The 51,127-nt window shown below is 64.6% G+C and carries 48 protein-coding genes and 1 tRNA gene (1 of these 49 cut by a window edge); 39 read left to right on the forward strand and 10 right to left on the reverse strand.

The window, feature by feature from the left end:
- The 13 genes from AC1EJR_RS10950 to AC1EJR_RS11010 all read left to right on the forward strand — a co-directional run.
- A protein-coding gene (locus AC1EJR_RS10950; RefSeq protein WP_092289626.1) for a 2-oxoglutarate dehydrogenase E1 component crosses the window boundary here: on the forward strand, positions 1-295 show its end. 2,558 nt of this gene lie to the left of the window's left edge; only the last 295 of its 2,853 coding nucleotides appear in the window; its start codon lies off the left edge, out of view; the stop codon is at positions 293-295.
- A gap of 87 nt (positions 296-382) precedes the next feature.
- Positions 383-1,639: a 2-oxoglutarate dehydrogenase complex dihydrolipoyllysine-residue succinyltransferase gene (gene odhB, locus AC1EJR_RS10955; protein ID WP_477147052.1), complete on the forward strand. Its 1,257-nt coding sequence runs from the start codon at positions 383-385 to the stop codon at positions 1,637-1,639.
- A gap of 93 nt (positions 1,640-1,732) precedes the next feature.
- Positions 1,733-3,157, forward strand: a complete 1,425-nt coding sequence (lpdA, locus tag AC1EJR_RS10960) for a dihydrolipoyl dehydrogenase (protein ID WP_092289621.1) — start codon at positions 1,733-1,735, stop codon at positions 3,155-3,157.
- A 110-nt stretch (positions 3,158-3,267) separates the two neighbouring features.
- On the forward strand, positions 3,268-4,365 hold the full coding sequence (zapE, locus tag AC1EJR_RS10965; protein ID WP_441593555.1) for a cell division protein ZapE: 1,098 nt from the start codon (positions 3,268-3,270) through the stop codon (positions 4,363-4,365).
- Positions 4,366-4,610: 245 nt separating this feature from the next.
- On the forward strand, positions 4,611-7,124 hold the full coding sequence (locus AC1EJR_RS10970) for a heavy metal translocating P-type ATPase (protein ID WP_477147053.1): 2,514 nt from the start codon (positions 4,611-4,613) through the stop codon (positions 7,122-7,124).
- Positions 7,125-7,126: 2 nt separating this feature from the next.
- Complete coding sequence (gene ccoS / locus AC1EJR_RS10975; RefSeq protein ID WP_092289615.1) at positions 7,127-7,273, forward strand: cbb3-type cytochrome oxidase assembly protein CcoS; 147 nt, start codon at positions 7,127-7,129, stop codon at positions 7,271-7,273.
- Between the two features lie 158 nt (positions 7,274-7,431).
- Positions 7,432-8,892 (forward strand): cytochrome-c oxidase, cbb3-type subunit I, encoded by a 1,461-nt coding sequence (ccoN, locus tag AC1EJR_RS10980; RefSeq protein ID WP_477147054.1) that lies wholly within the window; start codon positions 7,432-7,434, stop codon positions 8,890-8,892.
- Between the two features lie 18 nt (positions 8,893-8,910).
- Entirely contained in the window at positions 8,911-9,576 is a 666-nt protein-coding gene (ccoO, locus tag AC1EJR_RS10985) for a cytochrome-c oxidase, cbb3-type subunit II (protein ID WP_477147055.1), read from the forward strand.
- A 5-nt stretch (positions 9,577-9,581) separates the two neighbouring features.
- Complete coding sequence (locus AC1EJR_RS10990; RefSeq protein WP_092289610.1) at positions 9,582-9,752, forward strand: cbb3-type cytochrome oxidase subunit 3; 171 nt, start codon at positions 9,582-9,584, stop codon at positions 9,750-9,752.
- Positions 9,749-10,663, forward strand: a complete 915-nt coding sequence (gene ccoP, locus AC1EJR_RS10995) for a cytochrome-c oxidase, cbb3-type subunit III (protein WP_092289608.1) — start codon at positions 9,749-9,751, stop codon at positions 10,661-10,663. Before AC1EJR_RS10990 ends, ccoP begins: the two co-directional genes overlap by 4 nt.
- Before the next feature lie 55 nt (positions 10,664-10,718).
- A complete protein-coding gene (gene ccoG / locus AC1EJR_RS11000) occupies positions 10,719-12,260 on the forward strand; it encodes a cytochrome c oxidase accessory protein CcoG (RefSeq protein WP_477113334.1) in 1,542 nt (513 codons plus the stop codon).
- A gap of 40 nt (positions 12,261-12,300) precedes the next feature.
- Positions 12,301-12,528, forward strand: coding sequence for a hypothetical protein (locus tag AC1EJR_RS11005; protein WP_092289604.1), 228 nt, complete (start codon positions 12,301-12,303; stop codon positions 12,526-12,528).
- Complete coding sequence (locus AC1EJR_RS11010; RefSeq protein WP_092289602.1) at positions 12,525-12,770, forward strand: hypothetical protein; 246 nt, start codon at positions 12,525-12,527, stop codon at positions 12,768-12,770. Before AC1EJR_RS11005 ends, AC1EJR_RS11010 begins: the two co-directional genes overlap by 4 nt.
- A 28-nt stretch (positions 12,771-12,798) precedes the next feature.
- Here AC1EJR_RS11010 and fnr read toward each other — a convergent pair whose 3' ends face one another.
- Positions 12,799-13,524 carry a fumarate/nitrate reduction transcriptional regulator Fnr gene (gene fnr / locus AC1EJR_RS11015; protein WP_092290819.1) on the reverse strand — a complete coding sequence of 242 codons (726 nt, stop codon included), beginning with the start codon at positions 13,522-13,524 and terminating at the stop codon, positions 12,799-12,801.
- Positions 13,525-13,608: 84 nt separating this feature from the next.
- On the opposite strand from fnr, the gene AC1EJR_RS11020 reads away from it, so the two are divergent.
- From AC1EJR_RS11020 to AC1EJR_RS11065, 10 genes are all read left to right on the forward strand, one after another.
- Complete coding sequence (locus AC1EJR_RS11020; RefSeq protein ID WP_477147056.1) at positions 13,609-14,367, forward strand: sulfite exporter TauE/SafE family protein; 759 nt, start codon at positions 13,609-13,611, stop codon at positions 14,365-14,367.
- 636 nt (positions 14,368-15,003) lie between these two features.
- Positions 15,004-15,927 (forward strand): SMC-Scp complex subunit ScpB, encoded by a 924-nt coding sequence (gene scpB, locus AC1EJR_RS11025; RefSeq protein ID WP_477147057.1) that lies wholly within the window; start codon positions 15,004-15,006, stop codon positions 15,925-15,927.
- 28 nt (positions 15,928-15,955) lie between these two features.
- Positions 15,956-17,905, forward strand: a complete 1,950-nt coding sequence (gene rluB / locus AC1EJR_RS11030; protein ID WP_092289597.1) for a 23S rRNA pseudouridine(2605) synthase RluB — start codon at positions 15,956-15,958, stop codon at positions 17,903-17,905.
- 337 nt (positions 17,906-18,242) lie between these two features.
- Positions 18,243-18,731, forward strand: a complete 489-nt coding sequence (gene rimP, locus AC1EJR_RS11035) for a ribosome maturation factor RimP (protein ID WP_092289595.1) — start codon at positions 18,243-18,245, stop codon at positions 18,729-18,731.
- Entirely contained in the window at positions 18,728-20,203 is a 1,476-nt protein-coding gene (nusA, locus tag AC1EJR_RS11040; protein WP_477147058.1) for a transcription termination factor NusA, read from the forward strand. The genes rimP and nusA overlap by 4 nt, the downstream gene beginning before the upstream one ends.
- 83 nt (positions 20,204-20,286) lie before the next feature.
- On the forward strand, positions 20,287-23,178 hold the full coding sequence (infB, locus tag AC1EJR_RS11045; protein ID WP_477147059.1) for a translation initiation factor IF-2: 2,892 nt from the start codon (positions 20,287-20,289) through the stop codon (positions 23,176-23,178).
- Between the two features lie 63 nt (positions 23,179-23,241).
- The gene (gene rbfA, locus AC1EJR_RS11050) at positions 23,242-23,613 is read left to right on the forward strand and encodes a 30S ribosome-binding factor RbfA (RefSeq protein ID WP_092289589.1); all 372 of its coding nucleotides are present in this window, start codon (positions 23,242-23,244) and stop codon (positions 23,611-23,613) included.
- Positions 23,614-23,685: 72 nt separating this feature from the next.
- Complete coding sequence (gene truB, locus AC1EJR_RS11055) at positions 23,686-24,636, forward strand: tRNA pseudouridine(55) synthase TruB (RefSeq protein ID WP_092289587.1); 951 nt, start codon at positions 23,686-23,688, stop codon at positions 24,634-24,636.
- A gap of 125 nt (positions 24,637-24,761) precedes the next feature.
- Positions 24,762-25,727 (forward strand): Ig domain-containing protein, encoded by a 966-nt coding sequence (locus AC1EJR_RS11060; protein ID WP_477147060.1) that lies wholly within the window; start codon positions 24,762-24,764, stop codon positions 25,725-25,727.
- A 97-nt stretch (positions 25,728-25,824) separates the two neighbouring features.
- Positions 25,825-27,009 carry an MFS transporter gene (locus AC1EJR_RS11065; RefSeq protein ID WP_477147061.1) on the forward strand — a complete coding sequence of 395 codons (1,185 nt, stop codon included), beginning with the start codon at positions 25,825-25,827 and terminating at the stop codon, positions 27,007-27,009.
- A gap of 24 nt (positions 27,010-27,033) precedes the next feature.
- On the opposite strand, the gene AC1EJR_RS11070 is transcribed toward AC1EJR_RS11065, so the two are convergent.
- The 4 genes from AC1EJR_RS11070 to AC1EJR_RS11085 all read right to left on the reverse strand — a co-directional run bounded on the left by AC1EJR_RS11070 (position 27,034) and on the right by AC1EJR_RS11085 (position 32,104).
- Complete coding sequence (locus tag AC1EJR_RS11070; protein ID WP_477147062.1) at positions 27,034-28,635, reverse strand: DHA2 family efflux MFS transporter permease subunit; 1,602 nt, start codon at positions 28,633-28,635, stop codon at positions 27,034-27,036.
- Between the two features lie 36 nt (positions 28,636-28,671).
- A complete protein-coding gene (locus AC1EJR_RS11075; RefSeq protein ID WP_092289579.1) occupies positions 28,672-29,937 on the reverse strand; it encodes an HlyD/EmrA/EmrK family protein in 1,266 nt (421 codons plus the stop codon).
- A gap of 60 nt (positions 29,938-29,997) precedes the next feature.
- Positions 29,998-31,479: an AdeC/AdeK/OprM family multidrug efflux complex outer membrane factor gene (locus AC1EJR_RS11080; protein WP_441593568.1), complete on the reverse strand. Its 1,482-nt coding sequence runs from the start codon at positions 31,477-31,479 to the stop codon at positions 29,998-30,000.
- Between the two features lie 85 nt (positions 31,480-31,564).
- Complete coding sequence (locus AC1EJR_RS11085; RefSeq protein WP_092289577.1) at positions 31,565-32,104, reverse strand: MarR family winged helix-turn-helix transcriptional regulator; 540 nt, start codon at positions 32,102-32,104, stop codon at positions 31,565-31,567.
- A gap of 194 nt (positions 32,105-32,298) precedes the next feature.
- Between AC1EJR_RS11085 and typA the strand changes: the two genes are divergently transcribed.
- Entirely contained in the window at positions 32,299-34,119 is a 1,821-nt protein-coding gene (gene typA, locus AC1EJR_RS11090) for a translational GTPase TypA (RefSeq protein ID WP_092289575.1), read from the forward strand.
- Between the two features lie 46 nt (positions 34,120-34,165).
- Here typA and AC1EJR_RS11095 read toward each other — a convergent pair whose 3' ends face one another.
- Entirely contained in the window at positions 34,166-35,023 is an 858-nt protein-coding gene (locus AC1EJR_RS11095) for a sterol desaturase family protein (RefSeq protein ID WP_477113336.1), read from the reverse strand.
- Positions 35,024-35,241: 218 nt separating this feature from the next.
- On the opposite strand from AC1EJR_RS11095, the gene AC1EJR_RS11100 reads away from it, so the two are divergent.
- From AC1EJR_RS11100 to AC1EJR_RS11125, 6 genes are all read left to right on the forward strand, one after another.
- Entirely contained in the window at positions 35,242-36,810 is a 1,569-nt protein-coding gene (locus tag AC1EJR_RS11100) for a methyl-accepting chemotaxis protein (RefSeq protein ID WP_477104948.1), read from the forward strand.
- Positions 36,811-36,908: 98 nt separating this feature from the next.
- Positions 36,909-38,015 carry an enoyl-CoA hydratase/isomerase family protein gene (locus AC1EJR_RS11105; RefSeq protein WP_477113337.1) on the forward strand — a complete coding sequence of 369 codons (1,107 nt, stop codon included), beginning with the start codon at positions 36,909-36,911 and terminating at the stop codon, positions 38,013-38,015.
- Positions 38,016-38,122: 107 nt separating this feature from the next.
- A complete protein-coding gene (locus AC1EJR_RS11110) occupies positions 38,123-38,683 on the forward strand; it encodes an NADPH-dependent FMN reductase (protein WP_092289568.1) in 561 nt (186 codons plus the stop codon).
- A 384-nt stretch (positions 38,684-39,067) separates the two neighbouring features.
- A complete protein-coding gene (gene dusA, locus AC1EJR_RS11115; RefSeq protein WP_477113338.1) occupies positions 39,068-40,072 on the forward strand; it encodes a tRNA dihydrouridine(20/20a) synthase DusA in 1,005 nt (334 codons plus the stop codon).
- 785 nt (positions 40,073-40,857) lie between these two features.
- Complete coding sequence (locus AC1EJR_RS11120) at positions 40,858-41,118, forward strand: hypothetical protein (protein WP_477113341.1); 261 nt, start codon at positions 40,858-40,860, stop codon at positions 41,116-41,118.
- 135 nt (positions 41,119-41,253) lie between these two features.
- Positions 41,254-41,329 (forward strand) — tRNA-His (locus AC1EJR_RS11125).
- Positions 41,330-41,396: 67 nt separating this feature from the next.
- On the opposite strand, the gene AC1EJR_RS11130 is transcribed toward AC1EJR_RS11125, so the two are convergent.
- The gene (locus AC1EJR_RS11130; RefSeq protein WP_092289461.1) at positions 41,397-42,521 is read right to left on the reverse strand and encodes a hypothetical protein; all 1,125 of its coding nucleotides are present in this window, start codon (positions 42,519-42,521) and stop codon (positions 41,397-41,399) included.
- Between the two features lie 243 nt (positions 42,522-42,764).
- On the opposite strand from AC1EJR_RS11130, the gene AC1EJR_RS11135 reads away from it, so the two are divergent.
- Positions 42,765-43,502 carry a hypothetical protein gene (locus AC1EJR_RS11135; RefSeq protein WP_092289459.1) on the forward strand — a complete coding sequence of 246 codons (738 nt, stop codon included), beginning with the start codon at positions 42,765-42,767 and terminating at the stop codon, positions 43,500-43,502.
- A gap of 213 nt (positions 43,503-43,715) precedes the next feature.
- On the opposite strand, the gene AC1EJR_RS11140 is transcribed toward AC1EJR_RS11135, so the two are convergent.
- Both AC1EJR_RS11140 and lexA read right to left on the reverse strand, forming a co-directional pair.
- Entirely contained in the window at positions 43,716-43,889 is a 174-nt protein-coding gene (locus AC1EJR_RS11140; RefSeq protein ID WP_177219820.1) for a hypothetical protein, read from the reverse strand.
- Between the two features lie 120 nt (positions 43,890-44,009).
- Complete coding sequence (lexA, locus tag AC1EJR_RS11145; protein WP_477147063.1) at positions 44,010-44,666, reverse strand: transcriptional repressor LexA; 657 nt, start codon at positions 44,664-44,666, stop codon at positions 44,010-44,012.
- Positions 44,667-44,858: 192 nt separating this feature from the next.
- On the opposite strand from lexA, the gene AC1EJR_RS11150 reads away from it, so the two are divergent.
- The 8 genes from AC1EJR_RS11150 (at position 44,859) to AC1EJR_RS11185 (ending at position 50,877) form a co-directional block, all read left to right on the forward strand.
- Positions 44,859-45,902: an asparaginase gene (locus AC1EJR_RS11150; protein ID WP_477147068.1), complete on the forward strand. Its 1,044-nt coding sequence runs from the start codon at positions 44,859-44,861 to the stop codon at positions 45,900-45,902.
- A 127-nt stretch (positions 45,903-46,029) separates the two neighbouring features.
- On the forward strand, positions 46,030-46,404 hold the full coding sequence (gene rpsF, locus AC1EJR_RS11155) for a 30S ribosomal protein S6 (RefSeq protein ID WP_019448365.1): 375 nt from the start codon (positions 46,030-46,032) through the stop codon (positions 46,402-46,404).
- Positions 46,405-46,481: 77 nt separating this feature from the next.
- Positions 46,482-46,781: a primosomal replication protein N gene (priB, locus tag AC1EJR_RS11160; RefSeq protein WP_092289453.1), complete on the forward strand. Its 300-nt coding sequence runs from the start codon at positions 46,482-46,484 to the stop codon at positions 46,779-46,781.
- Positions 46,782-46,784: 3 nt separating this feature from the next.
- The gene (gene rpsR, locus AC1EJR_RS11165; protein WP_477147064.1) at positions 46,785-47,063 is read left to right on the forward strand and encodes a 30S ribosomal protein S18; all 279 of its coding nucleotides are present in this window, start codon (positions 46,785-46,787) and stop codon (positions 47,061-47,063) included.
- 30 nt (positions 47,064-47,093) lie between these two features.
- Positions 47,094-47,546: a 50S ribosomal protein L9 gene (gene rplI, locus AC1EJR_RS11170; RefSeq protein WP_092289451.1), complete on the forward strand. Its 453-nt coding sequence runs from the start codon at positions 47,094-47,096 to the stop codon at positions 47,544-47,546.
- A 129-nt stretch (positions 47,547-47,675) separates the two neighbouring features.
- A complete protein-coding gene (locus AC1EJR_RS11175) occupies positions 47,676-49,067 on the forward strand; it encodes a replicative DNA helicase (RefSeq protein WP_092289449.1) in 1,392 nt (463 codons plus the stop codon).
- 159 nt (positions 49,068-49,226) lie between these two features.
- Entirely contained in the window at positions 49,227-49,853 is a 627-nt protein-coding gene (locus AC1EJR_RS11180) for a DUF47 domain-containing protein (RefSeq protein WP_092289447.1), read from the forward strand.
- Positions 49,854-49,866: 13 nt separating this feature from the next.
- Complete coding sequence (locus AC1EJR_RS11185; RefSeq protein ID WP_477147065.1) at positions 49,867-50,877, forward strand: inorganic phosphate transporter; 1,011 nt, start codon at positions 49,867-49,869, stop codon at positions 50,875-50,877.
- 67 nt (positions 50,878-50,944) lie between these two features.
- On the opposite strand, the gene AC1EJR_RS11190 is transcribed toward AC1EJR_RS11185, so the two are convergent.
- The coding region (locus AC1EJR_RS11190; protein ID WP_477110267.1) for an IS3 family transposase at positions 50,945-51,127 on the reverse strand (183 nt) is incomplete at its 5' end.

The raw sequence follows: 51,127 nt of genomic DNA on the forward strand, positions 1-51,127 counted from the left end.
CCGCCTGGAACAGCTGTACCCGTTCCCGCACAAGGCTGTGGCCGCCGAGCTCAAGAAGTACCCGGGCGTGACCGAAATCCTGTGGTGCCAGGACGAGCCGCAGAACCAGGGTGCCTGGTTCTTCGTGCAGCACTACATCATGGAAAACATGACGGAAGGCCAGAAGCTCGGTTATGCCGGTCGTCCTGCCTCGGCTTCGCCGGCGGTGGGCTACTACGCAAAGCACAACGAGCAACAGAAGGCGCTGCTGGACGCTGCGTTCTCCAAGCTCAAGGGCTTTGTGCTGACCAAGTAATAAGACGGCCGGCCCGGCGCGCAGTGGTGCGCGCCGGGCTTCGGCCTGTTTGAACATACACGCATACATCGAGGAAAATTTCTCACCATGGCTATTGTTGACGTCAAGGTTCCGCAACTGTCTGAATCGGTCGCCGAAGCGACCATGCTGAACTGGAAGAAGAAGCCGGGCGAAGCTGTTGCCCAGGACGAGATCCTGATCGAGATCGAGACCGACAAGGTCGTGCTGGAAGTGCCGGCGCCCGCCGCCGGCGTGCTGTCGCAGATCATCAAGAACGACGGCGATACCGTCGTGGCCGATGAACTGATCGCCAAGATTGATACCGAAGCCACCGCTGGCGCCGCCGCTCCGGCTGCCGCCGCCCCGGCTCCGGCCGCTGCACCTGCCGCCGCCGCCCCGGCTCCCGCTGCCGCCACCGGCGCCAGCGGCATCGCCATGCCGTCGGCTGCCAAGCTGATGGCCGAAGGCGGCCTGTCCGCCGGTCAGGTTGCCGGCACTGGCAAGGATGGCCGCATCACCAAGGGTGACGTGCTGGCCGCCGGCTCGGCGCCCGCACCGGCCGCCAAGGCCGCCCCGGCACCGGCTCCGGCCAAGCCGGCCCTGCAGCAAGTGTCCGCCCAGGTGGACTTCGCCGCGCTGGGCGACCGCCCGGAAGAGCGCGTGCCGATGAGCCGCCTGCGCGCCCGTATCGCCGAGCGCCTGGTGCAGTCGCAGTCCACCAACGCCATCCTCACTACGTTCAACGAAGTGAACATGAAGCCGGTGATGGACCTGCGCAACAAGTACAAGGACCGCTTMGAGAAGGAGCACGGCGTGAAGCTGGGCTTCATGTCGTTCTTCGTCAAGGCTGCCGTGCACGCCCTGAAGAAGTACCCGATCATCAACGCCTCGGTGGATGGCAACGATATCGTCTACCACGGCTACTTCGACATCGGTATCGCGGTGGGTTCGCCGCGTGGCCTGGTGGTGCCGATCCTGCGCAACGCCGACCAGATGAGCCTGGCCGACATCGAGAAGAAGATCGCCGAGTTCGGCGCCAAGGCCCGTGACGGCAAGCTGTCGCTGGAAGAACTGACGGGCGGCACGTTCTCGATCTCGAACGGCGGTACGTTCGGTTCGATGCTGTCGACGCCGATTATCAACCCGCCGCAATCGGCCATCCTGGGCGTGCACGCCACCAAGGATCGTGCCGTGGTGGAAGACGGCCAGATCGTGATTCGCCCGATGAACTACCTGGCCATGTCCTACGACCACCGGATCATCGATGGTCGCGAGGCTGTGCTGGGCCTGGTGGCGATGAAGGAAGCGCTGGAAGATCCGGCCCGCCTGCTGCTGGACCTGTAAGCGTCCGTCTCCTCCCTCTGAATTGAAGGACACCCGCTCCCCGCCGCCCGTTGAATCGGGCGCGTGGGAGCAGGCCGTCCAGAAGGAAACTCCATGAGCAAACAATTCGACGTGCTGGTGATCGGCGCCGGCCCCGGCGGCTATATCGCCGCCATCCGCGCAGCCCAGCTGGGCCTGAACGTGGCCTGCTGCGAAGGCAACGCCTATGACGACCCCAAGGGCGAGCCGCGCCTGGGCGGCACCTGCCTGAACGTGGGCTGCATCCCCTCCAAGGCATTGCTGGCTTCCTCGGAAGAGTTCGAGAACGCCTCGCACCACCTAGCCGACCACGGCATCACCGTGGGTGACGTCAAGGTGGACGTGCCCAAGATGCTCAAGCGCAAGGACGACATCGTCGGCAAGATGACCAAGGGCATCGAGTTCCTGTTCCGCAAGAACAAGGTGACGCTGCTCAAGGGCTACGGCAAGTTCGCCGGCAAGGCTGCCGAAGGCTTCCAGGTGGAAGTGGCCGGTGAGGTCGTGACCGCGAAGCAGGTCATTATCGCTACCGGTTCGAAGGCCCGTCACCTGCCGGGCATCACCGTGGACAACAACCTCGTCAGCGATAACGAGGGCGCGCTGAAGTTCCCGACCGTGCCGAAGAAACTGGGCGTGATTGGCGCCGGCGTGATCGGCCTGGAACTGGGCTCGGTGTGGCGCCGCCTGGGTGCCGAAGTGACCGTGCTGGAAGCGCTGCCTGCGTTCCTGGGCGCTGCCGATGAAGGCGTGGCCAAGGAAGCGCAGAAGCTGCTGACCAAGCAGGGCCTGCAGTTCAGCCTCGGCGTGAAGGTCAACGAGGTCAAGACCGGCAAGGACAGCGTCACCGTCAGCTATGACGACAAGGACGGCAAGGCCCAGACGCTGGAAGTGGATCGCCTGATCGTGTCCGTCGGCCGCGTGCCGAACACCGACAACCTGAACCTGGAAGCGGTGGGCCTGGGCGCGGACGCGCGCGGCTTCATCGAGGTGGACGACCACTGCCAGACCAAGGTGCCKGGCCTGTGGGCCATCGGCGACGTGGTGCGTGGTCCGATGCTCGCCCATAAGGCGGAAGACGAAGGCGTGGCCGTGGCCGAGCGCATCGTCGGCCAGAAGCCGCACATCGACTTCAACACGGTTCCTTGGGTGATCTACACCTTCCCGGAAATCGCGTGGGTCGGCAAGACCGAGCAGCAGCTGAAGGCCGAAGGCCGCCAGTACAAATCGGGCCAGTTCCCGTTCATGGCCAACGGCCGTGCGCTGGGCATGGGCGCCTCGGACGGCTTCGTCAAGATGCTGGCCGATGCCAAGACCGACGAGATCCTGGGCGTGCACATCGTGGCCGCCAACGCGTCGGACCTGATCGCCGAAGCCGTCGTGGCGATGGAGTTCAAGGCCGCCAGCGAGGATATCGGTCGCGTCTGCCATCCGCACCCGTCGATGTCCGAAGTCATGCGCGAAGCCGCGCTGGCCGTGGACAAGCGCCAGCTCAACATGTAAGGCTGATGCCTGCCATTGCGTGAGCACCGGCGCGCCGCAACCAGCGGCGCGCCGTTTTCACTTGCAGCGCCCGCGCATCTTGCGCCGGACGCCCCCAGCGTGAACCCAGCATGAACGTCACCGAGTTTTACGAGAAAGAACTGCAACAGCGCGGCTACCAGTCGGACGAGGCGCAACTGCGCGCCGTGGCACGGCTGCAGCAGTGCTACGACGAATGGGTGGCCTACAAGAACCGGCGCAACAACGCGCTGAAGAAGCTTCTGGTGCACCCCGATGTGCCCAAGGGCGTCTACCTGTGGGGTGGAGTGGGGCGCGGCAAGTCGTTCCTGATGGACAGCTTCTACTCTTGCGTGCCCGTGGTGCGGAAGACGCGGCTCCATTTCCACGAGTTCATGCGCGAAGTGCATCGCCAGTTGGAGGAATTGCGAGGTCGGCCCGACCCCCTCGACGAACTGGCCAAGCGCATCGCGCGCAAATACCGGCTGATCTGCTTCGACGAATTCCACGTCAGCGACGTGGCGGACGCCATGATGCTGCACCGCCTGCTGGACCAGATGTTCGCGAATGGCGTGCAATTCGTGATGACGTCGAACTATCGCCCGGACCTGCTGTACCCGGACGGCTTGCACCGCGAACGCGTGCTGCCCGCGATCGACCTCCTCCAGGAGAAGCTCGACGTGCTCAACGTGGACGCGGGTATCGACTACCGCAAGCGCGCCCTGGAGCAGGTCGAGGCGTACCACACGCCGCTGAACCGCGAGGCCAGCGCGGCGCTGCGCGATGCCTTCGTGGGTATCGCCGGCACGGCCGACGAATCGCCGATCCTCCATATCGAGCACCGTGAACTCAAGGCGCTGCGTAAGGCGAACGGTGTGGTCTGGTTCGACTTCGCCACGCTCTGCGGCGGCCCGCGCTCGCAAAACGACTATCTGGAGCTGGCGTCGCAGTTCCATACGGTGATCCTGTCGGATGTGCCGAAGATGACGCCGCGGATGTCGTCGGAGGCGCGCCGCTTCACCTGGCTGATCGACGTGTTCTACGACCACAAGGTCAAGCTGCTGATGTCCGCCGAGGTGCCTGCCGACGAGTTGTATACCGAAGGGCAGATGGCTGGCGAGTTCCATCGCACGGTGTCGCGGATCATCGAAATGCAGTCACGGGAGTACCTGGAGTCCGAGCGACGGACCATGGATACCTCGCTGACCTGAGCGGGCTGGAAGCTGTTGTCGGACTGGTACGAATCCGACCTATTTGATCTGCATCAAGGCGTATGGTGTGCGTGCTACCTACTATCCGTGGGTATTAAAAGCGCGCCATGCCGTCCCCGTCCCTACCTACCCCATCGCTCGCACCAGCCGGCGGCCCCCTTGGGGTGCTGCCAGCGACAACGACGACCTTGCCGCCCCCATCCGCCGCCCGGCGCGCGATTCCCGCGACGCCTGCGGCCCCCACGATGGCGGGCGCTTCGCCATCCCCATCGACTTCCACGCACGTAGACGGCCATTGCTTTCACTGCGGCCAGCCGCTGACGTCACCGGAGCCGGTATTCATTGCCGATGTCGAAGGCAGCGCGCGCAGTTTCTGCTGCGGCGGCTGCCAGACGCTGGCGCAGATGCTCCACGCGGCCGGTTTCGGCCATCTGTATGGCGATACCTCTCGCTTCGCGCGTCCTATCGACGACGCCGCGCGCCGGGAAGCCGAGCCGGTCTGGGCTGCCTACGACACGCCCGAGCTGCGCCAGCAGTTCGTCCGCCCGCTAGGCGATGACAAGGCTGAGGTCACTCTGGCGCCGGAAGGTATCCGCTGCGCTGCCTGCGCGTGGCTGATCGAGCAGCGCCTGGGCCAGCTGCCGGGTGTGGAACTGGCGGTGGCCAACGTGGCAACGCGCCGCGTGGTGGTGCGCTGGCGGGAATCGCAACAAACCGTGTCAGCCTTGCTCGGCGCCCTAGCGGACATCGGCTATATGGCGTGGCCATTCGAGGCGTCCCGCAGCGACCGCCAGGACCGCCGCGAACGGCGCGGGCTGCTGATGCGGATGGCCGTGGCGATGCTCGGCATGATGCAGGTCATGATGTACGCGTGGCCGATCTACACCCATGAAGCCACGATCGATGCTGGCCAGTTGCAACTGATGCGCTGGGCCAGCTTCGCGCTGACGCTTCCGGTCGTCTTTTATTCTGCCTCCCCGATTTTCACCGGCGCCTGGCGCAGCCTGCGCCAGCGCGCGATGGGCATGGACGTGCCCGTGGCCATCGGCGTGGCCGCCGGCTTTCTGGCCAGCGCAGCCGCCACGGTGCGCGGCGTGGGTGAGGTCTACTTCGATTCCGTGACGATGTTCGTGGCCTTCCTGCTGCTGGCCCGCTATCTGGAACTGCGCGTGCGTCAGGCGTCCCGAAGCGGCGCCGAGATGCTCGCGCGTCAGCTTCCGGCCACCTGCGAGCGCCTGACGGAGGGCGGCACCGCCGAGCGCGTGCCGGTGGCCCGCCTCGGCGCGGGCGACCGTATCCGGGTCAAGGCCGGTGAAATCATGCCCGTGGACGGCGTGGTGCTGGCTGGCATCAGCGAACTCGACGAATCGATGCTGACCGGCGAGGCACGACCGGTGCGGCGGGGTATCGGCGATGCGGTACTCGCCGGGTGTTTCAACACGGCCAGCCCGCTCGAGGTGCGCGTCGGGCGCATCGGCGCCAATACGCGGCTGGCCGAGATCGTGGCGGTGCTGGACCGTGCCCTTGCGGAAAAGCCACGACTGGCGATGCTGGCCGACCGCGTCGCAGGCTGGTTTGTCGGCGCGCTGCTTGGGATGGCGGCGGTCACCGGTATCGTCTGGGCCGTCTGGATCGATCCGTCGCGCGCGTTGTTGGTGACGGTGGCGGTGCTCGTGGTGAGCTGTCCCTGCGCGCTGTCGCTGGCTACGCCTGCGGCGCTGGCGGCCGCCGGTGCGGCACTGTCGCGGCGCGGGGTGCTGCTGACGCGGTCTCACGCCATCGAAACCCTCGCGCGCGTCACCGACATCGTGCTCGACAAGACCGGCACGCTGACCGAGGGGCGCTTCGCGGTGGTACTGACCGAAGCCACAGGCCGCCTCGAAGCGGACATCTGCCTGGCGATTGCCGCGGCGATGGAGCAGGGCGGCGAGCATCCGATAGCCCGGGCGTTCCTCGATGCCCGCGCACCATCGACCGGGCGGGAGCAGCCCTCGGTGGACGATCTGTGCAATGTGCCGGGGCAGGGAGTCGAAGCCTGTGTCGACGGGCGGCGCGTGCGGCTTGGCCGGCGCGACTTCGCGGCGGCGTTGGCGCTGGAGGCGGGCGTCTGGGTCGGCGATGACGCKGCCATCGGCGCCTCTGGCAACGCCCATCGCKGCGCTACCGAGGTCTGGTTGGGCGCTGCCGAGGGCCTGCTGGCACGGTTTTTCCTGTCCGATATTGCACGCCCGCAGACGCCGGCGCTGATCGACGCGCTCGACCTGCTTGGCATTCGTACTCATCTGATTTCTGGCGACAACGTCGAAGCGGTGCGCTGGTGGGCCGACCATTTCGGCATGGAAACCGCCCATGGCGCCGTGACGCCCGAAGGCAAACGCGCCTATGTGGCCGCGCTGCAAGAGCAGGGCGCTGTGGTGCTGGCCGTGGGCGACGGCATCAATGACGCGCCGGTGCTGGCCCAGGCACAGGTCTCCATCGCAATCGGGAGCGGCGCACCGCTGGCCCAGGCAGGCGCCGACGCGGTCCTCACGCATGGCGGCGTGGCCGAGATTGCCAACACCATCGCCGCCGCGCGCCGTACGCGCCGCGTGGTGCGGCAGAACCTCGGCTGGGCCTTCTTCTACAACATTGTGGCCATTCCGCTGGCCGCCACAGGGCTGGTCACGGCCTGGATGGCAGGCATCGGCATGTCCGTGTCGTCGCTGCTTGTGGTGGCCAATGCCTGGCGCCTGCTGCGTGCACCGAACAAGGAGCGCTGACCATGGAAACCCTTTACCTGCTCGTGCCAATGAGCCTGGTGCTCGTGGCGCTGATAGCTGGCGCGCTCTGGTGGGCGCTCAACGCGGGCCAGTACGACGACCTCGACCGACCCGGCGAAGCCATCCTGCTCGATAACGACAAGCCATGAATTGCAAGCTTTTTACGAGGCCGAGTGGCGCGCGGCAGCAACAGTTCCCTTCGTTGAATAGCGACTTGACCGGGATCAACGCGCGGGCGGCGGCGACTTTCTAAAGTCACACCAACACTAGGGTTAAACGATCTTTACTTCTGTATTTGGGGGTCTGAATGGATGTCTCTACCGCGTCTCCACGCGTCGACACCTTTAACTACGGCGTCGTACGGCAGTTTGCCGTGATGACCGTGGTTTGGGGGATCGTCGGCATGGCCGTCGGCGTTCTGCTGGCGGCGCAACTGATCTGGCCAGATCTCAATTTCAATACCCCGTGGCTGTCCTTCGGGCGCCTGCGTCCGCTGCACACCAACGCGGTGATCTTCGCCTTCGGCGGCAGCGCGCTGTTCGCCACGTCGTACTACGTGGTGCAGCGCACCTGCCAGGCGCGCCTGTTCTGCGGGCCGCTGGCAGCGTTCACGTTCTGGGGCTGGCAGATCGTCATCGTGGCGGCTGCCATCACGCTACCGCTCGGCATCACGACTTCCAAGGAATATGCGGAACTCGAATGGCCAATCGACATCCTGATTACGCTGGTCTGGGTCGCCTACGCGGTGGTGTTCTTCGGCACCATCATCAAGCGCAAGACGCGCCATATCTACGTGGCCAACTGGTTCTTCGGCGCGTACATCCTGACCATCGCCATCCTGCATATCGTGAACAACATCGAGATGCCGGCGTCGATGTGGAAGTCGTATTCCGCCTATGCGGGCGTGCAGGACGCGATGATCCAGTGGTGGTACGGCCATAACGCCGTGGGCTTCTTCCTGACCACCAGCTTCCTCGGGATGATGTACTACTTCATCCCGAAGCAGGCCGGACGGCCGATCTACTCGTACCGGCTCTCCATCGTCCACTTCTGGGCGCTGAACTTCACCTATATGTGGGCCGGCCCCCACCATCTGCAATACACCGCGCTGCCGGACTGGGCGCAGTCGCTCGGCATGGCGTTTTCGCTGATCCTGCTCGCGCCGTCCTGGGGCGGGATGATCAACGGGATCATGACCATGTCCGGCGCCTGGCACAAGCTTCGCACGGACCCGATCCTCAAGTTCATGGTGGTTGCGCTGTCGTTCTACGGCATGGCCACGTTTGAAGGATCGATGATGTCCATCAAGACCGTGAATGCGCTGTCGCACTACACGGACTGGACGATCGGCCATGTCCACTCGGGCGCGCTCGGCTGGGTCGCGATGATCTCGATCGGCTCGCTGTACTACCTGATTCCACGGCTGTTCGGGCAAAAGGAGATGTTCAGCGTCAAGCTGATCGAGTGGCACTTCTGGATCGCGACGATCGGCGTGGTGCTCTACATCGCCTCGATGTGGATCGCCGGCGTGATGGAAGGGCTGATGTGGCGCGCCACGCAGCCGGACGGCACGCTGACCTACGCGTTCGTCGAAGCGGTCAAGGCGAAGTATCCGTTCTACCTGATCCGCCTGCTCGGTGGCCTGTGTTTCCTGACCGGCATGCTGGTCATGGCCTACAACGTGGTGCGCACGATCGCCGGCAAGACGGCCACGKACGCGCCGATCCCGGCCAGCCTGCCGGCTTCCGCCCAGGCTCCCGCACACTGACCGCCGAGGATTGCTGAGATGTCACAAAAACAAGGATTCTTCACCCACGAAACACTGGAAAAGAACGTTGGCTGGCTGATCATCGCCACGATCATCGTGGTGAGCATTGCGGGTCTGGTGCAGATCGTGCCGCTGTTCTTCCAGCATTCCACGACCAAGCCCGACGCGGGCATCGTGCCCTACACGCCGCTGCGCCTGATGGGCCGCGATATCTATATCCGCGAAGGCTGCGTCGGCTGCCATTCGCAGCAGGTGCGCACGCTGCAGGCCGAGACGGAGCGCTATGGCCATTTCTCGACGGCCGGCGAGTCGGTGTATGACCATCCGTTCCTGTGGGGTTCCAAGCGTACCGGTCCAGACCTCGCCCGCGTGGGCGGCCGGTATTCGGATGACTGGCAGCGCATCCACCTGCGCAATCCGCGCGATGTGGTGCCGGAATCGGTGATGCCGTCGTATCCGTGGCTCGAGAAGACCGCGCTGCCGACGGGCGATATCCAGGGCCGGATGCGCGCCCTGAAGCGGTTGGGTGTGCCGTACACCGAGGAGCAAATCGCCCATGCCCCTGAGGAACTCGCCGGCAAKACCGAAGAGGACGCGATGGTGGCCTACCTGCAAGGCCTCGGCCTGAACCGCCGCAACGTGCGCCTGGACGCCGCCACGGCGGCCGCGGCACCGAAGGAGTAACCGCCATGGCCATCCTGACCTCCGCTGCCACCGTGCTGTCGATGCTGGCCTTCCTCGCCATCTGCTGGTGGGCCTGGTCGTCGCGGCGCCAGGCCGCCAACGAGGAGTCAGCCATGCTGCCCTTCGCGTTGCCCGACGAGACCACGATAACGACAAGCCGGAACCCACAGTCATGAGCGATTTCTTTTCCGATTACTGGAGTTACTACATTACGGCCATCTCGCTGGTCGGCATCGCGTGGTGCGTGTGGCTGCTGTTCTCGCAGCGCCGGGCGCCAAAAAGCCAGGGTGCGACCGAGGATACCGGCCATGTCTGGGATGGTGACCTGCGCGAGTTGAACAACCCGCTGCCGCGCTGGTGGATGTGGATGTTCCTGCTGGCCTGCATCTTCAGCGTGTGCTACCTGGTGCTGTATCCGGGCCTGGGTTCCTACGCCGGCGTGCTGGGGTTCTCCTCGCAGGGCGAACTGGCGGCGCATCGACAGGCTGCCGAGAAGATGCAGAACGAGATCTACGGGAAGTACATGTCGATGGACGTGACGAAGGTCGCCGCCGATCCCGACGCCCGTGAAATTGGCCAGCGCCTGTTCCTGAACTACTGCGCGCAGTGCCATGGCTCCGACGCGCGCGGCAGCCGCGGCTTTCCGAACCTGGCCGACAACGACTGGCTCTATGGCGGCGACCCCGAAACGATCCGTCAGACGATCACCAAGGGTCGCAACGGCATGATGCCGCCGTTTGCGGGCGTCATCGACGCCAAGCTCGCCGGGGACACGGCCCAGTATGTGCGCTCGCTGTCGGGCCTGGCGTCTGACCCGATCCGCGCGTCGCGGGGCGAGGGCACCTTCAAGACCACGTGTGCGGCCTGCCATGGGGCCAGCGGCAAGGGCAACCAGGCGCTCGGCGCGCCGAACCTGTCGGACAGCGTCTGGCTCTACGGCAGTTCGGAAAATGCCATCGTCGAGGCGATCCAGAAGGGTCATAACGGGCACATGCCCGCGCATGAGGAAATCCTGACGCCCGAGCGCATCCGCATGCTGACCGCCTACGTGTGGGGTCTCTCCAATACAGGAGCGGCCGGACAATGATCAACAGCCCCCGGGCAGGGCGGCCAGCCGCCTGCCGGGGCGCGAGGAACACAAGATGAACGCGCCCCCCAATGCTGCACAGCCCGTAGCGGACGACCCCGCTACGTCGGAGCCCTCACGGCCCGACGACAGCCCGCCATGGCGCCCGGCTGCCACGCCGCGATCCGGGCAATCTGCCCAATCGGCTGAATCTTCGGAAGAAACACTCTACGAGGTCCGGCGCAAGATCTATCCGCGCTCGGTCACGGGCGCCTTCTCGAGCTGGCGCGTCTGGCTCGTCATCCTCACCCAGCTGGTCTACTACGGCGCCCCGTGGCTGCAATGGAACGACCGCCAGGCGGTGCTGTTTGACCTCGGCGCGCGCAAGTTCTATATCTTCGGCCTCGTGCTGTGGCCGCAGGACGTGATCTACCTCGCGGTCCTGCTTGTCATCTCGGCGCTCGCCCTGTTCCTGTTCACCGCCATCGCGGGCCGGCTGTTCTGTGGCTACGCGTGTCCACAGACCGTCTACACAGAAATCTTCATGTGGATCGAGCGACGCGTGGAAGGCGATCGCATCGCCCGCATCCGGCTGGACGGCGACCCGTGGAGCCTGCGCAAGCTGCGGCTCAAGGCGACCAAGCACACGCTCTGGGTGGTGATCGCCCTGTGGACCGGCTTCACGTTCGTCGGCTATTTCTCGCCGATCCGCGAGCTGGGCGGGCAGGTGATCGACCTCTCGCTGGGGCCGTGGCAGTCGTTCTGGATGCTGTTCTATGCCTTCGCCACCTGGGGCAACGCCGGCTTCATGCGCGAGCAGGTGTGCAAGTACATGTGCCCATATGCGCGTTTCCAGAGCGTGATGGTCGACCGCGATACCTTCGTGGTGACCTATGACGTAGGCCGTGGCGAGCCGCGCGGCAGCCGCTCGCGCAAGACGGACCGGCACACCGCCGGCATTGGCGATTGCGTCAATTGCAGCATCTGCGTGCAGGTCTGCCCGACCGGGATCGACATCCGTGACGGATTGCAATACGAGTGTATTGGCTGCGGTGCCTGCATCGACGCCTGTAACCAGGTCATGGACAAGATGGCCTATCCGCGTGGCCTGATCCGCTACACCTCTGAGAACGCGATGCGCAAGGGCCTGTCGGCAGTCGCCGCGCGCAAGCGCTTGTTCCGCACGCGGACGATTGTCTACGCGGTGATCTGGTCGGCGCTGGTGGGGGGCTTCATCGGGTCGCTGGCGATGCGCACGCCGCTCAAGGTCGATGTCATCCGCGACCGTGGCGCGTTGGGCCGCGAGGTCGAAGGTCGCTGGATCGAGAACGTGTACCGGCTGCAACTGATCAATACGACCGAGACGCCGATGCGCGTCCGGGTACAGGCGACGAGCGCGGAGCTGCAAGGGTTGACCATCGAGTATGACAAGTCGGCAGAAACGCTGGCGCCTACGTCGAACCGGCTGTTGCCGGTGCGGATCCGTATCCCGATCGACCACGCGCCGCAGGGCACGCACAAGATCCGTATCACGGTCACGGGGGAGGGTATGGACGACGCACGCGGACGCGCGCAGATCCAGGAAGCGACCAGTTTCATCGTGCCGCGCGGCCTGTAGGACAGGTCATTCAGGAAATATTCGACGCAAGGAGTAGGCAATGACAGCGCAACAAGTCAAGCCGTGGTGGAAGGAACCGTGGCCGTGGCTGCTGATGAGCGGACCGCTGCTGGCGATGATCGGCTGTGGTGTGACGATCTGGCTCGCCAATACCCACGCCGACGTGCCGGTGCGCGATGCCGCGCGGCATGGGCTGGTGGTGGAGAAGCTGGATGGGTCCGCCGTGCGTGCCGACGCCCATGTCAATGACACGGCGAGGCGGCCATGAGACTACGCTGGCTGATGTGGGTGATGTGGCCAGCGTTCCTGATGGGCGGCGTGGCCACGGCAACGGTGTTCTCGATTGTCGATCCCAGTGACCTGAGCTTCTTCGGTCATCCGGTCGACGCGTCGCGTGAGGCGATCTATACCGTGGGATTCCTGCTGGCGTGGCTGTTCTGCGCCTTGTCGAGCGGCCTGACGCTCTACACCATGCCAACGCCGCTCAGCGATACCGATGAACTCGAGTAGCGAGTGCACCGGCGCCGGCGAGCCGGCCTTAGCAGGAGCGGTTGTAGATCTGCTTGATGCCGGCCATGTCGATGAGCTTGACGTGGCGCTGGCGGATCTGGATCAGGCCCGCCTCGGCAAAACGAGAGAACAGGCGGCTGACGGTTTCGAGTTTCAGGCCAAGATAACTGCCGATCTCCTCGCGACTCATGCGCAATACGAACTCGCTCGACGAGTAGCCACGCGCCGACAGGCGATCGGAAAGATTGACGAGGAACGCGGCAAGCCGCTCCTCGGCCCGCATCGAACCCAACGTCATCAGCATCACCTGGTCCTGCGAAATCTCCTTGCTCATCAAGCGCAGGAACTGGGTTTGCAGCGAGGGCAGGTCAGACGAGAGCGCCTGCAAGTCGTTGAAGCGTACGACGCAGACTTCGGCATCCTCGAGGGCCGTGGCATCGGAAGCATGCTGCATTTCGCCGAGGCCATCCATACCGACCATCTCGCCGGGCAGATGGAAGCCGGTGATCTGCGAGCGGCCGTCTTCGAGCGTCACGTGCGTCTTGAGCGTGCCGAAACGCACGGCATAGACGGCGGTGAGCGGATCGCCCATGCGGTAAAGCGTTTCGCCCTTGTGCACGCGCACGCGTTCCTGCACGAGCGTGTCCATCTTCAGGAGGTCCTGGTGCGACATGCCTACCGGCAGACAAAGCTGGCCCATCCCGCACGTAGAGCAGCGGGGCGAGATCTCGGTGACGGGTATGGAGGTAAGCAATTGAGGGCTCTTGGTGATGCGCATTGCAGCGAGGGCGCGACAGATCAATTTTACCGCGTGAAGTGACGCGGAAGCGAGGGACCGTTGCCATTTGGTGTGCTTTTCAGCGTTTTTATCGTTGCGTTGTTTGGTGGCGTCCACTGTGCTGCGATGTGTGGCGGCATTGCGATGGCGGCCGAGCAGCGCGCGGCGGTGCGCGTGCCGGTGACGATCCATCGCTCGCCGCGCGGCTGGCTCGTGGAATTGCTGGCGATGCACGCCGGCCGCCTGACCACCTACGMGTTGCTGGGGGCGGTGGTGGGTGCCGTCGGCGCCACCGTATGGAAGCAGGACTATCTGCCTGTGCAGCGATGGCTCTATGGCGCAGGCGGAGCGATGCTGGTGATGTCGGGCTTCTGGCTGTTGCGTGGGCGCACCATGCGTGCGACGCGCCTGGAGGCGTTCGCGGTGCGCATGGCCCAAGGGGTGGTGGGTCGCATGGGCGCGCTCGGTATCAGGCTGCCTGCCGGCCTGGCCCGGCATGCGCCGCTGCTGCGGCGCTTCGGTCTGGGACTCGCCTGGGGGATCGTGCCGTGCGGGATGGTCTATGGGGCACTCGCAATGGCGTTGCTGGCCGGCAATGCGGCGTCGGGCGCGCTGGTCCTGTTCGCCTTTGGGTTGGGAACGCTGCCAAACCTACTGGTGATTTCGGGGTTGTCGGGCTATGTGCGCCATGTGTCGCGCCGGCCGGCGGTCCGGACCGTGGCGGGCGTGCTGATCATCGGCTTCGGCATCGTGGGCGTGGCGCGGGCGGTCTGGCTCCCGGAGACGCTGGCTGCGCATGGGTTCTGCGTGGTGTTCTAGGACGATTCCGGGCGGCGGACAGGCCGCCCCGGTTCGTGCCATTCGCCACGCCGGGCGGCGGGCGGGTTGCGGAGGGGGGCGGGAATGCCATACAATCGCGAGAACCACGGTATCGCGCCACGTAATTCCCTGGCGTCGCCGGGCCGGCATCCCTGATCTGGGATGCGTGTCCATGGGTCCGAGGCAGCATTGGCTTGCCGGATCCGTCCCCACAGTGCATCCGGTTCAAAAGATCTGGTTTAAAAGGCCGGTCGGCCTTGTGGAGTGGTGGTGCAGGCGCAGGACGAAGCTTGTCCGGGCCGATATCCGTTTTTTCTTGCCGCCTTGGCAATCTGATTGTCCTGGCGAATGTCCGCTCCAAGGGGAAGGGTTCCGCCTGCGAGGGTAAAGGCGAGAGCGCGACGCAAGAGGTTCGACTCCCGGCGAAGCCAGCCGGATGCGGACGATCTCCTGCCGGAACGACCCGGCAAATCGATGCAAAAGAACGAAGTGCACCGCTTGGCTGCMTGGGCTGCGACAGGCTGCGAGTTGGCTGCGCAATGAGATGGCGGTGGCATCGGTACCGCTGTATCCGAAATCTCCAGTGCTCCGGGATTCGTCCGGGAGCAGGTGCAAAGACAGGCTGCACACAATCACATGAATACCCAAGAGGCGAAGATCGTCCTCGAGACCGCGCTGATTTGTGCGCAGGAGCCCCTGCGCGTCAACGATCTCCGCCGTCTTTTCGCCGACGATGTCGGCGCCGACACCATCCGCGCCCTGTTGGACGAATTGCGACAGGACTGGCAGCAACGCGGTGTGGAACTCGTGGCCCTGGCCAGCGGTTGGCGTTTCCAGAGCCGGCCCGAGATGCGCGAGTTCCTCGACCGGCTCAACCCGGAAAAGCCGCCCAAGTATTCGCGCGCGGTGATGGAGACGCTGGCCATCATCGCCTATCGCCAGCCCGTGACGCGCGGCGATATCGAGGAAATTCGCGGCGTGACGGTCAGCACCGACGTGGTCAAGAAGCTCKAGGACCGCAGCTGGATCGAGGTGATCGGGCATCGCGACGTACCGGGCCGTCCCGCGCTCTATGCCACGACCAAGGCGTTTCTGGACGATCTGGGGCTGCGCACGCTGGATGAGCTGCCGCCGCTCGAGGATGCCCAGGCCCAGGTCCAGGCAGCCCTGCTGGACCAGCAGGCGATAGATTTTGAAGAAGTTGCCACGGCCAACCCGCCGGCTGGCGATGAAGAGACCTTTGCCGAGCCCCAGGCCGCCGAGACCGCTACCGATGCGGTGGAAGCGGAAGTCGTGGCCGCGGCGGAGAGCGACCATGCGGAGCCGGTGGAGACGGAAGCCCACGGCGCCGATACCGAACAGAACGACACGCCGCACCCGCAAGACAACAGCGTTGCGCAGTGGTCCGCCGATGGCGGGCATGACGACGACGCGCCGCTGGCCCACGCCAACGGTTTCCACGTGGACACAGCTGCTTCCTCCCCGGAAGCGGCCGACGATTCGGTCCGGGACGGCAACGCGCCGCATCCTGCTGAGGACGACGAACGCGTGTCCAACTGAATAACACGCAACATCGATAGTGAATACTTTGTCTGATTCCGCTGAGCAAGACGTCCGGCAACCGGACGCGCCGGGCGATACCGGCGCTGCGCCCGACGCGGGCAATGGCACCGACGGCGCGCCGCGCCGCAAGGGCCTGCGCCGTGGCCTGCGCAATCTGGTGGCGTCGCGCCGCCAGTCCGCACAGGACCGCGAGGGTGGCCGTGCCGAGGGCGATGCCGCCGCACCGGCGCAAGCCGACGCGCCGCAGCCCGACGCCGCCGCACCGGCCGGTCGCGAGCCGCGCGCCCGTGGCCGCCGCAAGCCGGCAGCCGATCGTGATGCCCGTGACGTCCGCGAACCGCGCGCCGAGGCGAGTGACGCCGACGGCCAGCCTGCGCAGCCACAGGGTGCCGGCGTGCGCAAGCGCCGCCAGCAGCCCCAGCGCAAGGCTGCGCTGGTCGATGGCGACAACAAGCCGGCAGCCCAGCAGCCGGGCCGGCGCGACAAGCGCGGCCAAGGCGGTCAGGGTGGCCAAGGCGGCCAGGGTCAGCGCAAGGGGCAGGCGGGCGCCGCAGGCGGCAAGCCTTCGGAAAAATTCGAGCAGCGCGCCGGTGACAAGCCGGCTCGCGGCGCGAAGGCCGGCAAGCCTGCTGGCGGTGCCGAGGACGTCTTCAAATTCGTGATCTCGGAACAATTCGATCAGGAAGAGATGGCGCTGCCGCGCACCAAGGCCAAGCCGGTGCGCGAACTGTCCGCCGACGATGACGCGCCCAAGCTGCACAAGGTGCTGGCCGAAGGCGGCCTCGGCTCACGCCGCGAAATGGAACAGCTGATCCTCGAGGGTCGTGTCTCGGTTAACGGTCTGCCGGCCCACATCGGCCAGCGGATCTTGCCGACCGACCAGGTGCGCGTGAACGGCAAGCTGATCCATCGCAAGGTGTCGAGCAAGCCACCGCGCGTGCTGCTGTATCACAAGCCGTCCGGCGAAATCGTGAGCCAGAGCGATCCGGAAGGCCGTCCGACCGTGTTCGACAGCCTGCCGCGCATCAAGGCCGGCAAGTGGGTGGCGGTGGGTCGTCTCGACTTCAATACCGAAGGCTTGCTGATCTTCACGACCTCGGGCGATATCGCCAACCGCTTCATGCACCCGCGCTACGGCGTGGAGCGCGAATACGCGGTGCGCACGCTGGGCGAGCTGGCCGAGGCCGACCGCCAGGCGCTGCTGCACGGTATCCAATTGGACGATGGCGAAGCGAACTTCCTGCGCATCGCTGATGGCGGTGGCGAAGGCGTGAACCAGTGGTATCACGTGGCGCTGACCGAAGGCCGTAATCGCGAGGTGCGCCGCATGTTCGAGGCCGTTGGCCTGACCGTGTCGCGCCTGATCCGTACGCGCTACGGCCAGTTCCTGCTGCCGCGCGGCCTCAAGCGTGGCCGCTGGCAAGAGCTGGACCCGACCGACGTGCGCGCGCTGATGGCCAATATCGGCCTGAAAGCGCCGGCGAAGGGCGAGCAGGGCGGCAAGGGTGCCACCAAGGTGGGCGGCCGCAAGGCGCGTACCGAGGCGGCCATTGCGGGCATGCCGATGCACACCGGCATGGACGGCCTGCCGCGCTACGAAAAGGGAGGCGCGCGCGGTAACGGCGGCGGTGCCGGCCGTGGTGGCCAGCCCGATCCGATGCAGACCTCGATGGGTTACATCCCGACCGGCCCGGCGCCGCTGACGTCGCATACCACCAAGTTCAGTGGTGGCGCGGCCGGCGGCCTGCGTGGCGGCGGTGCCGGTGGGCGCGGTGGCAATCGCGGCGGCCTTGGCGGCGGTGGTGGCCTGGGMGGCGGAGGCATGGGTGGCCAGCGCGGCCAGCAGCGTCGCGGCGGTGGTGGCGAGGCCAACGGCAATGTGATGCCGAAGGCAGCCAAGGGCGGCGGCAATGCCAGCGGCCCGCGTCGTCCGCGCGGTCGTGGCGGCAACCAGGGGGGTGGCGGTCACCGCTAACCCAGGCAGGCGGCATGCCGGCCGGGGCTCGCCCTGGCCGCACGCTGCCCGCGGATCCTGTCCGGCTTTTGCCTTTTGGACATAATCCGCGTATAATCCAAGTCTATTCAAAAGTGTCATCCTTAGCGAGGGTGGGCGAATGATGGGCATTGCGCCCATTTTTTTTTGGTTCGCCCGTTTTGTGCTTGTGGCCGCGACTGCGCCACGCCGGCGCCGGGGATGACGGGGCAGGCAAGGCAGCGGTTCGTTCCAGAACCTCGTTTCAGGACCTAGTTTCAGAACGGAAGTCGTTGTCCGGTGTCTGCCATGGTGTTGAAGGCCACTATTCGGGAATACAGTGCATCTGGCAGATTTGATCGAAACCACCCTTAACGGCATGGGCTACGAGTTGGTTGAGCTTGAGCGTGCCCCCGTCGGACTGCTGCGTGTCTATATCGATCAGCCTGAAACCGGCATCGTCATTGAGGATTGCGAGAAAGTAAGCCGCCAGCTTACCCATGTGCTTACGGTCGAAAATGTCGACTACGAGCGCCTCGAGGTGTCCTCGCCCGGTCTGGACCGGCCGCTGAAGAAGCTGGCCGATTACGTCCGTTTTGCCGGCGTCGAGGCCAGAATCACGCTGCGCCTCCCGGTGAATGGCCAGAAGAATTTCGTCGGCATCATCCAGGCACCCACTGGCGATGACGGAGCCGAGAAAATCGGCCTGGAATTCGAAGGACGCGACGGCCCGGCACTGCTGGAATTCGCCATATCCGACGTCGACAAGGCACGGCTCGTGCCAGTGATCGACTTCAAGGGAAATCAAAGAAAAGGGAACAAGCAATGAGCCGCGAAGTTCTGTTGCTCGTCGATGCGCTTGCGCGTGAAAAGAACGTCGACAAGGATGTGGTATTCGGTGCGCTCGAAGCAGCACTCGCTTCGGCCACCAAGAAACGCTTCGAGGAAGACGTGGATATCCGCGTCGCCATCGACCGCGAATCCGGTGAGCACGAAACGTTCCGCCGCTGGCTTGTCGTCCCCGACGAGCAGGGCCTGCAGGAGCCGGACAAGCAGATCCTGCTGTTCGAAGCCCGCGATCAGGATCCGGAGATCGAGCTCGAGGAGTTTGTCGAAGAGCAGATCGAGTCCGTGGAATTCGGCCGGATTGGCGCCCAGGCGGCCAAGCAGGTGATTTTGCAGCGGATCCGCGACGCCGAGCGCGAGCAGATCCTGAACGATTACCTGGATCGTGGCGAAAAGGTCATGACCGGCACGGTCAAGCGTGCCGACAAGAAGGGTCTGATCGTGGAGTCCGGCCGCGTGGAAGCGCTGCTGGCCCGCGACCAGATCATTCCGAAGGAAAATCTCCGTACCGGTGACCGCGTACGGGCGTATATCCTCAATGTGGATCGCGCCGCGCGCGGCCCGCAGATCGAACTGTCGCGTACGGCACCCGAGTTCCTGATCAAGCTGTTCGAGAACGAAGTGCCGGAGATGGAACAGGGCCTGCTCGAGATCAAGGCGGCCGCCCGCGACCCCGGCGTGCGCGCCAAGATCGCCGTGGTGGCCCATGACAAGCGCATCGACCCGATCGGCACTTGCGTGGGCGTGCGCGGTACCCGCGTGACGGCTGTGCGCAACGAGATCGGCGGCGAGGCCGTGGATATCGTGCTGTGGTCGGAAGACCCGGCGCAGTTCGTGATCGGCGCACTGGCGCCGGCGCAGGTGCAGTCCATCGTCGTGGACGAGGAAAAGCATTGCATGGATGTGGTGGTGGACGAGGAAAACCTCGCCGTCGCCATCGGCCGCAGCGGCCAGAACGTACGCCTGGCGTCCGAACTGACCGGCTGGCAGATCAACATCATGACGCAGGAAGAATCGGCGCAGAAGCAGGCCGAGGAAAGCGAAGTGGTACGCAAGCTGTTCATGGCCAAGCTGGACGTGGACGAGGAAGTGGCGGACATCCTGATCGAGGAAGGGTTCTCCACGCTGGAAGAAGTTGCCTACGTGCCCATCAGTGAAATGATGGAAATTGAGGCCTTCGATGAGGACACCGTCACTGAGCTGCGCAACCGCGCACGCGATGCGCTGCTGACGATGGAACTGGCCCGGGAAGAAAAGGTGGAAGAGGTGTCGCAGGATCTGCGCTCGCTCGACGGCCTGACCCCCGAGCTGATCGGCAAGCTGGCCGAAGGCAATATCCACACGCGTGACGACCTGGCCGAACTGGCTGTGGACGAACTGGTCGAGCTGGCCKGCGTGGCGGATGAGGAAGCCAAGGCGCTGATCATGAAAGCACGGGAACATTGGTTTAACTGAGGGACACGTACGGGGCCAGGGGCCCCGGCGCTTTCCGCATACGATTTGTCCCGACGTAGAAACCGAGCATTGAAAGGGTTTGAATGGCAAGCACAACAGTTGCCCAACTGGCCGCAGAACTGAGCCGCAGCGCAGCTGCCCTGCTGGAACAATTGCAGGCAGCTGGGGTGGGCAAAGCGACGCCGGAAGACATCATCACCGAATCGGACAAGACCCGACTCCTTGATTATCTCAAGCGGTCGCACGGTCAGGCCGACGACAGCGCACGCAAAAAGATCACGCTGACCAAGCGCGAAACGTCCGAAATCCGTCAGGCCGATTCCACCGGCAAGACCCGTACCGTTCAGGTCGAGGTGCGCAAGAAGCGCGTCCTGATCAAGCGTGACGAGGTCGCCGGGGATGCACACGCCGATGGCGTGGACGCCGCGGAAGCGGCCGAGGCCGCCGCCGAACAGGCACGCCGCGAGGAAGAGGAAAGCCGTCAGCAGGCCGAGGCGCTCGCGCGCCAGGAAGCCGAACTGAAGGCACGCCAGGAAGCCGCCGAGCGCGAGGAAGCCGAGCGCCGTGCGCGCCAGGAAGCCCTCGAGGCCGAGCAGCGCCGCCAGACCGAACTTCTCGCCCGCAAGGCCGAGGAAGAGGCCGTGGCTGCCCAGGCGGTGAACAACGCCGTCGAGGACGCTGCCGTGCGCAAGAAGGCCGAGGACGACCAGGCCCGCGTGGCCGCCGAGCGCGTGCAGGTGCAGAAGGATGCGGATGACGCGAAGGCAGCGGCCGACAAGGCCCGTGCCGAGCAGGACGCCGCCCGCCGCCGCCGCGAGGCTGCCGAGGCCGAGGCCCGTGCGATCCAGCAGATGCTGAACGCCCCGGCCCGCGTGCTGAAGGCGCCGTCGGAACGCAAGGCCGAGGAAAAGAAGGCCGAGCAGACCGGTACGCTGCACAAGCCGGTGAAGCCGCCTGGCACGACGACCGAAGCCAAGAAGGACGACAAGAAACCGGCCACGACCACCACGGCCACGACCACCGTCGACAAGAAGACCGGCAAGCCGGTCAAGACCGGTACGTGGCAGGACGATAGCTCGCGCAAGAAGGGCAGCGGCCTGAAGACGCGCGGCGATACGTCGGGCGGTGTGGGTGGCTGGCGCGGTGGCCCGCGTGGCCGCGGCGGCAAGCAGCATGCCGACGATCGCAGCAACTTCCAGGCGCCGACCGAGCCGGTGGTGCGTGAAGTGCACGTGCCGGAAACCATCTCGGTGGCCGATCTGGCGCACAAGATGGCCGTGAAGGCGTCCGAGGTCATCAAGCAGATGATGAAGCTCGGCCAGATGGTCACGATCAACCAGGTGCTGGACCAGGAAACCGCCATGATCGTGGTGGAAGAAATGGGCCACAAGGCGTTCGCCGCCAAGCTGGACGATCCGGAAGCACTGCTGGTGGTGGATGGCGAAGACCATACCGACGCCGAACTGCTGCCGCGTCCGCCGGTGGTGACCGTGATGGGTCACGTCGACCACGGCAAGACCTCGCTGCTCGATTACATCCGCCGCACCAAGGTTGCCGCGGGCGAAGCCGGGGGCATTACGCAGCACATTGGCGCGTACCACGTCGAAACCGAACGTGGCGTGATCACCTTCCTGGACACCCCGGGTCACGAGGCCTTCACGGCCATGCGTGCCCGTGGCGCCAAGGCCACCGACATCGTGATCCTGGTGGTTGCGGCGGACGACGGCGTGATGCCGCAGACCAAGGAAGCGATTGCGCACGCCAAGGCTGCCGGCGTGCCCATCGTGGTGGCGATCAACAAGATCGACAAGCCCGAAGCCAACCCGGACCGCGTGAAGCAGGAACTGGTGGCCGAGCAGGTGTTGCCGGAAGAGTACGGCGGCGATTCGCCGTTCGTGCCGGTGTCCGCCAAGACCGGCCTGGGCATCGACGACCTGCTCGAGCAGGTGCTGCTGCAAGCCGAAGTGCTGGAGTTGACGGCACCGGTGGACGCCCCGGCCAAGGGTCTGGTGGTGGAAGCCCAGCTCGACAAGGGCAAGKGCCCGATCGCGACGATCCTGGTCAGCAGCGGCACGCTCAAGCGTGGCGACGTGGTGCTCGCAGGCAGTGCCTACGGCCGCGTGCGCGCCATGCTGGACGAAAACGGCAAGCCGACGAAGGAAGCTGGTCCGTCGATCCCGGTGGAAATCCAGGGTCTGTCGGAAGTGCCGGCCGCCGGCGAGGAAGTGCTGGTGCTCCCGGACGAGCGCAAGGCGCGTGAAATCGCCCTGTTCCGTCAGGGCAAGTTCCGCGACGTGAAGCTCGCCAAGCAGCAGGCCGCCAAGCTGGAAACGATGCTGGAGCAGATGAGCGAAGGCGAAGTGCAATCGCTGCCGCTGATCGTGAAGGCCGACGTGCAGGGTTCGCAGGAAGCACTGGTGCAGTCGCTGCAGAAGCTGTCGACCGAGGAAGTGCGCGTGCAGATCGTGCACGGCGGCGTGGGCGGCATCTCGGAGTCGGACGTCAACCTGGCTGTGGCCTCGAAGGCAGTCATCATCGGCTTCAACGTGCGGGCTGATTCCGGCGCGCGCAAGCTGGCCGAGCACAACGGCATCGACATCCGCTACTACAACATCATTTACGATGCGGTAGACGAGATCAAGGCGGCGATGTCCGGCATGCTGGCGCCGGAGAAGCGCGAGACCACGATCGGCCAGGTGGAAGTCCGCCAGGTCTTCCGTGTGCCGAAGATTGGCGCCGTGGCCGGCTGTATGGTCACCGACGGCATGGTCAAGCGCAACTCGCTGGTGCGCGTGCTGCGCAACAACGTGGTGGTGCACACCGGCGAACTGGACTCGCTCAAGCGGTTCAAGGACGACGTCAAGGAAGTCAAGCAAGGCTTCGAGTGCGGTTTGTCGATCAAGAACTTCAACGACGTTCAGGAAGGCGACCAACTCGAGGTGTACGAAATCACCGAAGTGGCGCGTACGCTGTAAGGCGATACGCAAGACGGCAGGCTCCGGCCTGCCGTTTTCACTTTGGGCACAAGACAGGTTTGAATGGCCAAGAAAGGCAATATCTCTTCCCGCAATCTGCGGCTTTCCGACCAGATCCAGAAGGAACTGGCCGAGATGATCCAGCGCGAACTGCGCGACCCGCGCCTGGGCCTGGTCACGCTGCAATCGGTGGCGCTGACGCCCGATTACGCGCACGCCAAGGTCTACTTCACGGTGCTGGGCGCCGAGCCTGAGGTGGCCGCCGGTATCCTGCGCGAGAAGGCCGGTTACCTGCACTCGCTGCTATTCAAGCGCCTGCACATCCACACCGTGCCGACGCTGCATTTCCATCACGACACCTCGGTGGAACATGCCATCGAAATGTCGAAGCTGATCAACGAAGCCAATTCGACGCGCGCCAAGGACGACGAGTAAGTCCGTCGCGCCGTTCCGCCTTTGTGACGCGCGCCGGACCCGCTCCGGCGCCGCGCTTCTCTCCCCGCCGCAATGACCGATTCCTCCGCAACCCGTCCGCCCCGGCTGCCGCGCCGCGACGTGCATGGCGTGCTGCTGCTCGACAAGCCACTGGGCCTGTCGTCCAACGACGCGCTGGTGCGCGCCAAGCGCATGCTGCGCGCCAACAAGGCTGGCCACACGGGCACGCTGGACCCGCTCGCCACCGGCCTGTTGCCGCTGTGTTTCGGCGAGGCGACCAAGTTCTCCCAGGATCTACTCGAGGCCGACAAGACCTATGAGGCCGTGGTGCGGCTCGGCGTGACGACGACCACCGGCGATGCCGAGGGCGAAGTCGTTGCCGAACGCCCGGTCACCTGCGACCGCGCCGCGCTGGATCTGGCGGTATTACGATTTACGGGCCCAATCGAACAGGTGCCGCCGATGTATTCGGCCCTGAAGAAGGACGGCAAGCCGCTATATGAATACGCGCGCGCCGGCCAGACCATCGAACGCGCGGCGCGGGCGGTGACGATCCATGCGATCGAACTGCTCGACGTGGCCCTCGACGCCAGTCCGCCGCAATTCACGATGCGCGTGCGCTGCAGCAAGGGCACCTACATCCGCACGCTGGGCGAGGACATTGGCGAAGCGCTCGGTTGCGGCGGCCACCTGACCGCCTTGCGCCGCACGGCCGTGGGCGACCTCACGCTCGATGGCGCGGTCACGCTGGAACAAATCGACCAGCAATCCGACGATATTCGCCCGACCATGCTCGCGCCCGTGGACGCCTTGCTGCAACGCTGCGTGCTCGTGCAGCTCGACGACGCCGCGATGGCGCGATTCCTCCAGGGCCAGCGCATCGCACGGCGCGACCTGCCCGAGGGCACCGCGCTGGAAGAGGAAACCCTGGCGCGCGTGTACGGCGGCGAGCCGTCCCGCCTGCTGGGCGTGGCCCGGATGCGAGAGGGCGCACTGCGCCCGGAGCGGCTCGTAAAGATCTGAAATCTGGCCGGGCAGCGGCCAGCCAGTCCCCGACGGACGTGTTGTATATTCACGCGTGATGCCATAGGCATCGGCGCGGCCAGCGGGCAGGGCCGCAATAAAAACAACCACTTACGGGGCTGACGATGTCTTTCCGATCCTTCGGTGCCGCGCTGCGCGCGCCGCATGCTGGTCTGTCGTCGGCCCGGTCGTGGCTGGCGATTCTCTTTCTGTGTGGTGGGGCGTTGCTGTCGGGATGTGTCACCGATGAAGACGACGGGAAAGTCCAGGCACCGGCGGGGCTGAGCTACGCCATGACATCGGCGATCCACGTAGCCGGCCAGCCCATCGTGCCGAATCGACCCAGCGTCAGTGGCGACCCCGTGACGCGCTATTCCGTGGCACCGGTCTTGCCGGCCGGGCTGACGATCGACGCGGCCAGTGGGGTGATTGCCGGTACGCCCGCCTCGGTCAGCGCCGCCACTGTATACGTAGTGACCGCCGAGAACGCCGGCGGCAGCGCTACCGCCCGGGTGCAAATCGAGGTGCGCAATACCGGGGCGGCGCCTTCGGGGCTGACTTACCGGGAATCGGCCGTCATCTACACCGTCGGCACAGCCATCACGGCCAATACGGCCACCAGCACCGGCGGCCCCATTTCCACATTCCGCATCGCGCCCGCACTGCCGGCCGGGATGGMATTCAATACCCAGACGGGCGCCATCACTGGCACGCCGACCGTCGTGTCGGCCGAGTCGAGCTATACCGTCACGGGCAACAACGGGGCGGGCGAGACCACCGCCACGCTGCGTATCGCCGTGCAGGCGGGCGTCGTGGCACCGGCCAGCCTGGCGTTCAGCACGCCCACGGCCCGCTACGTCGTGGCGGAAGCCATCGTACCCAATACCCCTGTGGTGACTGGCGGCGCGGTCATCGCCTATACGGTCAGCCCGCCCTTGCCGGTGGGCCTGAGCATGAACACGCAAACCGGCGTGATCTCCGGCACGCCAGCGGTCGTGCAGTCGCAGGCGGTCTACACGGTCACGGCCCGCAATGCTGGAGGCAGCACGCAGGGGCAGGTGCAGATCTCGATTGTGGCGCGAGGCAGCTAGGCTTCGGCTACGCCCCCGGCCCCTGACCGAGCGGCCCCGGGCCGAGGCTCCCATGACCTATCCTTGACCCACCAGCCACGAATCAGCGGTGGGAGCCATGCGTTGCCTGATTTTTTGCGCGGTGCAGTGCCTGCTGGCCGTGACGTGGACGCTCTACGCGGCCTTCCTGCCGCAACTCGCCGCGCAGGTCGGCATTGGCAAGGCGCAGGTCGCGTGGATCTTGTTGATGGATCAGGCGATCTTCGTCATCGCCGACAGTGCCATGGGCATCGCCGCCGACCGCATGGCCAACGCCATGCACCGTCTGGGCGTCTGGATCCTGGCGATTTCGGTCGTCTCCGGCGTCGCTTTCGTGCTGCTGCCGGCCGCCACGTCGCCGGCGCTGCTGGTGGGCCTGACCGCGCTCTGGGCCGCCAGCTCGTCCGCGCTGCGCGCACCGCCGATGGTCATCATCGCGCGTCGTCTTGAACGCTCCGCCACGCCGCTTCTGATTGCATGGTCGATACTGGGCATCGGGCTGGCCGGGGCGCTGGCCCCGATGCTGACGGCGGCGCTGCGCCAGTCGTCGCCCGTAGTGCCGTTCGTGCTGGCGAGCGCCGGCCTCGTGGTGGMAGTGGTCGCACTGCGCTGGATCGAGTTGCCGCCGCGCGAAGCTCTCCCGCCCCGCCGCGCCCCGCCCGCGCCGATGCCGGCGCTCTGGCTGTTCTTCGCCGCGACGTGGCTGCTGGCGTTCGGCTTCCAGATCCACATCGCGATCAATTCCGGTCCCGCCTATCTCCGCTTTGCGCCCGCCACAGAGCTGGTGCGCTACATGCCGGCCTTCTGGGTGGGCTTCGTCCTTGGGGTGTTGCTGCCGCAGGCGCCTTTGCTGAAGCGCGTGCCGGCCGCCGTGCTGCTGCTGGCTGCAGCCCTGCTGGGGGCGCTCACGCTGGTCGGTTTCGCCACGGCCTCCACGCTCCCCGGCGTGTTGCTCGCGCAGGGCGTTGCGGGCGTGTTGTGGGCGATGGTCTTCGGCACGGTGGTCAATGCGGCGACCGATGCCGGCCATGTGGGGCGGGAAGGGCGCTTCGTCGGGCTGGTGTTCTCGCTCGCGGCGCTGGCGGCGTTGGCGCGCATCGCCATGCTGGCCGCCGGTGCCGCCGCGCCGCTGGCGGGCTGGTTGCCCTGGCTGCCGGTGTTCGCCTGGGGCTGCGCCGCMGTGTTGCTGGCCGCGTTTGCMTGGCAGGGCGGCACGCGGATGGTGCCGCCCGTTGGCGCCGCGTCGCCGCCGGAGCGGCGATAGCGGCGGGTGCGCTTTGTGACGCGCTCAGTGCGCGCCGGCCGCCTCGGCGCCGCCGCCGCCCTGGCTGCGCTTGGTCAGCCAGACAAAGCCGATCAGCACGAAGAACAGCACGCCCGAGATCCAGAAGATGTCGTTGGCGCCCAGCATCGACGCCTGGAGCGAGATGTTCCGCTCCATCAGTCCGATGGCCTGCGTCTGCGTCATGCCCATCTGCATCAGATGGTTCAACTGCTCGGTGTAGGTGGCGCTGTAGGGGTTGATCTGCTCCACCAGTTGCGCGTGATGGAGCGCCKAGCGGTTTTCCCAGATCGTGGTCGAGATCGACGCCCCGATTGCCCCGAACGTAATCCGCACGAAGTTCGACAAGCCGGAGGCCGCCGGAATCTTCTCAGGCGGCTGGCCGGACAGGATGATCGACGTCAGCGGAATGAAGAACAGCGCCATCGCCGCGCCCTGGATCAGCGTGGGAATCATCAGCGTGCGCGTATCCACCCCGGTGGTGAAGCCGGCCCGCATGAAACTGACGATGCCGAACGTGATGAACGCGCCCGTCGCCACCCAGCGCGCGTCCACCTTGGGCAGGATGCGCCCGATKATCGGCGACAGGATGATCGCGAAAATGCCCACCGGCGCCATGACGATGCCCGCGTCCGTGGCGGTGTAGCCGACGATGGTCTGCAGCCACAGCGGCAGGATCACCAGGTTGCCGAAGAACAGCCCGTACGCGACCGAGATCGCCACCACGCCGGCGGCGAAGTTGCGCCCCTTGAACAGATGGATGTCCACCACCGGATGTTTCTCGTAGTTTTCCCAGATCAGAAAGAACAGGAAGCCCACCACGGCAATCACGGTCAGCGCCACGATCACGTTGGAATGGAACCAGTCGAGTTCCTTGCCCTTGTCGAGCATCAGCTGCATCGAGCCGACCCAGATCACCAGCAGCGCCAGCCCGATGCGGTCGATCGGCAGCGTCTTGGTGGGCGTTTCCCGCTCGCGATAGATCGCCCAGGTGGCGTAGGCGGCACCCAGACCAACCGGGATATTGATATAGAAGATCCACGGCCAGGTCATGTTGTCCGAGATCCAGCCGCCCAGCAGCGGCCCCATGATCGGCGCGACCAGCGTGGTCATGCCCCACAGCGCCAGCGCCATCGAACTCTTGGCTGGTGGATAGCTGGCCAGCAGCAGCGACTGGGAGAGCGGGATCATCGGCCCGGCCACAGCACCCTGGAGGATCCGGGCGGCCAGCAGCGTCTCAAGGTTCGGCGCCACGCCGCATAGCCACGATGAGACCACGAACAGCAGGATCGACAGCACGAACAGCCGCACCGCGCCGAAGCGCGTGGTCAGCCAGCCGGTCAGCGGCACCGAGATGGCGTTGGCCACCGCGAACGAGGTGATGACCCAGGTGCCCTGGTTGGGCGAGACGCCGAGATCGCCCGAGATGGCCGGAATCGACACATTGGCAATCGACGAGTCGAGCACGTTCATGAACGTGGCCAGCGACAGCGCGATCGTGCCGATCACGAGCTTGCCGCCGGTCAGCGGCGGTGGCGTGGCGGAGGGCGCCTTGGCCGGTGCCGGCGAAGCGCCCGCGCCCGGCGTGGCGGTGGTGGAATTAGCCATGAGCGGTCAGCCGTGCGGAATCAGGGAGTCAGACAATTACGTATTGGCCGGCTTGGCCACGGGAGCCGCGGCGCCCGCCTTGCCGGTCACGGCCGGTGCCGCCTGCGGCGCGGCCGAGGTGCGGCCGCCGTTGTTCAGCGAGATGATCTTGGCGATCAGTTCGTCGGCGTCCTGCGCCACCTTGTCGTAGACATCGGTCTGGAGCGGCTTGGCGGCGGAGGCGCTGAGCATCGCGCCGCCTTCTTCCTTGCGCACGTCGACGGTGACGTTCATCGACAGGCCCACGCGCAGCGGATGGTCCTTCAACTGCTGCGGATCCAGCGCGATACGCACCGGCAGGCGCTGCACCACCTTGATCCAGTTGCCCGTGGCGTTCTGTGCCGGCAGCAGCGAGAACGCGGAGCCCGTGCCGGCCGAGAAGCCCGCCACGTGACCCGTGTACTTGACCTTCGAGCCATAGACATCGGCCTCCAGCTCCACCGGCTGGCCGATCCGCATATGCGTGATCTGCACTTCCTTGAAGTTGGCATCCACCCACACTTGGTCTAGCGGCACCACGGCCATCAGCGGCGTGCCGGGGCTCACGCGCTGGCCCACCTGGACCGAGCGCTTGGCCACGTAGCCGGTGACCGGCGCGGGCATCGTCGAGCGGGCGAAGGCGAGGTAGGCCGAACGCAGGTTCGCGGCAGCGCGCTGCACATTGGGATGTTTCTCAACCGTAGTCTGGTCGGTCAGCACCTTGTTCGAAGCGAGTTGCTCCTGCGCGGCCAGCAGCGCCGATTCGGCGGCCTTCAGGCCGGTCTGCGCATGAGAAATTTCTTCGTTCGACACGGCACCCGAGCCGGCGATGGCCTGGCGGCGGCGCAGGTCGTCGCGCGCCTTGGCTACGTCGGCCTGGCGCATCGCCACGTTGGCGGACAGCGAGCCGTTGTTCACGTAGAGCGTGCGCACCTCGCGCACGGCCTGGGCGAGCTGGGCCTCGGCCTGTTCCATGGCCACCTGGGAGTCGGCGCGGTCGAGCTGGATCAGCGGCTGGCCGGCGGTAACGAGCTGCGTGTCGTCGGCAGTGATGGAGATCACCGTGCCACCCACCAGCGGCGTCACCTGCACCACATTGCCGGCGACGTAGGCATCGTCGGTATTCTCGAAATGGCGCGCGTAGACGCCCCAGTACAGGCCATAGCCAAGCCCGGCCACAACGACGGCGGCGGTCAGCGCCACCAGCAGGCGGCGGCGCTTGCCATTGTTGTCGGCGGCGGGGGTCGGGGTTTGCGGCGCGGCAGATTGCGGAGTGTTGCTCATGATGTCTGTCTTTTGCGTAGTCTTTGACGGATTGTCTGGTGTCGGCGGGCGAGCGCCCGGTCAGCCTTGGGCGGCGTGCGGCGCTTGCGCGGTATCCGGCGTCTCGCCCTGGTAGCCGCCGCCTAGGGCCTTCATCAGCCCCATCTGCAAATCGAGCCGCCGCGCCTGGAGGTCGGTGGCCAGCCGGCGCTGCTGGAGCACATTGCTCTCGGCGTTGAGCACGGTCAGCTGCGTGCCGAGACCGGCCTTGTAGCGCGTGGTGGCCAGCGCGTAGGCGTGCTCGGCCAGGTCCAGCGCCTCGCGCTGGGTCTTGATCTGGGTGTCCACGCTGCGAATGCTGGTCACGGTGTCGGCGGTTTCGCGCAGCGCGTCGACCAGCGTCTGGTTGTAGTTCGCCACGGCGATGTCGTATTGCGCGTTCTTGCCCTTGAGGTTGGCGCGCAGCCGGCCGCCTTCGAATACCGGCAGCCGCACCGAAGGACCGATGCCGAAGGTGCGGCTGATGCCCATCAGCAGGTTCGACGGATCGAGCGAGGCCACGCCGGCGAACGCGGTCAGCGTCACGTCGGGCAGGAACTCCTTCTTTGCCACGCTGATGTCCTTCGACGCCGCCTCCACGCGCCAGCGCGCCGCCACCACATCCGGGCGACGGCCGATGAGGCCGATGGTCAGGTCATCGGGCAGCAGCGGCGTGGCGTTGGCGAGCAGGGTGGGGCGGGCGATCTGCAGGCCGCGATCCGGGCCCTTGCCCAGCAGCGCGGCGATCTGGTTGCGGGCGAGGGCGATTTCCTCTTCCACGCGTTGGAGGTCGGTCTGCGCGGCGGCCACGGTGCCGCGTGCCTGCGTGGTCTCGACCTGGGTATCGAGCCCGGCGGCCAGACGCTGGCGCGAGAGGTCGGTCAGGTCGCGACGCTGGGCGATGGCGCGCTCGGCCACATCGCGCTGCGCATACAGCGCGGCCAGCCGGTTGTAGTTGCGGGCGATGGAGGTGGTCAGGATCAGGCGCGCGGCCTGACTCTCGGCCTCCATGGCGCGGTCGTCGGAGAGCGCAGCTTCCAGCGCATCGCGGTTCTTGCCCCAGAAGTCGAGGTCCCACGACAGGCCCATCTGCAGCCGCGACTGGTTCTGCCAGGAGCCGGCCAGCGGCGTGCCTTCGAACAGGTCGGTTTCGGAAAACCGCTGGCGCACGATGCTGCCTTCGAAGTCCACGCTCGGATACAGCGCGCCGCGCGTGGCTTCGGCCAGTGCACGCGATGCCGCCACGCGGCCAATCGCGGCCTGCAGGCTCGGATTGTCCTTGACGGCCTCGTCGGCCAGCGCGCGGAGTTGCGCATCGTGGAACTGGTCGACCCAGTCCTGCGACGGCCACTGGCCGTGATCGTTGGTAAAGGTCTGCGGCGACGCCAGCGCCTGCGGCTCGGCCAGGTTTTGGGTGCTGTGCGAGTCACCCAACGCCGCGCAGCCGGCCAGCACGGCCGCGGCCATGACCGTGAGGGCCAGGGCGCCCAGACGGCGCGATGCGGAGGAGATAACGGGTTGCATATCGATCTGACTTCTTATTTAGCCTGTCGCCAGGATGGTGGCGCCGGGTGATGAGAAAACGTGCAAAGGGCGGGGCAGGGGTGCGCTAGCCGCCATCGCGCTCAGTCCAGCAGGTGCCGACGGCCTGCCCGCCACCGTTGTCGATGACCCGATGCAGCATGCCGCGCAGTACGTCGATTTCCGCCTGGCTGAAGCCGACGAAATGGCGCCGCATCACGTTGCAGTAGACGGCAGGCAGTTGGGCGGCGATGGCCGTGCCCTCGGGCGTCAGCGACAGGTCCACCACGCGGCGGTCGTCGTCGCGGCGCGTGCGCACGATAAGTCCCCGTTTCTCAAGCCGGCTCAACATGCGGGTGATCGATCCGGCATCGGTGTTCAGGCTGCGGCCGATGTCGGTGACGGTACTGGCGCCACCCATCGACAACATGATTAGGCAGCTCGCCTGGGCGTGCGTGATGTCCAGGCCATTCACTTCCTGCTCGATGCCGAGCGTTAGCAGGTTCTTGGCCCGGGCCAGCAGGTAACCAACGCTGGAGCCAAGCTCGTAGACGGCCGGATCGAAAAGATCCGGCTCGGCAGGCCCTGCGCCGGAAGTGGTCGTAAAAGTGGTGTTAGATTCACTCATTGTTTGTCGCCGCAATCTTTGCTGTGACAAATATATGCATGTGACGCACGATCCGCAAGAACGGAAATTCGTCATTGCAGAAACCGCAACGACGCCTAACATAGAAGGTCGATCCGCAGCAGAGCGTTTTGCGCCGCAGCATGCTAGAATGTCGGGTTAATTTTTCGAACGCTCCGCGTCAAGGGGACGCCGCAATGACCCGCGCCATCCGTAACATCGCCATCATCGCCCACGTCGATCATGGCAAGACCACCCTGGTCGACCAGCTCCTGCGCCAGGCAGGTACCTTCCGTGAAAACCAGCAAATGGTTGAACGCGTGATGGACTCGAACGACCTGGAAAAGGAACGCGGGATCACGATCCTCGCGAAGAACTGTGCCGTCGAGTACAACGGCACGCACATCAACATCGTGGACACCCCGGGCCACGCCGACTTCGGCGGTGAAGTGGAGCGCGTGCTGTCGATGGTCGACGGCGTGCTGCTGCTCGTCGATGCCGTGGAAGGCCCGATGCCGCAAACGCGTTTCGTGACGCGCAAGGCACTCGCGCTCGGCCTGAAGCCGATCGTCGTGATCAACAAGATCGACCGTCCGGGCGCACGCCCTGACTGGGTGATCAACCAGACCTTCGACCTGTTCGACAAGCTCGGCGCCAACGACGAGCAGCTCGACTTCCCGGTGATCTTCGCCTCGGGGCTGAACGGCTATGCCGGTCTGACCGAAGACGTGCGCGATGGTGACATGAAGCCGCTGTTCGAGACCGTGCTGACCAAGGTGCCGGTTCGTAACGACGACCCGGACGGTCCGCTGCAGATGCAGATCATCTCGCTCGACTACTCGAGCTACGTCGGCAAGATCGGCGTGGGCCGCATTTCGCGTGGCCGCGCCAAGTCGCTGCAGGACGTGGTGGTCAAGTTCGGCCCGGAAGGCAACCCGATCAAGGGTCGTATCAACCAGGTGCTGAAGTTCCGTGGCCTGGAGCGCGAAATCGTGCCCGAGGCGGAAGCCGGCGACATCGTGCTGATCAACGGTATTGAGGAACTGGGTATCGGCTGCACCGTGTGCGCGCCGGACGCCCAGGACGCCCTGCCGATGCTGAAGGTGGACGAGCCCACCCTGACCATGAACTTCTGCGTGAACACGTCGCCGCTGGCCGGCCGTGAAGGCAAGTTCGTGACCAGCCGCCAGTTGCGCGAACGCCTGGACCGCGAACTGAAGTCGAACGTGGCCCTGCGCGTGGCCGAGACCGGCGACGACACGATTTTCGAAGTGTCGGGCCGTGGCGAACTGCACTTGACCATCCTGCTGGAAAACATGCGCCGCGAAGGCTACGAGCTGGCCGTGTCGCGCCCGCGCGTGGTGTTCAAGGAAATCGATGGCGTGAAGCATGAGCCGTACGAACTGCTGACCGTGGATGTGGAAGACGGCCACCAGGGCAGCGTCATGGAAGAGCTGGGCCGCCGCAAGGGCGAACTGCTCGACATGGCATCGGACGGCAAGGGCCGTACCCGCCTGGAGTACCGTATTCCGGCGCGTGGCCTGATCGGCTTCCAGGGCGAGTTCCTGACGCTGACGCGCGGCACGGGCCTGATCAGCCACATTTTCGACGACTATGCACCGGTGCGCGAAGGCGGCCTGGGCGAGCGTCACAATGGCGTGCTGATCTCGCAGGACGACGGCGACGCCGTGGCGTACGCACTGTGGAAGCTGCAGGATCGCGGCCGCATGTTCGTGAAGCCGGGCGATGCGCTGTACGAAGGCATGATCATCGGCATCCATAGCCGGGACAACGACCTCGTCGTGAACCCGATCAAGGGCAAGCAGCTGACCAACGTGCGCGCCTCGGGTACTGACGAAGCCGTGCGCCTGGTGCCGCCGATCCAGATGTCGCTTGAATACGCGGTGGAATTCATCGCCGATGACGAACTCGTGGAAATCACCCCCAAGAGCATTCGTCTGCGCAAGCGCCACCTGAAGGAGCACGAGCGTAAGCGTGCTTCGCGCGACACCGTGTAACACCGGTTTGCCCCATGAAAAAACCGCGCCCTCGAGCGCGGTTTTTTCATGGTTCAACGTGTTTGGGGCTGCGCCACTCGGGCGGCTTCCAGAAGTAGCGCGGGTCTCGGGCGTGCCAGGCGTCGCGGAACATGTCACGCCATTCGTGGAGGGTGAGTGTCAGCGGGTTGTGCGTGCGTATCTGCCGCGTGATGCCGTATTCGGGCGCGGCCTCCTCGGGCACGAAGCTGCCGAACAGGCGATCCCAGAGGGTCAGCACGCCCGCGTAGTTACGGTCGATGTACTGCGGATTCCTCGCATGGTGGACCCGATGCACCGACGGCGTGTTGAGAACCATCTCAACGAGCGGCCAGCGCCGGCCCAGCCGCGTATGGACGAAGAACTGGAACGCGAGGTTCAGGCCGACGGCCAGGATCACCCAATCTGGCGTAAATCCGATGAACGCGAGCGGAATCCAGAACAGCCACATGCCCGAGATCGGATAGGTCAGGCTCTGCCGGAACGCCGTCGAGAAATTCATGCCTTCCGATGAGTGGTGCGCCACGTGCGACGCCCACAGCCAGCGCACCCGATGGCTGGCCCGGTGGAACCAGTAATAAAGAAAATCCTGTAGTAACAGCAGCAGCGCGAACGACCACCAGGTCTCCGGCACCGCGCGCAGACCGTGCGCGTAGCACCACGTGTAGACCGTGCGGATCAGCAGCCAGAGGAAGAAGGCGTCCGACGCCTGATGCATCAGCGCGAGGCTGGCGTTGGATAGCGTGTCCCGCCAGCTATAGACGGCGGGGTCGCGGCGGGCCCAGTACCAGGCCTCCCAGCCGATAGTCAGCAGGAAGACCGGCGCGAAGGCCATCAGGATCAGGCCGGGATCGAAGCCGGCGGATTGCGGGGGCGTGACGTGCATGGCGCAAGTGTGCACATTCTCAAGGTTTTTGCGTGGAGGGCTTCCTCCATACGCACCATGTGCTMGATCGTGCGCGCGCGCGTCGTCTATCGCACATCATCACAAATCTGCAACACAGACTATCCCTCGCGATGCATCAAGGTTCGTGCGGGCGCGCCGTCATTGCGTGAGCGGCCAGAKAGGAGTGGCCGCTTTTCACGTTACGGAGAGTMGCCCCCATGTTTCGCAACACTACGATCGGAGCCCGGCTGTGGCTCCTCACGATTGTCACGAATTTGTTGCTGCTGATTGTCGGTGGCGTTGGTTGGCTGGGCATGTCGCGCAGCAACGACGCCACGCGTCAGGTCTATCAACAGCAGCTTGCCGCCGCGACGTATCTGGCCGAAGCGCGCTCCAACCAGTTGCTGGTGCGCGTGCTGCTGGACCAGGCCGCGTTCGCCACCGATCCGGCCGACGCCAAGGCGCGCGCCGCCACGGCACAGGACTTCGCGCGCCAGTCGGACGCGGCCTGGAAATCGTATCTTGAGATTCCTCGCAATGAGGAGCAGACGCGCGCCACCGAGGCCGTGTCGGCCCGTCGCCAGGCGCTGTTCACGCAGGGCGTGGCGCCAATGATTGCCGCGCTCCATGCCGGTAACCGCGACGCGATGATGACGGCGGTCATGGACACGATTCCCAAGCTCGACATCCAGTTCACGGCCGTCAACACGGAACTGGCCCGTCTACAGGTGGCGAGCGCCAAGGCCGTGTACGAAAGTTCTCAAGATCGTTACGGTCGGCTGCTGACGCTCTCGCTCGTCGTGCTGGCCGTGGGTCTGGTGTTCAGCACCGTGGTGGCCTGGCGCCTGCGGGTCTCCATTGTCCGGCCGCTCGACGTGGCCATCGCCCGCTTCGCCCGCATTGCCGACGGGGATCTCGGCACCGCGCATCGGGAGGACGCCGGCGTAATGGTCGACGAGCACGCCAGGAATGAGACGAGTCGCATGCTGGGGATGCTCGGCCGCATGCAGGCGCGGTTGCGCGAGATGGTGGGCGAGGTGCGCGGCGGCGCCGACTCGATCGCCGCTGCCAGCGCGCAGATCGCCAGCGGCAACGCCAACCTGTCGCAGCGCACCGAGCAGCAGGCCGCGTCGCTGGAGGAGACCGCATCGAGCATGGAGCAGCTGACCAGCACCGTACGCCACAACGCCGATAGCGCGCGCGACGCCACCTCGCTGGCGACTAACGCCCAGACGCTTGCCGAGCGCGGCAGCGCGGCGGTTTCGCGCGTGGTGGACACCATGCGCGCCATCGACGCCGGCGCCAACAAGATCGTCGACATCATCGAGGTGATCGAGAAAATCGCGTTCCAGACCAACATCCTGGCGCTCAATGCCGCCGTGGAAGCCGCCCGGGCGGGGGAGCACGGGCGCGGCTTTGCCGTCGTAGCGGGCGATGTTCGAGATTTGTCTCAACGCTGCGCGGCGGCGTCGAAGGAGATCCGGGGGCTGATCGGCGCGTCGGTGTCCAGCGTGCGCGAGGGCACCTCCCTCGTGGACGGGGCGGGCAGGGCGATGCAGGACATCGTGGACGAAGTACGACGCGTGAGCGACATCATCGGCGGCATCAGCGCGGCATCGGACGAGCAGTCGCGCGGCATCGAACAGGTGAACGTGGCGGTGTCCCATATGGACGGCATGACGCAGCAGAACGCGGCGCTGGTCGAGGAAGCGGCTGCCGCGGCGGCGTCGCTCCAGGACCAGGCCCAGCGGCTGACGGGTCTCATGGCCGCCTTCCGGCTGGCCTGAGCCGAGTCCGTTGAGACGATTCTGAAAATCGCAAAGTGGCCCGGCATCGTCATGTGGCTGGCGTAAAATCGCTGGCAACAAGAAAGGAGCAGAGACACATGACGGAGTTTGGATCGACGCAGGCAGTGGTGGAAGTGACGACCGAGGAGCGTGGCGGGGTGGCGTATCTGACGCTGAACCGCCCGCAGGCGCTGAACGCGCTGTCGCTGGAGATGATTCGCGCGATCACGGACGCGCTGACGCGCTGGGAGGCCGATCCGGCGGTGCACGCGGTGGTGGTGGCGGGCGCAGGCGGCAAGGCGTTCTGCGCTGGCGGAGACATCCGCTGGTTCCACAAGGCATGGCACGCGCAGGACCCGCTGCTCGACCAGTTCTTCGTCGAGGAATACGCGCTCAACCACTTGATTCACCGCTACACGAAGCCCTATATCGCGCTGATGGACGGCGTGGTCATGGGCGGTGGAATGGGCATTTCGCAAGGTGCCCGCCTGCGCATCGTCACGGATCGCACGAAGATGGCGATGCCCGAGACCAATATCGGCCTGTTCCCAGACGTGGGCGGCGGCTGGTTCCTCGCCCGCACGCCGGGCCGGCTGGGCGAATACCTGGGCTTGACCGGCACGGTCATCCACGCCGCCGATGCGCTGTACGCGCGTCTGGCGGATGCCTACCTGCCCGCCAATGCGCTGGCCGAGATGGTAGCGGCGCTGCAGGCGGCCCGGTTCAGCAGCCCCGAGTCGGTGGTGGCACATATCGCCAGGTTCACGGACCAGCACGCAGCGGCCTGCCAGCCGGCCGACAGCACCCTCGCGCGGCTGTCGGACCAGATCGACACCGCGTTCGCGGGCGCGACGGTGCCGGCCATCCTCGCCACCATCAGCGATGCCGAAGGCGATTGGGCCGCCCAGACCGCCGCGATGCTGCGCAGCCGTTCGCCGCTGATGCTATGCGTGACGCTCGAGCAGATTCGCCGTGCGCGGTCGATGGCGCTGGACGACGAGCTGCGCATGGAACTGGACATGATGTACCACGTGTTCCGCATTGGCGAGAAGGTGGAAGGCATCCGCGCGCTCGCCGTGGACAAGGACCATCAGCCCAAATGGCAGCCGGTGCGGCTTGACGACGTGACCACGGCACGTGTGCGATCATTCTTCGATAGCCCGTGGCGGCGCGAGGAACATCCGCTGGCCGGTCTGGGTCGATAGACTGAATCGATAGACAACTCGGGCAGGGCAACATGCCCCGCCCGGATTTTCGCTGCATCCGTTGCAATCCGTTGTACTTCAACCGTCAACAGTGAAAGGAACCCGTGATGAGCAATCCTCGTGATGTCGCCGTAGTGGTGGGAAGCCTGCGCAAGGAATCCCTGAACCTGAAGCTGGCCAAAGCGCTGGCAGCGCTGGCGCCGCCGCAGCTGAAACTGGATATCGTGGATATCCGGCAGCTGCAGATGTACAACCAGGACGACGACGACAATCCACCGGCCGAGTGGGTGGCGTTCCGCGACCGCATCCGCCGCGCAGATGCGGTGCTGTTCATCACGCCCGAGTACAACCGCTCGGTGCCCGGCGTCCTCAAGAACGCCATCGACGTCGGCTCGCGCCCCTATGGGCAGAGCGCCTGGGACGGCAAGCCGGGCGGCGTGATCAGCGCATCGCCGGGTGCCATTGGTGGCTTCGGCGCCAATCACCACCTGCGCCAGTCGCTGGTATTCCTCAATATCCCGGTCTTGCAGCAGCCCGAAGCCTATATCAGCGGCGCAGACAAGCTGTTCGACGCGCAGGGCGGGATTGCGAACGAATCGACACGCGGCTTCCTGAGCAAGTACCTGACGACGTTTGCCAGTTGGATCGACAAGAACGCCGCTCGCTGATCCAGGTGGGGAAGGTAGGGTCAGCCCAGTCCTACAGTGCGAAGCGGGGCGGCCCCGACATCGCCGGCAGGTGCCTGTTTCTATAGTGGAGTCAAGCCCACTACAGATATTCAGGAGGAAAACCATGCCGTACATCGTCGCGTGGCTACTCGGCGTCCCGGCCTTCGTGCTGGTTCTGATCTGGCTGTTCATGCATTGATGCCCCCGCATCACGAGCAAGAGCCAAACGGCGCTTTCGGGCGCCGTTTTCTTTGACGCAGCACCCCGCCGAGTGCAGCCGGCGCATCCCTACCACGCCCTGCAACGCACGCCCAGCTCACGTATACTGCGGGTCTCCCAATAGCCGGGTTCGTCCCAGGCTACATCCGCTATCCCACGACCCGCATGACCGTAAATCCCCGCCGCATCTCGGTGGCCCCGATGATGGATTGGACTGATCGCCATTGCCGCACGTTTCACCGCGCGTTGAGCCGGGACACCTGGCTCTATACCGAAATGGTGACGACGGGCGCGCTTCTTCATGGCGATGTGGCGCGCCACCTCGATTTCGACGCCGCCGAGCAGCCCGTAGCGCTTCAACTGGGCGGCAGCGAGCCTGCCGACCTCGCCCAGGCGGCAAAACTCGGCGAACAATGGGGTTACAAGGAAATCAACCTCAACTGCGGCTGCCCGTCGGAGCGCGTGCAGCGTGGCGCGTTTGGCGCCTGCCTGATGGCGGAGCCGACTCTGGTGGCGGATTGCGTGAAAGCGATGCGCGATGCGGTGTCCATTCCGGTGACGGTCAAGCACCGGATCGGTATCGACACGATTGAGCATTACGATTTTGTCCGCGATTTTGTTGGCACGATCGCTGATGCGGGATGCGAGACGTTTATCGTCCATGCGCGCAACGCGATATTGAAGGGCCTGAGCCCAAAAGAAAATCGCGAAATCCCGCGGCTCCGTTATGAGGTCGCTTATCAGCTAAAACGCGAGTTTCCGAAACTCGAGATTCTGATCAATGGTGGCATCGTGACCTACGACGAGATCGCCGAGCATCTGCAACACGTGGATGGCGTCATGATTGGCCGCGAGGCGTATCACCAACCGTATTTCCTGTCGGAAATGGATACGCGCTTCTATGGCGCGACCACGCCTATTTCTGCGCGGCAGGAAGTGGAGTTGGCGATGCAGGACTACATCGGCGCTTTGGTGGAGCAAGGCGGTTACATGGGCGCCGTCACGCGGCACATGCTGGGCTTGCATCGGGGCATTCACGGTGGCCGGGGTTGGCGGCGTGTGCTGTCAGATGCACGTCGCATGCACTCCGCGCGTAGCCGTATCGCCGTGGACGCGCTCTTCGAAGAAGCGCGTAGCCACCTGCGTCCGGACCTGCTTGAGGCAGCCTGAGCGCCCGCCGGAATCGAAGGAAAACTCTAATTTCGAACGATCGTTCTATGCAGGGTGCCCGGACGGGTGCGTGCAGCGGTGTATTGGGCAGTCGGTGGCGTCGAATCCCGCACCAGCAAAGGGATTCCCCTAATTCGCCGCTTAGCGGGCACCTTCTTACACTGTGCTTGCCCTCGAATACAGGGCTTTCTTCAACTGATTATTGGGCCCGCCGTGTGCGGGCTCTTTTTTTGTCCGCCGTACCTTGGGTTTGCCCGAATAGTGCTCACGATCCGGGCCGACTACATTGATCCTGCCTTCAGGGCATTGAGATCGCTAATTTAAGAGTCCGCTACGGCGGGCTCTTTTTTTTCGTCCTCACATTCTGCGCGTCCCCAAAAAAAGCAGGCGACTCTTGGTTACCAAGGCCGCCTGACGGGAATGTCGAGGGGGGTCAATGTCCCTCGCGAAAGAGTATCTATCAGCACCCATTGCGCCAGAACCCTGCGTTCGTGGGGCTCGCCGCGTTTTTCGTGCGGTAGCCGATAGACATTTTGACTTGGCGAAACGGCGTTCGATGTCCCACGCTATAGGCATCTGGATTTCTGAAAGTAGGTAAGCGGCGTTTTCGTCATGTTACGATGCCATCAATGCCGCGGCAGTCGGCATGTGGCCTGTGAATCCTGTGCAACCAGGGTTTCGGTGGGGGAAAAGCAAGTGGGCTGGCCGGTAGTCGGCGTCGCAGCGCGTGCACGAGCATGGGCCGGCGCGACGGATCGGAAGCGAGCCTTGGGGGATAGCACATGGTGGATAGGGAAGAGCCATTTGGCGAGGTCTTCGAGGACTTCCGCCTGATCTGGGTGGCCGAGCGTCTGCAGGACGGCAAATGGACTGCGCGGTACTGCTGGCACGCCGGCACCTCGGTGGAAGCGGGTAAAGCATTGCAGCGCGATGTGCTCAATGGCAAGTCCCGGCGACTGCTCGGCTTGTTCTCGAGCGAGGCCGAGACTGTTGCCGCAATCAAGGAGGCGGTGCTGCTCGAAGCGAAGTGGCATGGCAGTCGATAAGGCAGGCGAGGCCGGTTGAAATTTTTTGTGCGGAATACTAGCCATCCTCTGAAGATCCTTGTAGAATCTTGTTTTTCGTTGAACGGCAACGCCGGTTAGCGGAAGCGTCAGCGGCAAGCTGGCAAAACCTCTACGGTGGCTGTAGCTCAGTTGGTAGAGTCCAGGATTGTGATTCCTGTCGTCGTGGGTTCGAGTCCCATCAGCCACCCCAAATTGCTTAACAAAACGGCCACTTACTCAAGTGGCCGTTTGCTTTTCTGCGCGCCGTTGCTACCCGCTCAGCGAGCACTCCCGTCCTGATTCCCCTCCGAGAAATAGTAGAGATGGGTGTTGTCCGGCGCTTCGGCGTGGCGACGAAATTTTTCGCTGTCCGATTCGGCGCTGGCCTTGGCCAGTTCCGCGGCTTGTCGATAGGGCATCGGCTCCTTGTCCTTCTCGACCTCCAGCAACCGCGTCTGCTCATTCACGCGCACGCTGAACCGGCCCAGGTTGTAGAACAGGTACATGGCGTAGAGATTGTCGAAGTCGCGATAGGCCCCTTGCTCCCTGCGGAAATCGAGCGACAGGACGGAGGGGAAGCGGTTGGGCAGGTCCTTGAATGCCACCTTCTCCTCTTCGCGAGGTTCCACATAGGTGGAGCTGCCGTACTTCTTGTACAGCACTACGTCCATACCGTATCCGCGCTTGCCCCATTCCTTGATCAGCTTCATCGCCATCTCCGTGGGAATATTCGCGGTCGCGGCGGCCACCACGCGTCGCCCGGATAGGACTTTGGGGCTCTTTATCGTCAAATCCTTGTAGCCGGCGCCGTACTTGAAGGCGGCGCCGATGGTCTTGGCGCAGTTCAGGCGCAAATAATCGTATTGGATTGTACCGCTGTGATATTCGGTGTCCGTTGCCCGCCGATGGTAGTCGTCGTTGATGCGGCGGAAGTAATCGACCAGCGACTGTTTTTCCTGCGTGGGCACGCCGTAGACCCGCACACCGATCACCGACCGCTTGTAAATCTCGCCATAGTCGAGGCCAAACATCGTCGTTTCCGCGATGGAGGAGGCCGTCTTGAACAGATATTCCTTCTTTGGGATGCCCGCCATCAGATTGGCGGTGTAAAAATCATTCTCGTGCTTGGGCGTGCGGTCGGCGTAGAAATTTGCCGAGTAGACAATGTCGTCGCCGAGCGTGTCGTCACGGACGCCCAGGGCGATATGGCCAGCCGATCCGCCCTTCGATGTCCCAAAGCTGATCAGTAGCTCCAGGTCGTAGGGCTCTTCGCGAAGTAGGTCGGTAATCTGATCGATATTGGCGGGCTCGGGGCCACCCTTGCTACCGAACTCAGCAGCAACCCCCGGCCCCGAAATCAGTGCGGCGATGACCAGGAGCCATGCCGCCAGGCTTGTCCTCATTGCGTCCCTTATATCGTCAGCCAGTGTCCGTCGATCCTTCACCCAAAGAATAATCGTTGATCGGCCCATGTGCCGGAAAACCGTCGGGGGCGTGGATGCACTGGGCTTTGTTCCCGGATCATGTGCGACAGCCCACATAGTGACAAGTTTTCGAGAATGATTTTCGCTACGCTTCACGGCGGGCCAAATGGTCTAATCCATATCATCTAGGCAAATCACCTATACGAAGCGCGAGGTCATGCCGTGGCGGAGCGAATTCGATTCAACCCTGATGTAGCACTGGCGGCATTTTCCAGTGTGATTCCGATGCCGACCTTGGCTGCCATTAACGCGGCTATCGATCGATCCTTCGGCGAACAGCCCGAGCGTGCCGAGCCATTCGCAATGGCTGAGTTACTACGTCGCAATGAAGCCTTCCGCAAGCTCGAGGAGACGGCGTGCGCCGAGACTCGGGCCATGGCCACCACGCTCCTGAAGAAGTCGCTGCGTTGGGAAGCGTTCCACGTGATTCGTTGTGCCAGCACGTCTACGCGCAACGAGAGCCATTGCCGCCACTACGATTCGCATCTGCTGACGCTGCTGATTCCGCTGAAGCTCGCCCCCGATGGCGTTTGCAACGGTGATCTGCTGGTTTATCACCCGCCACGGCTGGCGGTATCCACTGTGGCCAATGTTTTTTGCAAGCTTCGTCATGGCATTCAGCGCAATCTGCCGTTTCCCATCAGAAAATGGATGACGCTACGGGATCTGCGCCGTGGCCGCTGCAACCGCGTGCCGGTGGAGCCGGGCAGCGTCTATGTCTTCAACGGCTTTGTGCTCCAGCATGCCAACCTTGATGTGGAAGTTGGCGAGCGCCGGTCGTTGCTGATTCACTACTACGACCCTGGCTACTCGGCGGGTCTGAGCGGGACCGTGCGGGGCGTGCGTATGCTGTGGGACCGTCTGCGCAAGAACATGACTGGCATGTATCCTGGTACCTGATCCAGCCGGGGAGGGCGAAAAAAAACCGGCACTCGGCGGGGTCGACAAGTTCCGGTTTCGCGCATCGGCGCCAATGCGCCGGTACTACGGATGCGCGCCATCGAGTGTAAAGCACCTCTCACGATGAATTAAACGTTCTCTTAATTTCACGTGGTGGGCTCGCAACTGCACTATTTACAATGATTTGGGCGACGCGGCTCCGCCGCTAGCGGTTCATGCGTCCAGTTTGTCGGGCATATCCGCAAGTTCCAGCATCCGGCAGATTGCAGCCATGCTGCCGACCATCGTACGACGCTGGGCGCCCTGGTAGACGCGCACGCCCTTGGTTTGGCGGAACGGCACGGGCTTGACCGGGCGGCGGGAAGCGGTGTGGTTGACTGGCAGCATGGCGGCACCTCGAAGTTTGCGACAGCAGGAGTCCACGCCCGTCGTCCGGAGAGAACGGGGCGGCGTTGGCAATGCAAAACTGGGGACCAGGACAGGCGGCCGCCCGTCCGGTCTCGGAAGTCAGAAGCCCGAGGAGCGGATTAGCCCGACGGCGATGCCTTCCAGCGAAAATTCCTCACGGCCGGCCTGCACCACGATATTCTCGAAATCCGGGTTTTCGGCGATCAGCTCGATCATGTCGCCGCGCCGCTTCAGGCGTTTGACGGTCACATCGTCGCCGATCCGCGCGACGACGATCTTGCCGTTGGCGGCTTCGCTGGCTTTCCTGACGGCGAGCAGGTCGCCGTCGAGGATGCCGGCATCGCGCATGCTCAGGCCCCGCACGCGCAGCAGGTAATCAGGTCGATCATCAAATACCGAGGCGTCTACCTGGTACTGACGGTCGATGTGCTCTGCGGCAAGGATCGGGCTGCCTGCGGCCACGCGGCCCACGAGCGGCAGCGTCAGCTGCATCACGCCGGCCATCGGCAGCGAGAACTGGTCCGTCATCTCCGAATCGCTACGTGCCACCTTGAGGCGGATGCCGCGCGACGCGCCTGGCGTCAGCTCGATCACGCCCTTGCGGGCCAGCGCTMGCAGGTGTTCCTCGGCAGAGTTGGGCGAGGAGAAACCGAATTCGGACGCGATCTCGGCACGGGTCGGCGGAATGCCGGTGTGCCGGATCGTGTTGCGGATCAGGTCGAAGATCTGCTGTTGCCGGGGTGTCAGGGTCGCCATGGGTCGCCGGTCTCTCGTGGTGCCGAAGCACTGTATGTTTAAACAGTATGCTGTGATTTTATACAGTATCGAGTGAAGTGCAAGCACAATTTGCAGTGGCGATGTGGGGCATGCGCGACACCCGGCGGACTCCAGTGCGCCCGGCGACACGGGTTTGCGAGAGCGGCGGTCCTCGGCGTGCCACCAGTTACAATCGCCTGCACCACCCGCTCACTCGCTCGATTTTCTCGCTATATGTCTACGTCATTGCCCCGCATCGTCGTGCTCGCCACCGGCGGCACCATCGCAGGCTCGTCCGCCAGCCCCGCCAGCAGTGCGCAGTACCGCGCGGCCACCGTGCCGGTCTCGTCGCTGATCCAGGCCGTGCCTGCGCTGGGCGAGGTGGCCCGTGTGGAGACGGAGCAGGTGGCCCAGATCKACAGCAAGGACATGGCCTTCAGCCTGTGGGCGACGCTTGCCGCACGGGTGGCGCATTGGGTCGCGCAGCCCGATGTGGTGGGCGTGGTGATTACCCACGGCACGGACACGCTTGAAGAAACGGCGATGTTCCTGCACCTGACGCAGCGGAGCGCGGTGCCGGTGGTGCTGACCGCGGCAATGCGCCCGTCCACGTCGCTCTCGGCCGATGGTCCGCTGAATCTGCTCGACGCAGTGCGCGTGGCGGCAAGCCCGGATGCGCGCGGGCAGGGCGTGCTCGTGGTCCTGAACCAGGAAATTCATGCGGCCCGCGATGTCGCCAAGGTCCATACCTCGGCGGTCAATGCGTTCACGTCGCCGGCGGGCGGGCCAATTGGTTTCGTGCAGGATGCCTACGTGCGCTTTGCACGCGCGTGCGCCCCCAGCGACGCGCCAGCGCTGCCCGTGCCTACGGCGTGGCCGCTTGTCGAAATCGTGGCGAGCTATGCCCAGCCGGGCAGGGTGGCCGTGGATGCGATGGTCTCGGCCGGCGTAAAGGGGTTCGTGGTGGCGGCCACCGGCAATGGCTCGGTCCATGAGACGCTGGGCGACGCGCTGGCCGATGCAGCTGCGCGAGGCGTGGCCGTGGTGCGAAGCTCCCGCACGGGCGCCGGCCATGTGGCGGGGCCGGCACGCCCGCGCCTGGCCTCGGGCGAATTCGCCTCCGCCGGCAATCTCAATCCGTACAAGGCGCGCGTGCTGCTACTGCTGGCGCTGGCGGCGGATGCGTCGCTTGGCACCGATCCGGCTCGCCTGCAGGCCGTTTTCCGACAATACTGAGAGATTCCCAGCGTCCTGCCGGGATGCCGGCTTGCGTGCTGGCCCGKAACCGGGCTATACTCGCGGGCTATTCAACCTTGCTACACCGGACATGGCGCCCGGGTGGCTACATCCAAAAGGAGCGTCAATGCGTCATTACGAAATCGTATTTATCGTCCATCCGGACCAAAGCGAACAAGTGCCGGCGATGATCGAGCGTTACAAGCAGCTCGTCACGTCGCAAAACGGCCAGGTTCACCGCGTGGAAGACTGGGGCCGCCGTCAGATGGCCTACATGATCCAGAAGCTGGCCAAGGCTCACTACGTTTGCCTGAACATCGAATGCGGCAAGGAAACCCTGGCCGAACTCGAGCACGCCTTCAAGTTCAATGACGCCGTGCTGCGTCACCTGATCGTGCAGACCAAGAAGGCCGAGACCGCTCCTTCGCCGATGATGAAGGAAGTGCAGCGCGAAGAAGCCCGCAAGGCCGCGCAAACGACCACGGAAGGCCAGGCTGCCTGAATGCAGTCTGCGGTGCCGGTCGTGGCAGGCGAAATCCGCCACGGCAGGCCAGGTAGCGAGAGCGGGGGAGCACAGCGGTGAACCAGTTAAGGCTGACCGCCACCCTCGCGGAGCGCGATGCGCTGCGCTACACCCCGGCCGGTGTACCCGTCGTCAACTGCATCCTGCAGCATGCCGGCGAGGTCATGGAGGCGGAAACGCCCCGGCAGGTGGAATTCGCCATCGCGGCGATGGGGATAGGTCCCGTCGGCCAGCGTCTGGAGCGGTTACCGCTCGGCACGCTGCTCGACTGCGAAGGATTCCTCACCCGCAGGCACCGCAACAGCAAGGCACTCGTCTTTCACATCACTGGATGTAAAGCATTCGTAAAGGATTGAATCATGGCATTCGTCAAACGTGACAACAAGAACAAGAAGCGCTTCCAGCAACAGAACCCGCTGTTCAAGCGCAAGCGCTTCTGCCGCTTCACCGTGGCTGGCGTGKAACAGATCRACTACAAGGATCTGGACACCCTGAAGGACTTCATCGGCGATAACGGCAAGATCACGCCGGCTCGTCTGACCGGTACCAAGGCTCACTATCAGCGTCAGCTGGATACGGCCATCAAGCGCGCCCGCTTCCTGGCGCTGATGCCGTACACCGACCTGCACAAGAACTGATAGTCCCAGGACCGCAAGGAGAAATACACGATGCAAGTCATTCTGCTGGAAAAAGTCATCAACCTGGGCAACCTGGGCGACATCGTTCGCGTGAAGGACGGTTACGCTCGTAACTTCCTGATCCCGTCGAAGAAGGCGCGTCGCGCCACGCAAACCGCGATCGCCGAGTTCGAAGTGAAGCGCGCCGAGCTGGAAAAGGCCGCTGCCGCTAAGCTGGCCGCCGCTCAAGGCGAAGGCGAGAAGCTGAACGGCCTGACCGTCCAGATCACCCAGAAGTCGGGTGTGGACGGCCGACTGTTCGGTTCGGTGACCAACGCCGACATCGCCGAAGCCCTGGAAACCCAAGGCTTCAAGGTCGAGAAGGCCCAAGTGCGTCTGCCGAACGGCCCGCTGAAGATCGTTGGCGACCACCCGGTCAACGTTGCGCTGCACACCGACGTGGTGGTGGACGTGACCGTGTCCGTCCTGGGCGAGCACGTCTAAGCAGCACCGTATCGATGCGCCGGCCCCGGCCGGTGCGTCCGATGCACAAGAAGGCAGGAGCTGCGCTCCTGCCTTTTTTATTGCCGCCGCGCCCTTGGGCCGGGTCCGGCGCCGCTATAATCCCACCCCATGAATGCGCCTGCCGCCGATCCCCAACTAGACAGTCTCAAGGTTCCCCCGCACTCCATCGAGGCCGAGCAATCGGTACTCGGCGGTCTGCTGCTGGATAACGCCGCCTGGGACCGTATTGCCGACTTCCTCTCCGAATCGGACTTCTACCGCTTCGATCACCGCCTCATCTTCCAGAGCATTGCCCGCCTGATCTCCGCCACCAAGCCGGCGGACGTGATCACGGTGTATGAAATGCTCCAGGTGGCCGGCAAGGCCGAGGAGGTGGGTGGGCTGGCCTACCTGAACTCCCTGGCGCAGAACACGCCGAGCGCGGCCAATATCCGCCGCTATGCGGAAATCGTGCGCGAGCGCTCGGTGCTGCGCAAGCTGGTCACCGTGGCGGACGACATTGCCTCGGCCGCCTTTGCGCCGAAGGGCCGCGAGGTCCGTGAGCTGCTTGATGAAGCAGAATCCAAGGTTTTTGCGATTGCCGAAGAGGGCTCGCGGGGGCAGAAGGGCTTCCAGGAAATCCAGCCGCTGCTGACGCAGGTGGTGGAGCGGATCGACGAGCTGTATCACCGTGATTCCGCCACCGACGTGACCGGCGTGCCCACTGGCTTTATCGACCTGGACAAGATGACCAGCGGCATGCAGGCCGGCGACCTGATCATCGTGGCAGGCCGTCCGTCGATGGGTAAGACGGCATTTTCGCTGAACATCGGCGAACATGTGGCCGTGGAGCAGGGTCTGCCCGTGGCTGTGTTCTCGATGGAAATGGCCGGTGTGCAGCTGGCCATGCGTATGTTGGGCTCGGTAGGCCGGCTCGACCAGCACCGGTTGCGTACCGGCCGCCTGCTGGACGAGGACTGGCCGCGCCTGACCCATGCCATCCAGCGCATGAACGACGCACAATTGTTTATCGACGAAACGCCAGCACTGAACCCGATGGAGCTGCGGGCGCGTTCGCGCCGCCTCGCGCGCCAGTGCGGGCAGCTTGGCCTGATCATCATCGATTACCTCCAGCTGATGTCCGGCTCGGGCAGCGGCGAGAACCGCGCGACCGAGATTTCGGAGATCTCCCGGTCGCTGAAGGGCCTCGCCAAGGAACTCAACTGCCCGGTGATCGCGCTGTCGCAGCTGAACCGAAGCCTGGAACAGCGTCCGAACAAGCGTCCGGTGATGTCCGATCTACGTGAATCGGGCGCCATCGAACAGGATGCCGATGTGATCCTGTTCATTTATCGCGACGAAGTCTACAACCCGGACTCGCAGGACAAAGGGACATCGGAAATCATCATCGGTAAGCAGCGTAACGGCCCGATCGGCACCGTTCGGCTCACGTTCCTGGGTCAATTCACGAAGTTCGACAACTTCAGCGGTGGGCCGGCGTTCTTTGACAACGACACCTGATCCCACACGGCAACCCCTGAGCGGGCCGTAACCCTGTAAAATATTGCGCTTTGATGACAGCCGCCCAGCGCGGCTGTCGTGCAATCTGCGCCGGCGTGTGCCGGGCTCCCCTTTGCAACACAACCTGACGCGCCAGCGCGCGCGCCACAAGGACATTTCATGTTCGGCCGATTCATGCCCACCGAGGGCAAGTTCTTCGAATACTTCAACCAGCACGCCGATTGCGCGGTGACCGCCGCCCACGAGCTGGAAGCCCTCGTCAACGACCTGCCCAACGCTGAAGCCCATGCCCGGCGCGTGCAGGCCACCGAGAAGAAGGCTGACCGCATCACGCACGACACGATCGACCTGCTGCACAAGACCTTCATMACGCCGCTGGACCGCGACGAGATCCACAAGCTCATCACGACCATGGACGACATCCTGGACCTGATGGAAGACGTGGCCGAGACGATCTCGCTCTACGACGTGACCAGCCTGACGGACGAAGCCCGCCGCCTGGCCACCATCTGCGTGCAGTGCTGCGATCAGGTGAAGATTGCCGTGGGGCTGCTCGAAGACATGGGTAATGCCAGCACGATCCTGAAGACCGCACAGCAGATCGACCAGCTCGAGTCCGAGGCAGACCGCGTGATGCGCTCGGCCATGTCGAAGCTGTTCCGGGAAGAGACCGACGTGAAGCGCCTGATCAAGTTGAAGGCGATTTACGAGCAGTTGGAGACCATTACCGACAAGTGCGAGGACGTGGCCAACATCATCGAAGGCATCGTCCTGGAAAACGCCTGAGGCGCGCACTCGCATGCAAACCATTCAAATGAGCTTGTGGGTGATCGGCCTGCTGGTCGTGCTCGCGTTGCTGTTCGACTTCATGAACGGCTTCCACGATGCGGCCAACTCGATCGCCACGGTGGTGTCCACGGGTGTGCTGAAGCCGCACCATGCCGTGGCGATGGCCGCCATGTGCAACGTGGTCGCGATCTTCGTGTTCCACCTGAAGGTGGCCGCCACCGTCGGCACGGGCACGATTGACGTCAACATCGTCGATCACTACGTTATCTTCGGCGCGCTGGTCGGCGCCATCGCGTGGAACGTMATCACGTGGTTCTACGGGATTCCGTCGTCGTCGTCGCACGCGCTGATCGGCGGACTGGTCGGCGCAGCGGTGGCCAAGGCCGGCACCGGCGCGCTGGTTGGTAACGGCCTGATCAAGACCGTGGCCTTCATCCTGATTTCGCCGCTGCTMGGCTTCGTGCTGGGATCGATAATGATGGTGGTGGTGGGCTGGACGTTCTTCMGCACGCCGCCGTCGCGCGTGGACCGCTGGTTCCGCCGTCTGCAACTGGTGTCGGCGTCGCTCTATAGCCTCGGCCACGGCGGCAATGACGCGCAGAAGACCATCGGCATTATCTGGATGCTGCTGATCGCGAGCGGCCATATCGCCACGGGGGCCTCGGGCCCGCCGACCTGGGTGATCGTGAGCTGCTACGTGGCCATCGGCATGGGCACGCTGTTCGGCGGCTGGCGTATTGTCCGCACCATGGGCCAGAAGATCACCAAGCTGAAGCCGGTTGGCGGTTTCTGTGCTGAGACGGGCGGGGCGATTACGCTGTTCATCGCCTCGGCGCTTGGTGTGCCAGTGTCGACCACGCACACGATTACCGGTGCCATCGTTGGCGTGGGTTCGGCGCAGAAGATGTCCGCCGTGCGCTGGGGCGTGGCGGGCAACATCGTCTGGGCGTGGGTGCTGACCATTCCGGCGTCGGCGTTCATGGCCGCCATCGCATGGTGGATTGGCCGGCAGATCCTCTGACGGGATCGTGCAGAAACAAGAAAGCCAGGCATCGTGAACTGACCCMCAGAAGTTGGACGGTTGATGGCTAGGCCGGAAAGGGCTGAGTCCTGTATTGCACRGGACTCAGCCCTTTTAGTTTGAGCTTGATGCGGTCATGATTGTAGTAGTGAATGTATTGGCGCAGTCCATCCTGCAGTTGCTCGATGCTGGTGAACTTGTTCAGGTAGAAGAATTCGGACTTTAGGATGCCGAAGAAGCTCTCCATGGC

Source organism: Cupriavidus sp. 05T42, from assembly GCF_056396345.1.

What these genes read in the sequence shown, in the direction of transcription:
- zapE (WP_441593555.1), top strand. Translation starts at nt 3,268, where the DNA reads ATGAACGTCACCGAGTTTTACGAGAAAGAACTGCAACAGCGCGGCTAC.
- ccoS (WP_092289615.1), top strand. Translation starts at nt 7,127, where the DNA reads ATGGAAACCCTTTACCTGCTCGTGCCAATGAGCCTGGTGCTCGTGGCG.
- AC1EJR_RS10990 (WP_092289610.1), top strand. Translation starts at nt 9,582, where the DNA reads ATGGCCATCCTGACCTCCGCTGCCACCGTGCTGTCGATGCTGGCCTTC.
- ccoP (WP_092289608.1), top strand. Translation starts at nt 9,749, where the DNA reads ATGAGCGATTTCTTTTCCGATTACTGGAGTTACTACATTACGGCCATC.
- ccoG (WP_477113334.1), top strand. Translation starts at nt 10,719, where the DNA reads ATGAACGCGCCCCCCAATGCTGCACAGCCCGTAGCGGACGACCCCGCT.
- AC1EJR_RS11005 (WP_092289604.1), top strand. Translation starts at nt 12,301, where the DNA reads ATGACAGCGCAACAAGTCAAGCCGTGGTGGAAGGAACCGTGGCCGTGG.
- AC1EJR_RS11010 (WP_092289602.1), top strand. Translation starts at nt 12,525, where the DNA reads ATGAGACTACGCTGGCTGATGTGGGTGATGTGGCCAGCGTTCCTGATG.
- rbfA (WP_092289589.1), top strand. Translation starts at nt 23,242, where the DNA reads ATGGCCAAGAAAGGCAATATCTCTTCCCGCAATCTGCGGCTTTCCGAC.
- truB (WP_092289587.1), top strand. Translation starts at nt 23,686, where the DNA reads ATGACCGATTCCTCCGCAACCCGTCCGCCCCGGCTGCCGCGCCGCGAC.
- AC1EJR_RS11075 (WP_092289579.1), bottom strand. Translation starts at nt 29,937, where the DNA reads ATGAGCAACACTCCGCAATCTGCCGCGCCGCAAACCCCGACCCCCGCC.
- AC1EJR_RS11080 (WP_441593568.1), bottom strand. Translation starts at nt 31,479, where the DNA reads ATGCAACCCGTTATCTCCTCCGCATCGCGCCGTCTGGGCGCCCTGGCC.
- AC1EJR_RS11085 (WP_092289577.1), bottom strand. Translation starts at nt 32,104, where the DNA reads ATGAGTGAATCTAACACCACTTTTACGACCACTTCCGGCGCAGGGCCT.
- typA (WP_092289575.1), top strand. Translation starts at nt 32,299, where the DNA reads ATGACCCGCGCCATCCGTAACATCGCCATCATCGCCCACGTCGATCAT.
- AC1EJR_RS11095 (WP_477113336.1), bottom strand. Translation starts at nt 35,023, where the DNA reads ATGCACGTCACGCCCCCGCAATCCGCCGGCTTCGATCCCGGCCTGATC.
- AC1EJR_RS11100 (WP_477104948.1), top strand. Translation starts at nt 35,242, where the DNA reads ATGTTTCGCAACACTACGATCGGAGCCCGGCTGTGGCTCCTCACGATT.
- AC1EJR_RS11105 (WP_477113337.1), top strand. Translation starts at nt 36,909, where the DNA reads ATGACGGAGTTTGGATCGACGCAGGCAGTGGTGGAAGTGACGACCGAG.
- AC1EJR_RS11110 (WP_092289568.1), top strand. Translation starts at nt 38,123, where the DNA reads ATGAGCAATCCTCGTGATGTCGCCGTAGTGGTGGGAAGCCTGCGCAAG.
- dusA (WP_477113338.1), top strand. Translation starts at nt 39,068, where the DNA reads ATGACCGTAAATCCCCGCCGCATCTCGGTGGCCCCGATGATGGATTGG.
- AC1EJR_RS11130 (WP_092289461.1), bottom strand. Translation starts at nt 42,521, where the DNA reads ATGAGGACAAGCCTGGCGGCATGGCTCCTGGTCATCGCCGCACTGATT.
- AC1EJR_RS11140 (WP_177219820.1), bottom strand. Translation starts at nt 43,889, where the DNA reads ATGCTGCCAGTCAACCACACCGCTTCCCGCCGCCCGGTCAAGCCCGTG.
- rpsF (WP_019448365.1), top strand. Translation starts at nt 46,030, where the DNA reads ATGCGTCATTACGAAATCGTATTTATCGTCCATCCGGACCAAAGCGAA.
- rplI (WP_092289451.1), top strand. Translation starts at nt 47,094, where the DNA reads ATGCAAGTCATTCTGCTGGAAAAAGTCATCAACCTGGGCAACCTGGGC.
- AC1EJR_RS11175 (WP_092289449.1), top strand. Translation starts at nt 47,676, where the DNA reads ATGAATGCGCCTGCCGCCGATCCCCAACTAGACAGTCTCAAGGTTCCC.